Below are 57671 nucleotides of genomic sequence, written 5' to 3' on the forward strand. Positions count from 1 at the left end.
TTAAGTCCTAAAAGGCTCCAATCAATGAGACTGTTTTAAAATATCAAGTTCCAGCAACCACAAAAAACTGAACTGAAAGCGTATTTAAATAAAAGCAAATACGGTCAACTGTATTCAGGCATCGACAACTCGGAACTCTTAACTCTCCACTCTCCACTCTCCACCCGGAACTCTCTACCCGGAACTCTCCACTCGGAACTCTCCACTCGGAACTCTCTACTCAAAACCTGAACTTTTATATTATATTTTCAATTTTTACTGAAAATATAAAATTTTCTGTCTTTTTATTTGGAAATAAATTTTCAATAAATTAAACTTGTATCAGGTTAGCCGACCGGACACGAAAAGTTAACCCCTATACAACGTGCATAAATTAAAGAATAACCGGACTTACGTGCTTTTCCTGCTTGTTTCGGAGTATTATGGGAATGATACGCCACTAAAAAATTTTCCCGGTAAGGGGCAGCTCCCGGCAGGTTTCACCTGAAAGGTGCCGGGAGCCAAAAAATATTAAGTTGTATAGATTCACTTGAAATCGGATTAGTCTTAAAGTTTTTTAAGACTAATTTTTTTTGCATTTTCATTTCAATTCGTTTACTTTGTATTTAAAAGTACTTTTAATACTATTATCATGACAAAGCACCAAACGAGTATTGCGCTATTTGCAACGGCAACCCTTCTTTTACTGATTCCCCTGCTGGCTATGCAGTTTACGCAGGAGGTTAACTGGACCCCTGCTGATTTTATGGTAGCAGGAGTTCTGCTGTACGGTACGGCCATTGCCTGTGATTTCACTTTGCGGAAAACAAAAAACAAAAACACCGCGCTCATTCTGTGCGGTGTTATCCTGGTTTTCCTGGTAGTGATCTGGGCAGAGCTGGCAGTAGGGATTTTCCACTGAGGGGAATCCCCGTTCCGGTAAAATTATCCTCAGCAGCCGGCCGGTCCGGAGAAACCTTATTCCCCCTGCCCTTCCGGAAAGTACCAGGACAGGACAGGGGGATTTTGTTTATTTAATGCTGATGGCTACACCTCCGCCCGGCGCCAGAACCGGGCTCAGCACCGTTTTCGAGGTAACTTCCACAGTCCGGATCTTATAGGTCATGGGGTTGGTCTCCCAATGCGTGTCTTTGGCATCTTCGTAAATGATGGCTGTAAATTTACGCCCTGCAGGAAGAAAGCCCAGGTCGATTTTCGCTGTCCGGCCGTTTTCATCGGTTATACCGCCCACAAACCACTCCGCTTTCCCTTTGGCTTTACGGGCAATGGTAATATAGTCTCCGGGCTCTGCTTCCAGGATGTGGGTCTCGTCCCAATCCACGGCCACATCTTTAATAAACCGGAATGCATCCGGGAAACGTTCGTAATTTTCAACCAGGTCAGCAGCCATCTGCAGCGGGCTGTACATGGTAACGTACAGCGCCAGCTGCTTCACCAGGGTAGTGTGTACCCGGTTGTTATTATCGGGGTTATAATAGTCAAACGTAAGCTGGAAAATGCCCGGCGTATAATCCATAGGCCCGCCCACCAGGCGTGTAAACGGCAGGATGGTGGTGTGATCCGGCGCCGAGCCGCCCAAAGCTTCAAATTCTGTTCCCCGGGCCGACTCCTGGGCCAGCCAGTTGGGATAGGTACGGCAAAGCCCGGTAGGCCTGACCGCCTCGTGCGAGTTCACCATGATGTGATGCTTAGCCGCTTCTTTCACCACACGCAGGTAATGCGAGGCCATCCACTGTCCGCTTCTCCATTCTCCCCGCGGAATAGGATATCCCACATAACCCGTTTTCACCGCATTGTACCGGTTATCGTTCATGAATGTAAACGCCTCCCCCATCCGTCTTTCATAATTGGTGGCCGCCGCTGAGGTTTCGTGGTGCATCATCAGCCTTACGCCCTTGCTTTGGGCGTAATCCCGCAGGTAAGCCAGGTCAAAATCGGGGTAAGGCGTTACAAAATCAAACACGTCTTCTTTCCAGAGGCCGTACCAGTCTTCCCAGCCTTCGTTCCAGCCTTCTACCAGCACCTGGTCAAAGCCATGCTTTGCGGCAAAATCAATGTATTTTTTTACGTTTTCTGTCGTGGCACCGTGGGTTCCATTAGGGGTAAGGGCCGAATAATCGGTTTTGCCCAGCTTGGTGTTTGTTTCGTTGGTGTATGCCCAGGTAGAGCCTTTTACAAACATCTCCCACCAGACTCCTACGTATTTGACGGGTTTTATCCAGTCGGTGGTTTCCAGCGCACAGGGCTCATTGAGGTTCAGGATGGTATTGGAGGCCAGGATGTCGCGGGCATCGTCGCTCACCAGCACAGTACGCCAGGGCGTGGTAAACCCGGTCTGTATATAGGCTTTGTTGCCTACGGCATCGGGCGTCAGGTGCACTTTAAACTTCCTGTCGTTCAGCTCCAGGCTCATGGCCGGGTAATCTACCAGGGCCGCCTCGTGAATATTGATGTACAGGTTGTCCGGGCTTTTCATCATCAGCGGGCTCTGCACAGAAAACACGCCCTTATTCTCATACAACGGGTAATTTTCACCTACCGTCAGCGTACGCGTCTTTAACCGGGGAATGATCTCTGAAATAAGCGTGGTACTGGTCCGGTATTCTTCCGTATTGTAATCTCCCGGCAGCCAGAATGCCTTGTGGTCGCCGGCCAGGCTGAATTCGGTCAGCTCATCCTGTATAATAAAGTAATTCAGGTTCTTTTGTTTCGGAAATTCATAGCGGAAGCCCAGCCCGTCGTCAAAAAGCCGGAAACGCAGCAGGATCTCCGTAGCCCGCTTTTCCTGGTATAACGTTACCTCCAATTCATTATAGTGGTTCCTGATGCGGCTCGACTGCCCCCACACCGGCACCCATGAATCATTGACCGAGCTCACCCGGGTTCCGGTCATTGTAAAACCGTCACGGAGAGAGATGCTGTCGTTGGCGATCACAATCCCCAGCTTACCGGGCAGGATCACCGGCTTCCCTTTAAAAGTAAGCGCATAGACGGGTGTTCCTTTCTGATCCAGCGAAAACGTTAATTCGAGATCTCCGTCAGGAGATTTGAGGGTTTCCCGGGCAGACAATCCCAACACGTTCATCCACAGGAGCAAACCGAAAAAGTACTTCATAGCAAGCAGGTTAAAAAAATTGAATAATTTCAAGTAGCGAAAGTACTTTATCAAGACTACACAAAACGACCCTCCAAATCTCCTGCACGTCCGTCTTTTGGAAAACGGCACCCGTTAATCTTCTCCTGAAAACTTCTGTAAAACCTTTCCCATCCGTATATTTGGTAACTCAAACCAGCATATAGCTCACAGCTCATCACTCATAGCTAAAAAACCCATGTATAAGATCATCCTGATGATTGACTTTGCGGAAGAATACAGCAAAGAACTTTTGAAAGGAATAGCCCGGTATTCCAAAGAGCACGGCCCCTGGGTATTTTGCCGTATGCCTCTTTTTCAGCGTGAAACCAAGGGCATGGACGGCATCCTGGAATGGGCCCTGGAATGGGGTGCCGACGGGATCATCGGGCAGCTGTACAATGATCCGCGTGTAGCTTCCTTTATTGAAGCCGGCATACCCATCATTGCACAGGACTTTAAAGAGCGCTTCACGGAAATCCCCAACATCACCGGCGACCACAAGGAGGCCGGCAAAATGGGAGCCGAGTATTTCCTGAAAAAGGGATTCAAGCAATTTGCCTTTTACGGCTTTAAAAATATCGTATGGTCAAGAGAAAGGGCGGAAGGCTACGAAGAACGGATCAACAAAGCGGGCTACAAAGTACATTATTTTGAAAATGACAACTCCGACAACATCTGGTATTACCGGCCCAGTGCCCTGAGCCAGTGGCTGAAGTCGCTGCCCAAACCCATAGCCCTCATGGCCTGTGACGATAACCAGGGCCAGCACATTACCGAGGCCTGCCGCCACTCGGGCATCTCTATCCCGCAGGAAGTGGCCGTGCTGGGCGTGGATAACGACGAAATGGTCTGTGAGTTCTCTGATCCGCCCCTTTCCAGCATAGCCCAGGATGCCGAAAACGGCGGGTACCAGGCAGCGCGCCTGCTGGAGCACATGATCAGGAACGGCACCTCTGATTTCTATGATATCGTGGTTAAGCCTACCCAGATCATCACCCGGCAGTCGTCTGATATTTATGCTACCCATGATGAGCACATCTCCGATGTGCTGAAGTTCATTCACCAGAACCTGGAAAAGCCCATCCAGGTAAATGATGTGGTGAGACAGGTACCGCTCTCGCGCCGTACGCTGGAAAAACGCTTCCAGGAAATTACCGGTTTCCCGGTATACAAATACATTTTTAACCTGAGAATGGAAAAGCTGACGGCCCGTCTACTGGAAACCGATATGAATGTATTCGAAATCGCTATGGAGCTGGGCATGAACGACACCAAAAACCTCTCGCGCCAGTTTAAGCAAATGAAGGGGTGCACTCCAAGTGAGTACAGGAAACAATTTACGCTCAAATGAAAGAGATTAAGCTGTGTATAAACGCTTCGTTAACCGTAAACTCATCGAAAAGCTTCGTTATTATTGACTGAAAGCTGAAATAAGCTACAGCCAGGTGTATCCGTCGGGGTATTCCTGCGCGATTATTTCACGAAGACCATCGGAAAAGTCTTGGACAGATTTTCGTATTTCAACACAACAAAATACTTACCTGATAAATTATACGACCTCAAATCCAGCATTCTGGGATAAGAGATGACATCGTAATGTGTTTTATAAATCTCCCGACCTGTTATATCGTGTATAAACACCTCCAGGTTCTGCCTCTCCCCATCTGACGTAATCTTTATCAAACCATCTGAAACCGGATTGGGGTAAATGCTAAAGCCTGTAAGCGTATTACTCCCATCTACAAGAAACTCATCGGAAAATCCCGAAATACATTTCAATGCCCCCCCATTCAGCTTTGTATAGGCATGCTCCGCCTGAACTCTGTAAACCCCGGGCTGCTCTAAATGGAAATACTCTCCGACTCCTCCGCTGACTATACTTCCGTTAAGACTCCAGTTAAATGAGTCTTGATCTAAAGCATTCTCAGCATGAAGATAAAAAGGGCCTGCTGTCATAATTGTTGGAGAAGGCGGTGTAGGAAAAAACTTATAATTCACTACATCAGAAACCGGACTCGGACAGTTAGGTAAACTGTAGAGTGTAGTTGTTATGGGCTCATCCAGGTTCCTGTTTAAAATAATCTCACTGGAAGTTTCTCCGGTACTCCATTGTATACTTCCCCCCTGCACATTGGTTATAGCTACACGAATAGAATTACCTTCACACTCATTGCCATCACTATTAATAAACGTCAAAGTAGGCTTCAAAGGGGGCTTAACAAAATTCACACGTGTATTAGGACTACTTGCTGAATAACAATTTTGAGCAGACCTGTAGGTAGCAGCATAACTACCCTCATTGGATACCGTTATATTGTTCCCGATATACCCTGAATTCCAATGTACTTCGTATTTGGATGATGCAACCTGTAAAGGAAGAGTTTTGCCCTCACAACCCAGCAAACCTTCAGGAGCTGTTATAACGGGTACAGCAGGAAACACATCTCCTACATTAATTGCATTTGTCTGGTATATATTTCCGTAAGCATCTCTGGCAAAAAACTGGTAAGAACCTTCCCGGGCTTCTAGTGAACTTCCCCTGTTGCCGTTATTCCAATAGTAATCACTGAATTGACGATTTGTACTGAGGCGCACGGTAGATCCTGAACAGCTGTGTTGCAGTTTAACAATATCCTCGGATAAAACAGGAGAAGATGAGACAAAAAAATTATCTGTAAGTGATCCATTCCAGGCCGTAGCCAATTGTGAAAGCCCCATACTCCCTGAGGTATTCTGAAAATGTGCACCGTCGTAGCGAGCAGGCTGAATATTGTCAGTTTCGGGTCCCCCCCATACTCCGGTAACATTCGCAATAAGCCTGTTCTGCGCTTCTATAACAGCCTGACTTTTCGCCTGATTAATTAATGATACCCTGGACACCACCCAGGGTATAACTGCATTAATATCTGCCCTGGATTTATCAATCACACTTTTGATATTATCATAATATTGCGCCTGTGACGACCCTATCACGGTGTCAAATTCTCCCTGGTGCCATAAAACACTCCTGATTCCAAATAGCTTATTTATTGACTGAAGTGTTATTTTAAACGGCAAATAAGGTATTCGAGGATCATATAAAGCAGATCCACCATTGATTGACATTTGCCAGTCTCTGGATGAAGTACCCGTAGTGGCAGCATTGAAGAATAAGATGGGAACGTTAAGTCGCGAGGCCAGCATATCCCCAAGCTCTCCATAACACCAGGGTGTAACTCCTGAGGGCCCGATATTTGTATTTGCGTTAATTTTAGTGAATGCAATATTACTAAAGAAGTCAGGTAAATTTTCGTAACGATCTATATACTCATTGTAATAATTGGGCTGAAAAGCATTTACCCTGTCATCAGTGGCTCCCTTCGCATTAGGATTTGATCCATCTCCCTGAGCGTTCGACTGACCGGCTATTACAAAAACCTCTCCTATTCCTACTCTCTCTACCGTACCTGAAAACAGAACGTTTTCTCCCCTGATACCTCTTACTTCTAACCTGTACCACCCACCTGCACTCTGAATTTTACCAGAAAAAGCCTTTCCTGCTACTTCAGAATCTATAGTGGTCCATGAAGTAGAAACACCTTGTCCGGTACTTCTGGCAATTAAACGGGCTTCTACTCTATCACATTCCTGCTTCACATTCCCGTAAATATGAACATTGCCCGTATTATTGTTATTTCTCTGAAAAACAGACCTCTCTACCGGGAACTGAATACTCAACTGAGCATAAGAACAGGTGCAAATACACAAGAAAAAGAATATTGAAGTAATCTCTTTATAGATTAAGTTCATAATTAAAGCCCGTTTTATATCTCTATAAACTGTTTTAAAAATCTTTGATCGTTTTCAAAAAATAACTGCCGGTCATTTACTCCGCATGTAAGCATGGTAATTCTTTCAATTCCCATGTCAAAAGTAAATCCGGTCTATTCTTCCGGATCTATGCCGCAGTTTTGAATACGTTAGGATCCACTATTCCTAAACCAATAATTCCTACCTGGCCTGAAAGTTTGCAAATATAACACCCACCCGTGGTGCATTCTCCAATGAGATTAATTTTTAATTCTAAATTACGGTCATCCAACTAAAATCTAAAAACACTCAAAATAGGGCATAAACAGGCGCTTAAGGGCATTTTTGCCAGGTTTTAAAAAATTACCCCTCTTGTTTTGGAGAATAAATTTAGTTGTACTATCCCAATTATAGGTTATAGCTACCCTAAATTGAATGGCAGTGAAAAAAAATATTTGATCCTGTTTTTTGCTCATACCCTGTGGTGTAATCTGTTCTGTGGCCTGTTAAAGGAAAATAAAGAAAAAATACTCCCGGGTGAGATAATAGGCTTACTGCCTGCATTTGCAGCTAAAAAAGAAACCCTTACCGGGTAGTACATTCAGAGTGATACAGCCGGAAATGAGTTAGCCGCTGATTATATGTTGAGTAACCGGGCATTTCAAACCGAATCGCTGATGATTTGCCTGTTACTCATTGCAAACCGTTTAACACTTTTTTTCTTTTAGCTGATAGGTCAAAGCAGAATTAATATAGGCCCATTTACAGAACTCTGATAACTTCATTGCTCGAATAAACCTCATAGTTCTTCAAGCCGTTATATACCAACACCTTAACCTTATATAATCCATGAGGTATATTAATCATATTCAGGTCCGTATATCCTCCCACACCCCCTTTGACAAAATTTCTCCCAATATGAGAATTTTGGTAAAATGGATAATAATAGGCCTTACCCTCATTATGTTCCAAAGCCAGGTAAGCTCCTGACAAATTATGGTTTTTAAACCTCAGGTCTTTTAATTTTACAAACAGCATTCTATCATAAAATACCGTTTTACCATACCGCCTGTAAACACTATCTGTTTTAACATCTAACTGTACTTCCCCGGCATCATTACTTCCCAAATCTACCTGTTGCAGTACATTATTATTAAACTTTAAAAGTTTCTTTTCATAGACCTCTGCCAATGACTTTACAATGGTTCTGTCATCCCCCTGATAATAATACACTCCTCTTTTGAAATTAATAAAATTATTCTCAGTACAAACCAAAAGTTTCTTATAATAATTGTTGTAGGCTACTTTATGGACCGCTAAGTAGGAGTAAATATTAAAGCTCAAAGCTGCAAAAACCATAAGAAAACCTATATATCTGATAGTGCGGAAATTTATAGTATTAAACAGAATTGATACAAAAGTAATCAGGGCAAAAAGTGAATAGAACCTATATCTGTCTACAAATGCCTCTTTCAGTTCATTGAAGTTATTTATCCTGCCATGTGCGATTGCGAGTAATGTTCCTAAAAAGAAAATATAAACAGCCCACAAATACACATTATTTGTTTTTTTCTCTTCTTTCTTAAAAAAGGAAAGATAAAAGAGAAGAAGTGTAACCGCTAATATAACTGTTCCGGTCACTGTGGGAATAACAGTCCAATCATCATTAATAAAAGAAAATGCTCCAACCAGCCTTATAAATCCCAACATTTTAGCCAAAAGTCCCTCTACTCCCCAATGCACTTCTTCTAAATATGTTGCCCTCTGATAATCAATAAAGAAGACACCAATAATAAGAAGTGTAAAACCTGCAAAAATAAGCGCCTTCCGGTAGTGTTTAAAATATATCAGAAGCAAAATATACGAGAAAAAACTGATGATTCCATTTCCAAAACTAAAAAGAGCTATACTACAAAAAATAAAAATTAAGCTTAGTTTTACCCCTGAAATACTTCCGTTTTTTTCAAATAAAAGCAAGCCCGCGATACTAAAAAATACTACGGGGCCGTAGTTGGCGGAAACATGAGCCCAATTAATAGCCGTAAAATAAGAATTTGAGAATAAAAATAAAGCAAGAATCAAAACGATAAGAGGTGTAAAGGCTCCTCTATTCAAAAACTTAACAACAATTAAAAATGAAAACAGGATAAACAGGTTGTTAATAAACGTGATAGTATGCAGGTTAATATACCCAAACAACAAATAGTATATCAGTACCTCCACTCTCAAATTAAAAAGCCTGTGGTCAGAGTGAAATTCAAAAAAAATCTTTAACTTTTCCTGTATACCATTATTTTCAATAAGCCTGCGGAGGAAATTTACAGGCGTATCAAAGTCATCCAGATAAGGAAAGTCATAAGTATATTTACAGTTAAAAAGAAAAAAGACCAAAATAACAAGGGATACAACCAAATACAGAACCTTACCTGCCCAACCGCTTATTCTCATCTAAATATATATTTTCATCCTACATCTTCTCCGGCACTTCTATACCCAAAAGCCCCACACTGTTTTTAACGATACTCATCCTCCAAAAGTCAGATAGCAATTAAATTACTAATTAAAGGAATAAAACTACTACTATTGTTGTAATAGTCCCTGCTTTTTCTTCTTTGCTTCCTTTTTCTTTTGTTAAATAAGTCTCCAACAAGTGCCGCCTCCTTACTGCGCCCCTTCATCCTCTGCATTGAGCTGCTCCAAAAGATGCCTGAAATACTGCTCCAGGAATACCGATATTTTTTCCTGTACCTCCTGTTCTTTCATGGCTGCCAGCAACTCATCAAGCTCCTCGGAGCTCAATGAATTGCTGATTAGCTTTTCCATCAATATTTCGGAACGGGAGGGCTGCATAATTTATTCCTGTAATCCGCTTTTATCCGAAATAAACGCCCGTGTGCTCACCAGGTAGCTTCCGCCGGAAGGGTTCCTGTACTTCAGGTCCACGTAGAAACCGTAGTATCCTTTCTCCGGGTTGGGCACCGGTACTTTCAGCACATCGCCGTCGGTGAGCTTTACCCGTGTTTTCTGCCAGAAATTGTTCCGGAAATCTTTGTCTGACGAGCTGGTATACCACAGGGAGGCTTCCATGAGCCCTTCTTTCGGCGCCTGTATGCTCAGCTCTGTTCCGGCAGACGAAGACTGTGCTGACCAGCCCAGCACGGGATAAGGCTTATTCTGCAGGGTGGTGGCAAAAAATCCGTTAAGCGCCTGGAAAGCCTGCTCTCCGCCGCCCAGGTCGTGCCCGGCGTTAGGAACCAGGTGGATCATGTTTTTCCCGGGAATATCGTTCCACGAAAACTTAATGGCATCCAGCGTCCAGTACTCGTCGTTGGTGCCGATAAAGATCATTTTGGGGATGGTCAGATTGGCCCGGTACGAATACGGATCGATCATAGCCTGCAGGGCTTTTCCGTCGGCCGAGCCGATATCCTGGGCAATGCCCAGCTTGGTATAATCTTCGATCTGCACGCTGTAATCGCCATAGGTCTTGTACTGGTAATTCAGGGTGGCAGGCATATTCAGCATATCAATCACCATAGGAGCAATAGCCACTACGCGGGCGTCATCAATGGCCGAAGACAGCCAGGTGGTCCAGCCCCGCTTGGAGGCCCCGCCCACCACAAAACGGTTGATGGTGCCCGAGGTTTTCTGCTTCACCAGCTCCTGGATGGCATCCATTCCTCTTACGGCCGACTTCACCATCGGGAACAGCAACGGCCAGGTATAATCTTTGTCGTTCTTAAACTGGTGCAGGGTGTAGGAGATCAGCTGGTCTTCTGTCATTTTGCCGATGATCGGCTGATTAGGCACCTGCTTGATGATAGCCGTAACCGCCTTATTCTGTTTGGCTATCCCGGCCATGACCGGCCAGTACCCGTCTTGCGATGACCAGTTGGGCTCTCCGTCTTTCACCGATCCGCCGGTAATGAAAAGCAGGGCTCCGTCATAGGCAATGTTCTCCGGCACAAAAACCGTCAACTGGTGCTTCCAGGTAAATTCACGCCATTTCTGCGAAGTAAGGACCAGGTTATACCGGGTAACCCCGTCTTCGGTAAATGTATCGCGGATCTCCCAGCCGTAGGTGGTGTCACCGTTGTATATATAACTTTTCAGGGCGGTTTCAGGCGTAACCTCCACCTTTTTCACCGCCGGCTCAGCCGGGCCGCCCTTCTTTTTCTTTTGTGCCGTAATTACTCCCGGAACCAGCAGGAGCAGACATACCATTATTTTTGCTATTTTCATTTGAATTAAGGTTAGCAGCTTTCAGCCGCCAGTCCTTCACCGGGAAGGAAATGACAGCACAGCCTTTTGTTTACATTTTAATTATTGGTTATACTTTTATGCAGTAAGCAAAACTTATTTACGGTCTATCAGCTTTAACGACTCATTGATCAGTATTTCACCGGTTTCTTCGCCCAGGCTGGTCCGCGAGATATAATTATACTTCTCGAAACTGTTATAATCTACCCGGGTCAGCATATAGCCGAATGCATCGTTGGTCAGACCAAAGAGAAACGGATAACCGGTATTCATCTTTCTTTTCAGGTAATACCCGATGTTCGGAAGCGCCTCTCCGGGAATGGTCAGGATCCGTGCCGGGCCCAGCTCTATAAAGTTCTGTACGGTGCTGACCTTGTTGCCGTTGCTTAGCCGGTATCCCATCGGTGATTTTTCAAGGATATACTTCATCACAGGAGTCTCTACCGGGAACTCCACCGTCTGCGATCGCACCGATAGCACGGGTTGGGTTATTGCCTCGCTTTTGTCCACTATTTTCAGGGCCTCGCTGGCCAGCAGGGTTCCGATACGGATACACTCTTCCCAGGTATTTTCTTCCTTCTCCTGGCGGCGGTTATCGGCTGTGACCATCCCGCCCTGGGCTCCGTTAAAGAAAACGGCTATGCCGCCACCCTTATTTTCTATGGTTTCATAAAGCGGTCCGCAAAGATCCGGGCTCAGTATACCCCGTTTCGATCCGATCACTTCCGGATGAATGGCATAATTGACCAGGGTGCTGACGGGCTTACCTGTCTTTTTACTCCGGATCTGTATGACCCCGCAATGGGGATCATACAAATCAGGGGCGTAATAATTATAGGATATCCCTGCCGGAACCTTCCCATAGCCCACCTTCAGGTCTACCGGTTCCAGGTTCTTTTCTGCCTCGAGAATAGCCTCCGCGATCAGCGCGGTACATTTGTTGAGGTAGTCCATATCGGCGTAGCTCTTACCGTTGGCATCCGGAAAGGCATAGGCATCCGGAGCACTGTGGGTATGGGTGGCACCGATCAGGATATTTTCCGGTGGAATACTGCTTACCAGGGCCCGGGCTTTGTTGCCCAGAACCGCCGGCCACCCCAGGTTATCCAGGGAGACAAACGCCACCTTGGTTCCCCGGTATTCCAGCACCACGGCCCGTACAAACAGGTCACCTTTCTTCTGCGTAACCGGCGAGGGTGTTCCCACTCCTCCCGAAACCGCCAGCAAGGGGTCAGGCGTGATCTTTCTTACGGCGGCTCCGCCCCGCAGCGACTGCCCGTGTACAGACAGTACGGCCAGCAGGAGGAGAAACAGGCCGGTAATTTTTATCCGGTTCATCTTACCACGGTTTGCCGGTTCCCTGAATCACCCACGGTTTAGACCAGGCACTGTTGGATCCTTCGGGCCCGGAATAGGAAGTATTCTCCAGGTGGCCCATAGCCGTTTCGGCATTGGTCTTGTTGAGGTTTCTTTCATCCAGCATATAGAAGAACCGTACCGGCAGTACTTTTCTCAGGGCCTGCGGGCCGGCGGCAAGCTCGGGGTAGCCGGTGCGGCGGTAATCAAACCACGACTCGGCGGCGGCTGTCCAGCTCGAGATCCACTTCTGCTCCATCAGCTGCTTCAGCGTACCGTTGTACTTCACTTTATCACCGGCTATATACGCCGCATATCCGCCGGCTACGCCCCAGGTATCAAATGACGCCTTGATGGCGGCATTGTAATAGGTTTCGGCATTGCCTACCGCCCAACCCCGCTGCGCTGCCTCGGCCAGGATAAAATTCACCTCTGCCGCCGACATCAGCCGGGCTTTGAGCAGGTTTCCTTTGGCCTGCCGGTAAATATCGTTTAACCACGAAACATGCGGGTTATTGGCCGCCTGCTCAGCTGTAGGGCTCAGGTTGTACGTGGCTCCGCCCAGGATGCCCGGCGGCAGGCCTACATAATCCGGGTTGGTATTAATTTCCAGCCCCTGCACGCGCTGGCGCGAAACTATCCTTTTACCGTTCTCGATCTTGTCCACCACACCGGTCAGCGTAGTATCTAACACCAGCGGTATCTGCACTTTGGCCGCCCAAACCCCGATACGCGGGTCTTTCAGATCCTGCAGCTTATTCACCAGGGTAGCACACATCTTGATCCTCCTGAAAAAGCTTCCGCTGGCGTCATAGACAGCGTTAGCCGGCCAGGAGTCGGCATTGCTGTTGCCGGCAAAGCCCATGGCCGCATCATCAGCGGCAGCTGTGATAATCGGGTACTGGGCAGGGTTGCTCACAATTTTCTCAATCCCTGCTTTGGCCACATCCGGCTTTTTGGCAGAAATACGGTTATAATACCTCAGCATGAGCGAATTGGCCAGCTTTCTCCACTTCGCCGGGTTTCCTCCGTAGTACACATCGGCGCTACCGGTAGAGCTGGTATATTCGGCCGCACTTTTCGATAAAAGGGTATTGGCTTTTTCGAGATCAGCCAGGATGCCCGTATAAATGGCTTCCTGGGAGTCAAAAACCGGGAAAGTGTTGGCTCCGCCACCTTCAGCCCCTTTCAAAGCAGCCGAATACGGGGCGTCGCCCCACAAGTCGGCGATCAGACCGAAGATCATAGACTTCATTACCAGCGTTATCCCCTGGTGCAGCTCATAGCCCAGCTCTACCGAGCGGTCATGCACGTACTGGTTGTCGCGTAGAATAGAGTACCATTCTGACCACGACTGACTTCCGCCCCAATCGTAATCGTTATGGGCAGTAGACCAGCCGTCTTTCTGGGTATGTTGCATCAACCCGCCCATGATATCGTCAAAATTTAGCTTCGTCAGCTGCATTCCTGTTTCAGAAAGAACAGTAGACAGCACCAGGTTCGGGTTCGCCTTGTTCGGGTCTACTCCGTTCGGGTTCACGTTCAGCTCTGTCAGGTCATGACAGGAAAACAGGAACAGCGGGAAGAGCACCCACAAACTGACCTTTCTCAATGTGTATTTTTTCATGATCTTTAACAATTAAAATGTAATACCTAAACGGAAACCTATCGGCATAACCCAGGGTGTTACGTTATAACGCTCGATTCCCTGCTTAAACTGGGAAACTCCCCCCTGCACACTTGATTCCAGCTGATAGGCCATTTCAGGATCAATGTTGATCTTGGCCTTGGTCCAGAGAATGATATTCCGGCTGTACACCGCAAAATTCACATTCTGCATGCCCCAGCGCTTCACCAGGCCCGACGGAAGATCATAGCCCAGCGAGATCTCTCTCAGCTTAATGTAGGAAGCGTCATACAGGAAGGCCCGGGTGAACGACCAGGTGGTAGCGCCGGCAAACGGCAGTACGGCGGTTCCCGGACCGCCCAGGTTTTCTTTGTAAACCGGGTTGCCCTGGTCATCTTTCCCTGTTTCAATCACACCCGGCACAAAAACCCCGCCGTGCGGAAGCGTGTACGGTCCGTATTTGAACGGATAGCCGTTATAATCCGGTGTAGGACCACCTACCAGCGGGAAAACATTTCCGTTGATCCAGATCATCGTCTCCTTGTTGGCTACCAGGTAATCGCTCAGGGCCTGGCCTTCAAGCCCGTTCGGGTTGATCAGCTTATCCAGGAAGAGCTGCGAGCGTCCGTTCTCTTCTCCGTAACGATAGGTTTGCGACACAAAATCACCCCCGTTTCGCCAGTCAAAAGACATATTCAGGCTTATTCCCTTATAATTCAGGCTGGTCTGCAATCCCATAACAAATTTCGGGTTGAAATTCCCGATCTTGTTCTTGGTATTGATGGCATCGATCGACTGCCATTTCCCGGTAGCATCCAGGATAGGATACCCATAATATTTTGAATTCGGGTCTTTGACGGTCACAACCTCCGCATCATAAATATCGCCGATCTCATCCCCTACGTACGTCCAGGCACCTCCCCGGGCATCCGTCCATAGGGTATAATAGGGCAGCTCATCCGAAAGCTCCACAATGCGGGTCCGGTTGCGGGTCCAGTTGGCATTGATATCCCAGCGGAAGTTTTTATTGGAAACCGGTGTTCCGCCCAGGCTCAGCTCCCAGCCTTTGCTGGTCAGCAAACCGGCATTCACGTTTTTCGTGATGTATCCCGACGAAGGTGGCAGCTTGGCGCTGAGAATCTGGTTCCGGTTCTCTACGATATAATAGGTAGCGGCCATCCGCAGGCGGTTGGTGAACAGGTTAAGGTCCAGCCCACCCTCATAAGAGGTTACGATTTCCGGCTTCAGATCCGGGATCAGCAGGGTATTGGGCGTGGTCAGCCGCGGTATACCGTCCCAGGCCCCCTTATTGTTCAGGGTGCCCAGCAGGTTATACGGGTTGGCATCATTACCTACCTGGGCCACACCGCCTCGTAATTTGAGCAGGCTTACGGCTTTGGGCAGCGGTATAAACTCATTGGCCAGGACACTCAGTGAAGCCGAAGGATAAAAATACGAGCGGTTTTCAACCGGTAGGGTAGATGACCAGTCGTTCCGGGCGGTAACATCCAGGAATACCATATCTTTAAACCCGAAATTGGCCAGTCCGTAAACACTATAAATCGCCCGCTGGAACCAGGTGCTGGAATAATCCAGGTTAGCCGGTGCTATATTCTGAATGTTGTAAATACCCGGTACAATCAGCCCGGTCCCGCCTTTGGTGGCGTTGTTGACATTCGTGCCTTTCTGGTATCGGCTGTTTCCCCCGGCCGATACCGACAGGCTGAAATCTGAAATGTCTTTCTTATAGGTAGCCAGGAAATCTATGTTTTCCTCGAAGTTACCGATATTGATCAGCGCATACGCTCCCTTCGGGTCGTTGGTATAGCTGTTGGCTACTTTCAGGTCTCTTCTTTCATCCAGCTTATCCAATGAATAACGGGCAAAAACACTGAAATCAGGGGTGATCTGGTAATCGGCCCTTATGTTTCCGTAAATCCTGTCGCGCACAAAGGCATTATTAACCTCATACGCCAGAAAATAAGGGTTATTGTATACTCCCGCATACTGCGACCGCTGCTGAAGGCCTTCCTGGCCGGGCATCCAGTAATCGCGCAGATCCCGGATATCGGTATGCGGCGACACATTGTATGCCCACTGAAGGGGGTTAGCTCCCCGGTTACCCGCCGGGCGGTTATTCGAATTATTCCGGCTGAAATCGATCACTGAGCTCAGGCGGATGGCATTGGTTACTTTGATGGAGGTGTTCAGGTTGATCGTATTCCTGAACAGGTCTGAATTGGGCACAATTCCGCGGTTCCACATATTGGAATAAGACAGGCGGTAATTGTATCCACCCGTATTATTGGCTATCGAAATACCGTTGGTAGTGGTGATACCCGTTTGCACAAAGTTCTTCACATTATCTTTATGCGATACCAGCGGCATCTTCATGGGTTTCCCGTTAGGCCCGATAGGGCTGTTCCATTGTACTTCTTCATAGCCTTTGTCCAGTGCCGCACCGTAGGTTCCGTCTACATTCTCCTCCACCAGCTTGCCAAACGGGTTGGTGAGCGGGTTACCGGAAATATCGGGCGGAATGGCGGAGAACTGGCCTGAACCGAACTGGGTCTGCCATTTCAGGAATTTATAGGGCTGGTCAAAGACCGTGCTGCTATTGACCGATACGGTCATTTTGTTCACATTGGCACCGCTGCGGGTGGTAATGAGCACCACGCCGTTACCTGCTCTTGAACCGTACAGGGCTGCTGCGCTGGGCCCTTTAAGGATAGAAATATTCTCAATATCATCGGGGTTAAGGCTGCTGATGGCATTACCGAAGTCAACCCGGTTATCGTTACCACCGGCACTTACGTTATTCAGCGTATTGGCAATAGGCACCCCGTCAATAACAAACAAAGGCTGGTTATCGCTGTTCAGCGAATTGGCGCCCCGGATAACCATGCTTACCGAAGAGCCCGTTCCGCCCGTAGAGTTGATGGTCACCCCCGACACCTTACCGGCCAGGCTGTTCAGCACGTTCTCCTGCACCACCCGGTTAAGTTCTTTTCCTTCCACTTTACCTACAGAATACCCCAGCGAGCGCTCTGACCGCTTTATTCCCAGGGCGGTCACCACTACCTCACTCAGGCTGTTCTCGTCCGGGATAAGGATCATATCCACCACGCTACGGTTCCCGACCGCCGCTTCGCGGCGCTCATAGCCCACAAATGTAAATACCAGCACCGCATCGTTCCCGGTCACTTCTATGCTGTAGTTCCCGTTCTGATCCGTGGTTACCCCACGGTTGGTATTCTTCTGGATCACGTTAACTCCCGGCAGGCCGCCGGAGTCGTCAGAGGATGTTACTTTACCCTTAACGGTTCTGCCCTGAGCCATGGCGCCCATGCCGGCCAGCAGAAATACACAGAAGAGAAGCATCCTTATTCGGTTAGAACTTTCTTTCATAGGATCTTTAGAGTTTTATTCTCTTACTACTCCCTATGCTGTAAAAAGGACTATTCGCTTCCTCCTGTTTTTTAGAAGATTATTGTATGGCCAGCGGGTACTCCAGGGTATTTTTAAGGTGCTGCTTGGCTTTGATCAGCTGGTTTTTTACCGTATTCTTCGAAATACGCATAATTTCAGCGATCTCCTGGTACGATTTCCCCTCTTCAATATTGAGCCGGAGAATCATCCTGCGTTTCTCCGTGAGCTTTTCAACGGCCCCGGATACCGCTGAAACCATCGTCTCGTCCATGACATCGTCTCCTTCAGCCATCTGCTCAAAAAAGCTCTTCCGCACCTGCTCTTCCCGTTCCAGCTTTTTCAGAAAATCGAAAGCGATATTCCGGAGACTGGCAAATATATAGGCCTGGAGACCGGTGTCAAACGCCAGCTTTTCCTTCCTCAGCCATAGCTTCATGAAGACATCCTGAAGCATATTCTCTGCATCCTCCCTGCTCTTGACAATAGAAACCAAAAAAGTAAGCCCGGGCCGGTAATAGCGTTCGTATAGTTTCCTGAATTCCTCATCGCCAATTTTTTGCTCCTGAAAAAATTTTGCCTTCTCCATTCTATAATGCTTTTTAGGATTAGAAGTATTTACCGTTCTCAAACCTGCCCGTTGTCAAGTATTTAAGAGTAAAACTAAAACAATCCGGCAACACAATATTTGCAAAATGCGTAAAATAATCCTCAAATTGCGCAAACTCCGTAAATATTCATATTTTAATAATATTTGTACATTTTTTAATATTATCATAACATCGGAAAGTTGCATTCTTCCTGATGGCTTATGCTGTACAGTGTAAGCAACGTCAAAAAAATGCACTATGCGCTAGTCCATATCCCGTAAAAAGAAGTGATACTCTTAAAACCTTTCTTTCAACTATGGATGCAAACATCATAACCCAGGTATTTCTTCCGCTGGCGCTGGCTATCATCATGATGGGCATGGGGCTTACACTTGTGATCGATGACTTTAAGCGGGTAATCCTGTACCCAAAAGCCATAGCGCTGGGTATCCTCTTCCATGTAGTGCTGCTTCCACTCATTGCGTGGCTGGTGATCAGCCTGCTTAATCTCAGGCTGGAGCTGGCGGTGGGTCTGATGATCCTCGCCTCCTGTCCTGCCGGCCCCACCTCTAACCTCATTACGCATCTGTCAAAAGGAGATACCGCACTGGCCATTACCCTGACGGTCTTTTCCAGCATGGTCACCATCTTCACCATTCCTTTCGTGGTCAACTACTCCATCAGCCACTTTATGCCCGAAGGCGGATCGGAGCTGCTGCCCCTGTTCAGAACTATTCTTACGGTACTGTTTATCATAGCGGTGCCTGTGGCCATCGGTATGTTTCTGAAGCAGAAATTTCCCGCTTTTGCGGAAAAGTCCCAGAAAACCTTTAAACTTTTATCGGCACTCTTCCTCGTGCTGATCATTATTTCGGCCTTATATAAGGAAAAAGATAACCTGGCTGAATTCTTCAGACTGGCCGGCCCGGCGGCGCTCCTGCTCAATGTGTTCACACTGGGCATCAGCTTCCTGCTGGCCCGGCTGATCCGGCTTTCTTTCCGGCAGAGCCTGACCATATCGATCGAATCGGGCATACAAAACGGCACCTTGGGGATCGCCATCGCTACCACCCTCCTCCACAATGCCACCATGTCTATCCCTTCAGCCATTTACAGCATCATCATGTTTATCACCGCCATAGCCATTATCTATATCGGGAACAAAACCATCCCTTTGAAATGATAAAAACGTTTATCTTACTGATGTTACTGGGTGGCGGATTATATGCCCAGGCCCTCAAAAAGGAAGCCGAAACCTTGCTTTTCCCTCTTCAGCAGGAACACGTTCACAGCAGTTCTATCGTAGAATTGCCCGGCGGTGATTTGCTGGCGGCCTGGTTCCAGGGTAGCGGAGAAAGAACGGCCGATGACGTGCGCATTATGGGAGCCCGCTTTAAAAACGGGAAATGGTCAGCTCCTTTCCTCCTGGCAGACACCCCTCATATTCCCGACTGTAACCCGGTGCTGTTCCTGAACCACGCCGGGGAGCTGTACCTGGTGTGGATAGCCGTACAGGCCAACCGCTGGGAGAGCGCCGTACTACGGGTACGTACCACCACCGACTACCGGGGTGAAGGTGCCCCGCGCTGGACCTGGCAGGACGACATCCTGCTGAAACCGGGCGACGATTTTGCCCGGGAAGTAGAAAACAAGCTCAAAATGCTGCCTCCTACCGGTCATGGCTGGGCCGAATATGCCCCTTCTTACGACGGCATGATCACCGAAGCAGCCCGCGATGCCGCAAAAAGGAGCTTCGGGTGGATGACCCGGATCAAGCCCCTGTTGCTGCCCGGTAACCGGATCGTGCTGCCCCTCTATTCTGACGGCTACAACCTCAGCCTGATGGCCCTCTCAGACGACGACGGGAAAACCTGGAGGCCCGGCAGCCCCCTGGTAGGCCGCGGGCCCATTCAACCGGCGCTGGCAAAGAAAAAAGACGGTACCCTGGTGGCCTACCTGCGCGATAGCGGCGATTACCCGAACCGTGTGCATTACAGCGAATCAGCCGACCAGGGACAAAGCTGGACCCCCTCGGTAAAAACAGACATCCCCAATACGGCTTCGGTAGAAACCCTGGTATTGCAAAACGGGCTCTGGCTGTTTGTGGGCAACGATATAAACGGCGGACGCACCCGCCTGAGCCTCTATGTATCGGACGATGAAGGGAAAACCTGGAAACGAAAATACCGGCTGGAAGACCAGGAAAAAGGCGGATACTCCTACCCCTGCGTGATCCAGTCGGCTAACGGCCTTATTCATATTACCTATTCCTACCACCCGGAAAGTGGCCGGAAGACCATCAAACATGTTCAGATAAAACCGGAAAGCTTAACCCGATAACCTTATGAACCGTCTTATTTTTATCGCTTTTATACTCTTTTCAGCGGGGGTATCCGGCCAGCAGCCGGTACATTACGATACCCCCTTTATGCAGGACTACAGCGTAAAATACTACAGCAGTGAATCGCCGGAGAAAATAGGCTCCGACCGGAACGGCTCAATACGTATACTGACCCGCTCCGGCCTGCAGCAACCCGTTAACGGCCACTTCCTCTATCCGGGCAGCTTTATCCGGGACAACTTCTACCGCACCGCCGCCCAGAAAAAAACAGGGGCGCTCGCCCTTGTTAACGGTCAGCTGGTTTTTGCCGACGAAACCCACCTGTTTTCGCAAGCCTGGGCAGGTTCGCTCTTTATCAAAACCCCGTTTCCGAAGGTCAGCCTGATGGCGGGTGACGAGCAGCTGAATTTTATGGTTTCAGACGGCCGGCAGCTGGCCCTTCTCCGGGACAGCCGGGTCATTTTCAACGAAAGCCATTCGGCAGATCCCGTGCTGGATATCCGTTACCATAACGGGTACTTCTGGGTGCTGAAAAAAACCGGCGTATTCCGTTGCAGCCTGGCAACGCCCCGGCTTACCGCCGTGGTGCAGGGCCGGCAATTTACGGCATTTGACCTCAGCGCCAACGGCCAGACCCTGCTGATCGGCACCTCTGACGGATACCTGGAATACGACCTCCTTTCCGGCCGGTCCGAAACCCGGACCCGGGTTCCCGTCACTGAAATTACGGCCGTAAAAGTAATCGGCGATAAGGCCTGGTTCGGCACTCCCCAGGGAGCTTTCTCAGTACAATCTGACGGCACTATAAACTATTATTACGGTGAACGGTGGCTGCCGTCAAATGACGTCACCCGGATAGAAAAGGGCCCGGAAAACTCGGTGCTCATCCTGACCGGGAAAGGCCTCGGCCAGATCCACTTCAAGCCCATGACCCTGGCCGAAAAAGCCGATTTTTTTGATCGCCAGGTACGCTCACGGCATATCCGGAACGGGTTTAACGCCACCCTTACCGGTATGGAAAAAGGAGACCCGGCCACCGGCTACCTATCTGACTCGGATAATGACGGCCTCTGGACCTCCATGTACCTGGCGGGCGAGGCTTTCCGGTATTCGGTGACCGGCAGTCAGCAGGCGCTTGAAAACTGCCGGGAGTCGCTTGATGCCATGGAAAGGCTCTACAGCATTAATCCCGTACCCGGTTTCCCGGCACGTTCTTTTGAAAGAAGCGGGTACATCAGGGTGCTGGCCGATCCGAACCGCTGGCAAAATGCCGCTGACCCGGAATGGAGCTGGAAATCAACCACCAGCAGCGACGAGGCCATCGGGCACATGTTTGTATTCGGTGTGCTGGCCGAGCTGGTGAATGACCCCGGCATACGCGGCAAAGCCATCCTGCTGATGGATACCCTGATGAGCCATATCCTGAAAAATGACCTTTACCTGGTTGATTACGACGGCAAACCCACCCTCTGGGGAAAATGGAATCCTTCGTACGTAAACGGGTTCCCGGAAAACGTAGGCGACCGCAAGCTGAACTCTTCCAATATTACCGCTATGCTGCAAACCGCCTATCATTTCACCGGCAAAGAAAAATACCGGGCAAAAGCACTGGAATTACTGTACAGGCACGGTTACCTCGACAACCTGATGCGGCCCATGAAAACGATCGGTGTCACCCCGGAAGGCGGCGATTCTTACGCCCAGATGCTGTCAGAAGCCTGGAATCACTCGGATGACGAGATGTACTTCCTGGGCTACTGGGGACTCTTCCGGTATGCCCTCAACGACACCCTGAAGGCCGCTTACCGGGAGAGTATCCTTGACCACTGGGAAGCCGAGAGGCCTGAAAAAGACGGCCTCTGGAACTTCTTTGCCGCCCTCACGGGTTCCCGGCAGTTTGACCTGGAAAATGCCATCTGGTATCTTCAGGAGCACCCGCTTGACCTGATCCAGTGGGAAGTGCGGAACAGCCACCGGAAAGACATTGAGAAAATACCGGACAATTTCCGGAGACAAACCCTGAAAACGGTTCTCCCTCCGGATGAAAGGCCCGTGCAGCGCCACAACGCCAACATGTTCATCCTGGAAAAAGAAAAAGGGAACGGAGTATCTGAGCTGAGCGCCGGCGATATCTGGCTGCTCCCCTACTGGATGGGCCGCTATCTAGGGGTTATTTCTCCCTGACAGCAATAGCAGAATCGGACCTTCACCGGTAGCAGCACTTTTTTTTTCGGGTATTTATAAGGATATTTGCAGCGCTTTCACAGAAAAGCTTAATACTGAACTATGAAAATTCTCGGAATATCCGCCTTCTATCACGATTCCGCAGCTTCCATTACGGTAAACGGCGAGATAATTGCTGCTGCCCAGGAAGAAAGATTTACCCGAAAAAAGCATGATGCCGGGTTTCCGTCAAATGCCATAAAGTTCTGTCTCGAATACACCGGCATTGAGCTGAAAGACCTGGATGCCATTGTATTTTACGACAAGCCGCTGCTCAAATTTGAACGGCTGCTTGAAACTTACTACGCCTTCGCACCTTCCGGCTTCCGCTCATTCATTACCGCCATCCCGGTATGGATCAAAGAGAAAATGTTTCTGAAGCGACTTATCCGTGAAGAGCTGGATAAGATAGGTGCTTACGACAGGAAAAAGACCCGGCTGCTCTTTCCCGAGCACCACCTTTCACATGCGGCCAGCGCCTACTATCCCTCTCCCTTTGAAGATGCGGCCATCCTGACCATTGACGGTGTGGGCGAATGGGCCACGGTATCGCTGTGCCATGGCCAGAAAGAAAACATTACTATTCTTAAAGAGCTGCGTTTTCCGCACTCTCTGGGGCTTCTCTACTCGGCTTTTACCTATTTCCTGGGTTTCCGGGTAAACTCGGGCGAATACAAGCTGATGGGCCTGGCGCCTTATGGCAACCCGAAATCGCCGGATATTGAAAAATACATCGGGATCATCAAGACCCATCTTATGTCGTTGAAAGAAGACGGGTCTATCTGGCTGAACCAGGACTACTTTGACTATGCCACGGGCCTCAAAATGGTCAACGAAAAAAAATGGGAAGATCTTTTCGGCTTCAAAACCCGTAAACCCGAAGATGAGCTTCTTCAGCAGCACTGTAACCTGGGCCTGGCCATCCAGCATATTACGGAAGAAGCCGTACTGCTGATGGCCAAAGAAGCCAAAAAGCTGACCGGGAGCAAAAACCTTTGCCTGGCCGGCGGGGTGGCTCTGAACTGTGTATCCAACGGTAAGCTGCAAAAATCAGGCATTTTCGAGAACCTCTTCATACAGCCGGCTGCTGGTGATGCCGGGGGCGCCCTCGGGGCTGCGCTTGCCGCCAACTACATCTATTACCGCCAGCCGCGTGAAACCGGCTACAAAATGGATGCCATGAAAGGTTCTTACCTCGGACCCACCTTCAGTGACCTTGACGTAGAGCTGATGGCCCGGAAATACAATGCCCGTTATACCTATTTCAGCAATTTCACTGACCTGGCTGATGAAGCGGCCCGCCTGCTGGCATCCGAAAACGTGGTAGGCTGGGTGCAGGGTAAAATGGAATTCGGCCCGAGGGCCCTGGGCGGAAGAAGCATTCTCGGAGACCCGAGGAGTCCGGAAATGCAGAAGAAGCTTAACCTGAAGATCAAATACCGCGAATCATTCCGTCCGTTTGCACCCTCTGTGCTGGCTGGAGACGTAAGTGAATATTTCGACTACGACGGGATATCGCCCTACATGCTGCTGGTACACCCGGTAGCAGAACAGATCAGGAAGCCCCTTCCCGAAGGATATGACGGCATGAACCTGAGAGACAAGCTGTATCATCTTCGTTCCGACCTGCCTTCCATTACCCATATTGACTACTCTGCCCGGATCCAGACGGTACATCCCGAAACCAATCCGCGGTACCACGAGCTGATCACCAGCTTTAAAAAGCTTACAGGCACCGGGGTAGTGGTAAATACCTCCTTTAACGTGCGGGGAGAACCCATTGTGATGACGCCCAATGACGCCTACCGGTGCTTTATGAGAACCGAAATGGACTACCTGGTAGTGGGTAATTTCCTTTTCAGCAAAAAGGATCAGCCCCAATGGGAAGAAAAAGATAACTGGAAAGAAGAATTTGTACTCGACTAAAACAAAAAAATATGGAATTTCTTAAAGACCTCTGGGGATTCATGGCGGCTCGGAAAAAATTCTGGCTGGCACCATTGATCATTCTCCTTTTACTGGTAGGTATCCTGATCGTAATCGGCGGAGGCTCGGCATTCGCTCCGTTTATTTATACCTTATTCTGATTCAAGATGACAGAAGAAACCTTGAAAAACCAGGACAGAACCAAATCCATACTCGTTATCGTGGTAGGATTTCTGGCCCTGTACGCTCTTTTCAGATTCAATCACAGGGAGGCCGTCCTCTGGGGAAAATTTAAAACAGATTACTTCCTGTTTATCTCGCTCGGGGTAGGTATACTTTCCCTGGTCTCTTCGGCTTTCCAGGATATGATCCTGTGGGTATGGTTTAAAATAGCCCTGGTATTGGGTTATATAAACACAAGGATCATCCTGGGTCTGGTATTTTTCCTGTTTCTGACACCCTTTGCCCTGTTGCAGAAAATCTTTGTCCGCAAAAACTTCCTGTCGCTGAAAGACAAAGGAGATACCGTTTACCATACCCGGAATCACGCCTATCAGCCGGAAGATTTCGACAATATCTGGTAATCTGTTTTTATAATTGGTACTTTTCGAATCAATTCGCTCTGAATCAACTATTTTTGCATCCACTTTTACAGTAGTGATATTGCAATGAACAGAAAAGACCAAAAGGGCTCTGAACGGCCCCGAAAAGACCGGGATACCGCCCCCCGATACAAAAAAGAGGGCGCCCCGGAAAGAAACTTCGGGAAACGTCCGTTCTCCTCTCACAGGGATGAGAATGCCCCTTCCCGTTATAAAAAAGAGGGAGATTCAGGAAGAAGCTTCCGCGACGACTCCCCCCGTTTCTCTAACCGCAAAGACGGGGATACCCCTTCGCGCTTCAGAAAAGAAGGTGACTCCCCGCAAAGCTCCGGCAGCGGGAAACGCAGCTTCGGTTCCCGCGATGATGCCCCCCGCTTCAGGAAAGACGGCGAGCCGGGAAGACGCTTCGAAAATGAAAGATTCTCACCGGAAAAAGGCGGTTCCCGTTTTGAAAAAGGCGGTTTCAGCTCCGAAAAGCGTGGATTTCAGAAAGACCGGTCCGGATACAACGACCCGGAAAGAAAATTCCGGAGCGATGATCGTAAATTTGCTCCCCGGAAAGATAACGAAGGATTCCGGAAAGAAGGTGATTTCCGCCGTACCCGACCGGGGTTCCCGGAAAGCGGCTCCGGGGAAGAACGCGGTTCATTCCGGTCCGACCGGAGCTATACCCGCGATTCTGCCCCCCGTTCACGCCGGAATGAGGGCCGCGATTCTTTCAACCAGCGCGATAGTGCACCGAAACGCGACAGCTACGAAAGCAGGAAACCTTTTCCTTCCGACGACGAATTTCCGGGCAAAAGGAAATTCGGCAGGCGTTCCGAGCCGGATAACACCCGTTACGAAAAAAAGAAAGACTCTTTTGAATACGGGAAAAATGTAAAGCCTCAGCGCCGCCCTGACTATTCGGAAGAAAACCTGGTCAAAAGCCTCCCCGAAAAGCAGCGGAAAAAGATGGTCTCCACCGAAAAGAAACCAACCGATCTTATCCGGCTGAACCGCTATATTGCCAACTCGGGCCTTTGCTCACGCAGGGAAGCCGATGACCTCATTGAAAGCGGCCAGATCACCGTAAACGGTAAGACCATCACCGAAATGGGCTACCAGGTTAAAGTAACCGACGTGGTCAAATACGGTCGGAAGATTCTTAACCCCGAAAAGCTGGTGTATGTGCTTCTCAATAAGCCCAAAGACTTCATTACCACCACAGAAGACCCGGAAGGAAGACGCACCGTTATGGAGCTGGTAGCCAAAGCCGGTTCGGAAAGAATCTACCCCGTAGGCCGGCTTGACCGGGCCACTACCGGGCTTTTGCTCTTCACTAACGATGGTGAGCTGGCTGAAAAGCTCTCGCATCCTTCCAATGAAATACGCAAAATTTACCAGGTGGAGATTGATAAGCCCCTGAGCCGCGAAGACTTTGATAAGCTGACAGAAGGCGTTGAGCTGGAAGACGGCTTTATCAGGCCCGACCAGGTATCGGTGATCACCCCTGACCAGCAGGTGATCGGCATAGAAATACACAGCGGGAAAAACCGGGTAGTACGCCGCATCTTTGAACACCTGGGGTATGAGGTTACCCAACTGGACCGTACCACGTACGCCGGGCTCACCAAAAAAGAGCTGCCCAGGGGAAACTGGCGTTTTTTAACTGAAAAAGAAGTTATTAGATTAAAATATATGATCTGATTTTCTTTATTTTTGTAAAAAAACAAAATAACATTATGTCGGAAAACGAGAAAAAAATCATAGATGATGCCAAAGAACTGGCCAACGATGCAGCAAAAGCTGCAGAAAGTAAAGCAGATGAACTGAAAGCCGCAGCAGCTGAAAAGGTAGAAGAAGCCAAAGAAGCCGCTGCCGGTGCCGCAGATGCCGCAGCAGCAAAAGCAGAAGAGCTCAAAGATGCAGCTGCTGAAAAGGTAGAAGAAGTTAAAGAAGCCGCAGCTGAGAAAGCGGCTGAAGCCAAAGAGGCCGTGTCGGATGCAGCTGAAGCCGCAGAGGCTAAAGCCGGAGAAGTAAAAGAGGCCGCCGCTGAAAAAGCAGCTGAAGCCGCCGGTAAAGTAGAGGCCTTAAAAGATGCTGCGGCTGAAAAGCTGGCCGGGGCAAAAGAAATGGCTGCCGGACTGGCCGCCGGGGCGGCTGAAAAAGCAGGTGAGCTGAAAGATGCTGCCGCTGAAAAAATAGAAGATGCCAAAGAAAAAGCAGCGGAGATCGCCTCTGATGTAGCTGAAAAGGCAAGTGAATTCAAGGGAGCAGCTGCAGAGAAATTCTCTGAGCTGAAAGAAGATGCTTCTGAGGTTGCAGCCAAAGTAGCCGGCAAAGCCGCTGAAGTCAAAGATGCTGCGGCTGAAAAGCTGGCCGATCTGGCAGAAGACACCAGCGAAGCCCTTGAAAAAGCAAAGATCAAAGCTGCTGAGCTGGCAAGAGAAGCAGAAGAGACCGCCCAGGAAGTCACCAAAAAGACCCGGGGCTTCTTTGCAAGGCTTTTCGGTAAAAAATAAGCACCTTTTAGCAGAGGTGGCACTGATTGCGCCACCTCTGCCAATCTCCACTTATGCGCCGCTTAACCCCGGCCGGATAAGTATTATATCACCCCCTCACCCATAAAACCACAAACAACTTTTAGCCTTTCACTTTCCACTTTTAGTTTTTCACTTTTATCTGTTCACTTCCCCTACTCCACCTTCACCTTCCTGCTGATCCCCTTATCTCCCTGCGAAATAATCACGAAGAACGTACCTTTTGTACCCTCTTTCAGGTTCAGCTGCCCCATATACTCACCGCTGAAATCCTCCACGGTCTCACGTACCACCAGGTCTCCCTGTAGGTTCACTACAGAAATGGTCACCGGGCCTTTTTCCGACGATTTAAAGCGCAGGTTCAGGATGTGAGTGGCCGGCTTATTGGTAAACACATTCACCTGGGAAAAGCCGTCCGAAAAATTAAAATTCCCGTTAAAATTGCTAAAATCCCGGTTTAGCCTGTCCCCCAGCTCTTCCATATTGAACTTAAACGAGTCCAGGTTTCTCTTATATCGGTCCGACAAGCGCGGAAAATCCTCTTCCCAGGAGAAGCCGTCACCGTAGCGCAGCACCCGCTCACCATCTTTCAGCGTATCTTCGGGGTTATCCGGAGCACGGAACGTATACACCCGGGCCCGCGGGGCTTTAATATCCACTTCCCTTTCAATGACCTCCACTTTCCCGTCAATATCCTTCTCGATCCTGACAATCTTCTTGTCGGGGTTATCAGCACTTACCTTCTCTTCCACCTTATACTTTCTTACACTTTTCTTTTGCGCCCGGCTATCCATATATCCCAAAGACAGCAGCGCCATCAGTAACATTAACTTTTTCATTTTACTTATTCCTGTTTTTGAAATTATATAACGTATAGACATCAACTTCGCTGAAAAGTTGCATACATCTTCCTTTTTTTACTGCCGGCCGGCCGGAAAATGCGGTCAAATGTAAAATCTCAGCCCTGTCTTAGCTATTTTTGTCCCTTCAAACCAAACTGACTGAATGAACATCCTCGTTTTAGGTTCCGGCGGAAGGGAACATGCATTTGCCTGGAAACTGGCGCAAAGCCCGAAATGTACCCGGCTTTTTGTAGCCCCGGGCAATGCCGGTACGGCGCAAATTGCCACCAATGTAAACCTGGGAGTAAACGACTTTGAAGGCATAAAAAAGCTGGTTCTCAGCGAGCAGATAGAGCTGGTGATTGTAGGGCCTGAAGACCCGCTGGTGAACGGTATTGTTGATTTTTTCCGCAGCGATAAGTCACTAAAAAAAGTAAAGATCATTGGTCCCGACGCAGCCGGTGCCCGCCTGGAGGGAAGCAAAGACTTCTCCAAGGCGTTCATGAATAAATACGGCATCCCTACCGCATTCTCACATACCTTCACTCCGGAAACCCTGGAGGCCGGGCTGCAATACATCGCGGAAAATCCCGGTCCTTATGTATTAAAAGCCGACGGCCTGGCAGCGGGCAAGGGAGTGATCATTACTGAAGATGTATCAGAAGCTCAGGAAACCCTCCGCGACATGCTGCAGGGCGGGAAATTCGGCCAGGCAGGCAGCAAGGTGCTGATCGAGCAGTTCCTGAAGGGCATAGAGCTCTCCGTTTTTATCCTGACAGACGGCACCGGCTATCTCCTGCTGCCCGAAGCCAAAGACTACAAACGCATAGGCGAAGGCGACACCGGCCTGAACACCGGCGGCATGGGTGCAGTGTCGCCTGTCCCGTTTGCTGACGCCGCCTTTCTCCGCAAAGTAGAAGAACAGGTGGTGGTGCCCACGCTGAAAGGGCTGAAAGAGGAAGGCATCCGGTATGTGGGCTTCCTCTTCATCGGGCTGATGAACGACGGAGGCAATCCACAGGTGATCGAATACAATGTTCGCATGGGCGACCCCGAAACAGAAGTGGTCATGCCCCGGATCAAAACAGACCTGGTCCGGATCTTCCAGGCTGCTGCCCTGGGTAAGCTCGATAAAATACGCCTGGCCGTTTACCCGCGCTATGCAGTAACATCCATGGTTGTGGCCGGAGGTTATCCCGGCGATTATCAAAAAGGAGATGTCATGGAAATCCCCGAAGCAGACAAAGATACCGTTATCTTTCATGCCGGCACAAGCCTGCGTGACCAGGTTACCGTCACCAATGGCGGACGCGTCATTGCCCTTACCGGGATGGGCCGTACAATGGCTTCCGCCATCCGGAAATCACAGAAAATGGCGAAAAAAGTAAAATTCAAAAACCGGTATTACAGAAAAGATATTGGACAGGATTTACAAAAATATGTAAATAAATAATTAAATTTGTTATTGAATACCCGTTAATTCCAGCGGACCGGCGCTATTTTCCTCTCTTGGGCGAGGCAGCTGCGGGGGGCGGTTTAAGGGGAAATCAATGGACTTATTTATTCTCGGATCTGACCTGTTTAACGGGATTAATGCCTGATAAACAGTATAAATATAGATGGTATGGCATGTGGACAGTGTTCTTCAGGAAGCTGTGGTAGTATAGGTACTCTCGTTTCCGGATGCGGCAGCGGTGGATGCTCTTCGGGCGGATGCAACAAAATGAATTCCTTTGACTGGCTCTCGGGCATGAACTTCGGGAAGCCCACCTACAAAGTAGTAGAAATAAAGTTCAAAGGGGGAAGAAAAGAATACTTTATCAATAAGCAGGATATAGAGCTGCACACCGGCGACTTTGTGGTGTGTGAAATGGCCTCGGGTTATCACATCGGCCACGTGTCGCTGCAGGGCGAGCTGGTCAGGCTTCAATTGCTCAAAAAAGGCATACACGATACCTCCGAGCTACGGGTGATTCACCGCCTGGCTACGGAAAAAGACCTGGAAAAACATACCCAGGCCATCAACCGTGACCTCCCTACCATGTATCGTACCCGGGAGATCTGCAAAGAGCTCAAGCTGAACCTTAAGCTTTCAGAAGTAGAATTCCAGTCGGATAACTCCAAAGCCACCTTCTACTACTCGGCCGATGACCGCGTGGATTTCCGGGAGCTTATTAAAATGCTGGCCTCCGAATTTAAGGTGCGGATAGAAATGCGCCAGATCAGCCTGCGGCAGGAAGCCGGCCGTTTGGGAGGCATAGGCTCGTGCGGGCGTGAGCTCTGCTGCTCTACCTGGCTGACCGACTTCAAAGCCATTCCTACGGCAGCCGCCCGGTACCAGAACCTTTCGCTCAACCCGGCCAAGCTATCGGGCCAGTGCGGCCGCCTCAAATGCTGCCTGAACTACGAGCTGGAAACCTATATTGATGCCATCCGGGGCATACCCGCCGTAGACAAGCCCCTCAAAACAGAAAAAGGAAACGCCACCCTTCAGAAAACAGATATTTTCAGGCGGATCATGTGGTTCAGCTACCCTGACGACACCAACTGGTATCCTATTCCCTGCAGCCAGGTAGCCGACATCCAGAAAATGAATGCCGAAGGCAAAAAACCGGTAGGACTGGAAAACCTGATGGAGCTGGCCGATGTACCCGAGGTAAAAACCGCCTCTATCAATACAGATCTGGAGCGGCTTGACAAAAAATACAAGAAAAGTAAAAAGAAAAGCAAGACCGGAGCAGCTCCCAAAGCGGTAGCCCCGGCTCCCCGCCCCGAAGCAAAAGCCAAACCCCAGGCCGCACCCGCGCCTCAGCAGGAGGGTTCACCGGAGGCCGGAGCCAAAAATAAAAAACGACGGAAATTCAGAAAGCCCGGCGGCGGCGAGAAACCTAAATCATAAGCGGATCATGAAATCTATCACTCCTGTGAGCGTACTGCTCCTCTTTTTAGTTGCAGCTACCTGTAAAAAAAGCAGCGACTTCAAAGAAATACGTGATTTCCCCAAAAACGAGTGGCTGATTGCACACAAGCAGACCTTTGAATTCACCATTACCGACACCGCACCCACATACCGCTTCAATTACCTGGTAAGAAACAGTATCTCCTACCCCTTTTACAACCTGTATCTCCAGCAGAAGCTGGTAGACAGCAGCGGCAACCTGCTGTCAGGTTCTATGGACGAGGTCATTCTCTTTGATGAAAAGTCAGGAAAACCCTACGGTGACGGCATGGGGGATATCTTTGACTGCCGTATCCAGGCGCCCAAGCTGCAGGCCATGAAATTTTCGAAGCCGGGAAAATACCGCTGGATCCTCAGCCACAACATGCGTCCTGATCCGCTGACCGGCATTATGTCTATCGGGGTGGAGGTTATACGGAACCCTCAGTAATACTTTTCAAATAAAAAAATCGTTCCACCGCTCCATAGCAGGATTCCCTCCCTGCTATGCGGGTTTGAATTATCACGCTTTATTTTCATCGGAAATCACCGCAGAAAAACGATAGGAACCTGTAAAACAGCCCACTACTTAAACAGCTCTATAGGTGGCCCGGTGGCCCGAAAGATAATATAAATAATTCTACAAAACCTACCCTTTACCATAATTCTTATTACAAAAAACCAACCCGAACAAACTATTATTCTAAGGAATAAATTTATTGCCAAACCAATTATTGTTTTTACAGTTTTTTAATGGTATTTTAATAATATGCTTGCATAATAATTTTTTTTATTAGAAATTGACCCCGAATCAAACTAAATTAATAATTTTTTAACTTATGAAGAAAAGACTACTTCTACTTTTCGGAATGATTTTGTTCGGTTTGGGGACGATTTATGCGCAGACCCGGACAATTTCAGGTACAGTAAGGTCTTCTGAGGATAACAGCCCGCTTCCGGGTGTCTCAGTGATTGTAAAAGGTACAACCAACGGAACTTACACGAACGAGGACGGGAACTACAGGCTCACCGTACCTTCAAATTCAACCCTGATCTACTCCTTTATCGGCTTCAAAGACAAAGAAGTAGCAGTGGGAAACCAGAGCGTTCTTAACGTAACCCTGGAAGTTTCCAATACCGACCTTACCGAGGTGGTAGTGACCGGTGCTTATGGAACACAGCAATCGGCCAGATCAACTACTTTCAGCGCACAGGTGATTAACAGTGACCAGCTGAACACTATTCGTCAGAACGACTTCAACAGCGCCCTTGCCGGTAAAGTAGCCGGTATCCAGGTAAGAAGCCAGTCGGCTGCTGCCCTGGGTCGCCAGACAGAAGTTCGTCTGAGAGGTATCTCAGGCCTGAGCGGCGGAGGCCCCGGCGCCCTGTATGTGGTAGACGGTACCATTTTGCCCAACGTGGATGATATCAACAATGACGACATCGAATCGATCTCTATTCTCCAGGGGCCTGCCGCAGCAGCGCAATTCGGTTCACAGGCTGCAGCCGGTGCCATTGTAATTACCATGAAAAAGGCTAAAAGACAGGAAGGCTTTGGGGTAACCTTAAACCTTGGAGTGCAGTTTGATAACGTTTACATCATGCCTAACTACCAGAACTCCTATGCCGGTGGCTCGGGCCCGATGACCCGTTACAACTGGAAAGAAGGTGATCCGGTGGAATGGAAAGCACTGGATGGTAAATACTACCACGATTACCAGGATGACGCCAGCTGGGGTCCCCGGATGGTAGGTCAGGAGTATATTCCCTGGTATGCCTGGTACGGAGGCCACAGCCGTTCCTACCAGACCGCCAGCCTGGTACCTCAGGAAGACAACTCCAGAGACTTCTTCGAAACAGGTGTAATTGTGAACAACAGCATCACCGTTAATCACGCTACCGAAAAAATGCTGTTCAAGCTGACCTACGGAAACAACTATACCAACGGTCTGATCCCGGGTTCCAGCCTGGCTAAAAATACGATCAACTTGAACTCAACGTACGACATCTCTAAAAAACTGGAGCTGTCGGCCAACATCAATTATACCAACAGAAGATTGAACGGACAGATCAATGACGATTACTCTAACCAGTCATCGGGGTCTTTTAACCAATGGTACCACCGTGACCTGGACATGGGCATCATGAAAGAGCTGAGAGATTTGAGAACTCCGGAAGGTATTTATGCCAGCTGGAACAAATCTAACCCAACGGCCTATGACGCTTCCAACCCGAGAGGTTTCTATGCAGCCAACTACTGGTATAACTTCTATACGTACTACGACCTGATTGACCTGACCAATGTAAGAGACCGTCTTTTCGGAGATGTTTCATTAACCTATAAGGTAACCAAAGATCTCAACCTGAGAGCTACCTACCGGAAACAGCAGAATACTACCTGGTACGAAGACAAATACCGTAGCGAACTGAACGAAAGTGGTACCCAGACCCAGGGTAACGACTCAAGGAACTACGGTTACTACTCTACCGGTACTACGTACAGCAACCGTCGTAACATTGAGCTCATCGCTACCTACAAGAAAAAAATAGCTGATTTTGATATCGATGCAATGGTAGGTACAGACTTCTTCAAATGGGTAAGCAAAGAGAACAAAGGAAACACCAACCAGGGCTTAAACGTACCTAACTTATTTGCCCTTTCCAACTCGGTTAACCAGGCCACACAGGAGAACTCCAGAACCTCGGAAGCCTATAACGCTGCATTCGGAAAACTGGCAATAGGCTACAGGAACTTCCTGTACCTGAACGGAACCTTACGGAACGACTGGTACTCTACCTTACCGCCCGATAACAACGATGTGCTCTCTAAATCATTTGGTGCCTCATTTGTTTTCAGCGAGTTCACCAAGAGTGCCCTTCCCTGGCTGAGCCTGGGTAAAGTAAGAGCATCATGGGGTGAGGTTCCCCAGGCGCTGGGTTCAGGAACTACTTTCGGTGCCTACCGTTATCCGGGCATGGCCTACAGTGTGAACCAGTTCAAATGGGGAAGCAACTTCCTGATGAACACACCTGACCAGGTAGTAGATCCGAACATTCACGGGGCAGTAAGCCAGCAAAAAGAAGCAGGTATCGACCTCGAATTCCTGAGAGGTAAATACGGGATCAACTTTACGTACTGGGACGGTACCGAAGTGGGCTTCCCATATGCCCTGACCATTAACAGTGCCAGTGGATTCAGCTCTTTATTGACCAACATCGGTAAAATCACGAAGAAAGGGATCGAGATTAGCCTGAAAGCCCAGATCCTGAACCTGCCTTACCTGAAATGGAATGCCAATTTCAACTATGCTGACCTGATCGAAAACGACGTGGTAGAGCTGAGCCCGGAATACGGGGTTACCCAAACCGCTAACGTAGGCGCTGCATGGGGTACCGGTTTCCCTTACCAGGTACACTCCGAAGGAAAAAGGTGGGGCCAGTTGTACGGTAACGGTATGAAAAGAATTAACGGACAGCCCGTTCTGAACGATGACGGTTCATTTGTAAGAGAAGGTAACCAATATTTCGGAAGTGTGCTTCCAAGATATACCGGAGGTCTCCAAAACTCACTGACCGTATTGAAAAACTTCCATGTGAACGTAAACTTTGACTACCAGTTCGGCGGTAAATTCTATTCCCTGTCGCAACAATGGGGTTCTTATAGTGGTCTTACAGCCAGAACAGCTACTGTAAACGACAAAGGCAATCCTATTCGTGATGCCGTTGCCGATGGTGGCGGAGTACATGTTTTCGGGGTGAATGCCGAAGGCAAGCCGGTTGATTACTACGTGGAAGCAAGAGATTATTTCCAGGGTACCATTGACAATAATATTGGCGACGACTACATCTATGACCTGACCTTCATTAAGCTGAGAGAGCTGTCGATAGGTTACTCCGTACCTGTAGCAAAGCTGGGTCTTGCCAGATACTTCAATAATGCTACCATCTCTGTAGTATCCAGGAACCCGCTGCTTATCTATGCAAAATCCAAGGATTTTGATCCATCAGAAATCAGCGCTACCTATGGAGAAAGAGGACAGTTACCCGGAACAAGAAGCTTAGGGGTTAATCTTAGAATTGGTTTCTAAAAAACACTAAATGACTTTATTAAGAAATATGTTATGAAAAAAATTCGTTATTATATATTGACCTCACTAATGACCGCAGGACTTACTTCGTGTGACCTGTTCTCGGACTTTGGTGATTTGAATGACAACCCGGCAGCGACGACTACGCCCATTGTGGGGGCACTTCTCTCCAATGCCATTGCAGATTCGCAGACGGGGATCGGTGTTCATGCTTTTTTAGCCAACCCCGGTTACTTTTGCCAGTACTTTTCAGAGACGCAGTATTCAAGCGCATCATTGTATGCCAATACCCAGTCAGATTTTAGCCTGATCTACAACCGGTCTCTGTATGATCTCCAGAATATCATCATCCAGGATAAAAGCAACAGCATGTCTGCCGTGGCCAAAATTCTCCAGCAGTACATCTTCTGGACCGTTACCGATCGCTGGGGAGATATTCCTTACAGCGAGGCTCTTCAGGGAGCTTCTGTTGCCCGGCCCAAATACGATACGCAGGAAGAGGTCTACAAGGGGATGATCCAGGCATTGAAAGATGCCAACGCCCTGTTTGACGGCAGCCTGATCACCGGAGACCTGGTTTACGGAGGGGATGTGGCCGCCTGGAAAAGAACCGCCAACACTATGCGTATGCTCATGGCACTGCAGCTCTCTAACAAATACCCGGACGCCAACGGTTATGCAGCTGCCGAATTCAAAGCCGCTTTGACTGACCCGGCCGGGATTATCACGACCAACAGCCAGAATTTCAAGCTGAATTTTCCCGGAGGAAACTTCCCTTCGTCGTATTTTTCGCTGTATAACGGCCGGAGAGACGTTGCTCAAAGCGCTCCTATGACGTCTTTGACCAGTAGCCTCAATGACGGAAGGCAAGTTGCTTTTGGTGGAGCTACCGAAGAGCAGGGCGTTGCAGCTACCAGTGAATCTTCGGATATCGGTACCCCTTACGGAGTAGAGCGGTCTAAAGCAGAAGCCTTTACTTCTTCTAACCCCAAATGGGCAAGAGTATTGAGAGGCGACCTGCGCGGTGCGGCCAGTTCTGTTTACATTATTACAGCAGCCCAGGCCTACCTGGCAAGAGCGGAAGCTGCAGACTTGGGCTGGACTACTGAGAACCTGAGCGAAGTGTACAAAAAAGGGATTGAGCTCTCCTTTGAGCAATGGGGTGTTGCAGCTCCTGCCAATACGTATTTTGCCCAGACTACGGTAGCTGTAGGTGCTGCCGGTGCTGCTGCCAATAAGAAAAATATCGCTATACAGCGCTACCTGGCTTCTTATCCTGATGGTTTGCAGGGCTGGAATATCTGGAGAAAAACCGGTTATCCGCAGCTGACTCCTGCTCCTGATGCCGTAAGCACATCCAAGCAGATTCCTCACAGGTACCTGTATGCTGCGGGTGAATACACAACCAACAAGGAAAGCGTTGATGCAGCAGTGGCCAGGGTAAGTGGTTCCTACACACAGGATTCTAAAATCTGGTGGGAATAAAACAGTTAAAAACGAATTAAAGGAATTAAGATGAAAAAATATAGTATCCTATTATTTGCTATCCCGTTTCTCTTTACATCTTGTATTAAAGATGACCTGGTTAAGCTGACAGACCAGGGAAGTACTTTACTGGTAGCATCAGGTGGCGCAGAGAAAGAATTGTTCTACAATGCTTTTACAGACGTTAAAAAGATTCCTCTTTTTGACATTCACCGGAATGTACCGAGCAATGCTGTGCTGAATACAGCCACTACCGTTAAGCTGAAGGCTGCTCCTGAATACCTGGAAGCCTACAATGAAGAGAACGAAACCGACTACGAATGGTTGCCTTCGGAAATCTTCACCTTTGCTGCCGTATCCGGTGTTACCATTTCAGGTGATGAAATTACGCTGAACTATTCCCCGGGAGACTTTGCCAAAGAGATTTCCGTGAACCTGGACGGTGCCAAGTGGGATCTTGCCCATAAATATGCCATGGCCTACAGGATCTCTGACCCGGGCAATGCCAAGATCTCTGACGGGAACAATGTAGTGATTACGTTTATTTCTGCCAAGAATGTGTATGACGGGGTCTACAGGTATCAGACCTCTGAAAATACCTCCCTGATTCCTGATCAGGACGTTGAAGTGCAGTTGTTGACCGTAAGCCCTACAAAAGTGAAGCTGTATCCCGGCTTATTGGGTTACTACGGTAACGAGGTATTGTATAACATAGACCCTGCCACAAATATGGTTACGGTTGAATGTCCAAGCTTAGGAGTGCAGGAGCCTCAGGATACCCGTAGCAAATGGGATCCGGATACCAAAACTATGACTGTATTCTGGAAACAGGGTAACGGTGGACGTACGTTTGAGGAAGTCTTTACCTATATCAAACCAAGGTAAGCGGTTTTGCACGGTCTTATGAAAAAAGGTGACGGATATCCGTCACCTTTTTTCATAAATTACGTCTGCTTATCCCACTCCAAGCAAGCAGTTTATCCAAAAAATTCCTCCGGAAGCAATTAAAAAAATTCACGCAAAACGCCTCAAAACGCTGCAAAACCTTGTTTTGACAAAATTTGTTATGCTATTCATTATTAATGAAAGAAATTTAATCTGCATAACTTGCAAAATACCCAATATTCGTCTTTATATTTACAGAATTGAAATCATTCTATTACGTTAATAACAATTTTATGAAGAAAAATGTACTCTTGCTTTTATCGGTACTGCTTTGGGGAATCAGCTCCTCATTTGCCCAGTCAAAAGCTGTTACCGGTCAGATCACATCTGCAGAAGATGGTTCTTCACTCCCGGGTGTATCAGTAATGGTCAAAGGTTCCACCAAGGGTACCCAGACCAATGCGGATGGAAAATACAGGCTTGAAAATGTATCTTCAGGCGATATCCTGGTTTTCACTTTCGTAGGGTTTAACCCGGTGGAAGAAACCGTAGGCTCAAGAAGCATCATTAACCTGGCCCTGTCTGCTTCCGAGTCTATGCTGGATCAATTGGTGGTAGTAGGTTATGGTACGCAGAAGCGCCAGGAATTTACCGGATCGGCCTCTACCATTAAAGGAAGCACCATTGCAGAAAGACCTGTACAAAGCTTTGTTCAGGGCCTTACCGGCCAGGCTTCCGGGGTAAACATTATCCAGCCGAACGGTCTCCTGAACAACCCTCCCGTGATCCGCGTAAGAGGTCTTAGCTCGCTGTCCCTGAGCTCCTTCCCCCTGATCGTGGTAGACGGTATTCCGATCTCTACCGGAGACGTTTCCTCCAATGCCTCTGCCAACAACCCGCTGGGCGATATCAACCCGGCCGATATTGAATCCATTGACGTACTTAAAGATGCTGCTTCTGCCGCTATTTACGGTTCAAGAGCTGCCGCCGGTGTGCTTTTGATCACTACCAAAAAAGGGAAAGCCGGTAAAGCCAAATTCTCCCTTGATACATGGGCGGGTGTCAGCAATGCGGTACGCTTACCGGATGTGCTGAATGCGCAGCAATACATGGATCACAAAAATGCCGCGATAGCCAATGCGCTGCAGTTCAACCCGAATGCCGTATCGGCATCTCAAAGAAATGAGAAAAACCAGAGTTTCCTGCCTAATTACGATGCCAACGGTAACCTGATCGATACCGACTGGTATGACGTAGTATACAGAACCGGTTTCTCACAAAACTACAACGCCACCCTGCAGGGAGGATCAGAGAAAACAACCTATTACTTCTCTGCCGGATATACCAACCAGGACGGTTTCCTTAAGGCAAACAACTTCCAGCGGAAATCGGGCCGGTTAAACCTTTCTCATGAGGCTACCCGCTGGTTGAAGTTAAATATGAACATTAACTACATTAACTCCCTGAACAACGCGCCTAACAGCGGTTCTTACACGGGAGGTGCATTTGCTACTTCCGGTCTGGGAAGGATTGCCGTGGCCCAGGTACCTAACCTCCCGGCTTACACCGCCGACGGTTCATATAACCTGGAAAACAATACGGTGGGCAGAATGAATAACCTGCTGCCTGCACAGTTCCCTAACCCGGCCGTTCTGGTTGACCTTGATAAAAACTCGTCTGAAACAGCCCGGTTCTTTACCAACCTGGGTGCCGATATCAGGCTGATGGAAGGACTGAACTTCAAGACCTCCTACTCTTGGGATAACCGGAATACCGAAAACGCCCAATTCTGGAACCCTTATAGCGGTGACGGCTGGTCATACGAAGGCTTTGCCTATAACCAGAACATAAAATCAGCAAACTGGAACTGGATCAATACCCTGTCGTACAGCAAGACGCTTGCCGAAAAGCATAACCTTAACCTGGTAGTGGGTAGCGATGCCCAGAGAACCCGTACTACCTCATGGGGGATCAACCGCCAGACCCTGGCCGATTATTTCTTTGATAACATCCAGGGGAACTACGGAACCAACCTCGCAGCAGGAAACGGTATATCGCAAATTTCATTCCTGGCCTACCTGGCAAGCCTTAACTACAATTTTGGCGGCAAGTATTTCATAAGCGCTAACTTCAGAAGAGACGGTAACTCGCAGCTCTCTGCCGCCAACCGCTGGGGTAACTTTGGCGGAGCATCTGCCGGATGGACCGTATCAGAAGAAGAATTCTTTAAAAACTCCGGGCTGGCTAACACCGTATCCAACCTGAGAATCAAAGCCAGCTGGGGTAAAGTAGGTAACGGTAACATGCCTAACGCCTACGGTTCATTCTCCCTGTTCAGCTCAGGTATTTACGGCGACGTGCCCCTGCTCCGTTACTCACAGGCAGGTAACAGCAACCTGAAATGGGAAACCAGTGAGCAAACCAACATTGGTCTGGATCTGGGCTTGTTTAACGACAAAATCAATATCGAAGCCAACTACTACAACAAGGATATCAACAACATGATCCTTGCGGTTCAGCAGGCACCTTCCAAAGGTATTCCGGGTAACGAGATCCTGGCTAACGTAGGCTCTATGTATAACCGCGGTATTGAATTGTCTATCTCTGCTACACCGGTAAGCAAAGGAAACTTCTCATGGCATACCACGCTGAACTTCTCAACCAACAAAAACATGGTGACCGCACTGGTGACCGATGACAGCCAGCTGCTGCAAACTACCTCAAGTCTGGAATTATCCAGCATTACCAAGGTAGGGTATTCGGCTGCGCAGATCTATGGTGTGAAAACAGCGGGTGTTAACCCTGAAAACGGAAGAAGAATTTTCCTTACAAAAGACGGAAAGCAGGTACAATATCAGCACCTGGGCGGAGCCAATGCCTGGACCTACCTCGACGGAACCCCAACTACTTCTGTAGCATCTCAGCTGCAGATCCTGGGTGGAACCATCCCTACATGGTACGGTGGCTTTAACAACAGCTTTGCCTACAAAAACTTTGACCTGGCCCTGAACTTCACCTACTCCGGTGGTAACTACATCTATAACGGTTCAAGAGCCGGTCTTTTAGACCAAAGGGTATGGAACAACTCTGTTGATGTGTTGAATTCATGGAAAACTCCCGGACAGGTAACCGATATCCCAAGAGCCATTTACGGGGATAATGTGTCTAACGGTTCGGCATTCCTGATTGACGCCAACGTAGAAAAAGGTGACTTCCTGAGATTACAGAATGTTACCCTGGGCTACAAGCTTCCCGCTCTATTCGGAAATTCAGGCATATCCAACCTCCGGGTTTACGGACAGGTCAACAATGCGTTCCTGATCACGAAATACACAGGTGTTGACCCTGAAATCTCTACCAACGGTAACAACAACCTTTCTTCCGGTGTAGAAAGAAACTCTATTCCTCAGGGAAGACAATTCACATTTGGTTTAAATATTGGTTTTTAATTGTTTAAGATTCTATTACATATGAAAAATATATCAAAGAGAGCAGGCATACTAACACTTGTTTTGGGGATCAGCTTATCCTCATGCAAAGACAGCTTCCTGGAAGCCATACCTGAGACCAGCCTTTCAGATGCAACGGTTTTTGCTACGCCTGACCGGATATTATCGCAGGTGAACGGGTTGTACGGATCGGCCAAAAACGGTTCACTTTACGGAGGAAGATACCAGATTTATAACGATATCCGTGCCGAAGAATTCATTAACCGGACTACCAACACCGTAACGGGATATACTACCTACCAGGGCAACCAGGACCCTTCCGATACTTATATCGCCAGCTTCTGGACCCGGGGATATCTGACCATCAACATGGCCAACCTGCTCCTGGAAGGATTGGATGCCAATCCGGGGGTTGTCAGCGATCAGCTGGCTACCAACTACAGGGGAGAAGCCAAATTTGTACGGGCCTTAACCTATTTCGGACTGGTTCAGTTCTTTGCCAAGCCTTACGCGCTTGACAACGGCGCCTCACCGGGTCTTCCGTTAAGACTTAAGGGAGAAACCACTTCCGACAATAACGACCTGGCCCGGAGCACCGTTGCCCAGATCTACGACCAGATCCTGAAAGACCTGAACGAAGCAGAAGCTGCATTACCGGACAATTACAGTACTCCCGAACTAAGAACTACCCGGGCGCACAAAAATTCGGCGATTGCACTTAAAACCAGGGTTATGCTGGCCAAAAAAGACTACCAGGGCGTGATCACTGAAGCCAACAAGCTGGTTTCAGCTACCGCTCCGTTCAAGTCATCCAACCGGGTAGCCCACGAGCTGCTTGCTGATGTGGTTGCTGTTTTCAGAGCTCCTTATACCACATTGGAAAACATCTTCAGCTTCCCAATGTCGGTGAACGATGCTCCCGGAACCCAGAACCAGATCGGTTACTATTTCAATGCAGGAAACGTGGAATACTTTATCAATACAGGTCCAACCGGTATCTATAGCAATCCGCAGTTCCCGGCTACCGATGCAAGAAAATCCAAGCTGACAGTAGCAACCACATCGGTTTCGGCGAACCCTTCTTCTACCAAATTCAGCGGCGTGTCTCCGTACATTGATTATGTACCTATGATCCGTTATGCAGAAGTGTTACTGAACCTGGCCGAGGCAGAAGCAGAAGCGGGCTCCCTGGTGAGAGCCAGAGCTTTGCTGGATGCCGTTCACCATCGTTCAGATCCGACATACGATTTCGGAACACTTGATAAAGCCGGGCTTATCCAGGCTATTCTTACTGAAAGAAGGATTGAGCTTTTTGCAGAAGGATTCAGATCCAATGATATCCTGAGAAGAGCACAGCCGCTTAACTCCTTTGGTGCCGGCGCGGTGATCCAGCCTACAGACAACAGGTATATATTTGCTATTCCTGTTATAGAAACACAAACCAACAAAGCGTTATAATACAAAACGATAAAGAGGGTATCCCGTAGGGGGTACCCTCTTGCTTTATATATGAAGATCCTGTTTAAAATCACCCTGCTCCTGTTTCTGGCAGGTCATGTAAAAGGCCAGATCGCTATTTCTGCTGATCCGGTTGGCGGCGTACCCCTGCAGGGCTCTCTATATCCCGGCATAAAAGGCTCTCCCTATCTTTACGATGACTGGGAAAAAGGAACGGTAGTGTTAAAATCAGGCGAAACCTGGAAAGACCTGGAGCTCAAAGTGGATATCCACAAAAATACCGTTATTTACAAAGACCCGGAAGGCACACCGAAGCAGATCGTCAAACCAATCTCTCACGTTAACTTTAACGACAAGCCCTCTCCCCTGCTGATCATGCAGAACGGCGTTTACCTGCAGCTGTCAGGCGGAAAAATATTTTTCCTGAAGAAGCTGACCAAGATCACCGTTGAAAACAAAGATTATGCTACTTCAAGCACCGAAAAATCGTTTGTAATCAACACCTCCCATTACCTGATCACCCAGCAGCTGGGCCTCAAAAAAATAAAGCTTTCGCAGTCCGATATAGAGAAAACATTGCCTGAATTCCGGAAAGAAATAAAAGACTTCACACAAACCTCAGGGCACAGCAAATTGAAAAGCGAAGAAGACTTTATTGCTCTTTTCAATCGTATCAATACCCCCGGAGATTAATCCGGCAATCGGCTTACCGGTATACTAACCGGCTGAGCTCACGTTCATCAAACATCTCCTGTGCCAGTTCCTGCAGCCGCGGTGCCTGTATGGTATCAATTTCTGCAAAAATATCGGCCAGCGGTTCCACATAGCCCAGATCCAGTATACTTTTTGCCATCATCAGCATATAGCCCTGCTTGCTTTCTTCGGCCATGGCCAGCTGGCCTTTCAGCTGATCTTTCAGTGTCTTCAGCTGCACATGCCCCAGCGGTTTGGCCTTCAGCAGCTCCAGCTCCCGGCTGATCAGCTTAAACGCCTTTTCCAGGTTACGGGCATCCGTACCAAAGAAAATGGTAAACAACCCGGTATCGGAATAAGACACCAGACCGGCTTCAATCTGGTAAACCAGGCCGTACTTCTCGCGCAGGCTGAGGTTGAACCGGCTGTTCATTCCCGGCCCGCCCAGCAGGTTGACCAAAGCAAAAAAAGGCAGGCGGTCAGGGCTTCCCAGGGCAAAAGAGGGCCGGCCGATAGCCACCTGGGCCTGGTTATTATCTTTTTTCACCACGGCTTCCTTTTTCACGTACTGGCCGGGCTGAATACGTACCCTTGGACTCTTCCGGGCCGGTACATCCTTAAGAAACTTCTCTGCCACCCGGATGGCCCGCTTGAAATCTATATTGCCTACCACCGATAATACGGTCCTTTCCGTATCCAGATTTTCGTAAATAAAACGGTTGAAATCTTCGCGGGTAAAGCCCTTTACACTCTCTTCCGTGCCCAGGATATTCACACCCAGCGCATGGCCCGGAAACACAACGTTGTCAAATTCATCCTGTATGGCATCTTCGGGTGAGTCGAGATACATGGCCATTTCTTCCAGGATCACCCCTCGTTCCAGCTCCAGCTGCTTCTCCGGGAATGTGCTGTTAAAAGCAATATCGGTGAGCAGATCTACAGCCCTGACAAAGTGGTCATCCAGCACCGATGCATAAAAGCAGATCTTTTCTTTGGTGGTATAAGCGTTCAGCTCTCCGCCTACTGACTCGAGGCTATTGATAATGTGATAAGATTTGCGTTTTTTTGTTCCTTTAAACGCCATATGCTCCCAGAAATGGGCCAACCCCGCCTGGTGCGGAAGCTCGTCGCGGCTGCCTATGTCAAACATGATGCCGCAATGCACCACTTGGGTGCCACTGACCTGCTTATGGGCTATCCGTATTCCGTTGGGAAGCGTGTAAATCCGGTATTCAGACATAAATAAATTACATATGTATAATCAAATGATCCTGCTGGCAGAAAGCGGTTCCACCAAAACAGACTGGAGACTTCTGGGAGAAAAGGTATATTCCTTTGAAACCATAGGTCTTAACCCCTATTTTGTTAACAGTGATACAGTAGAAAAAGAATTGCTGCAGCACTTACCTCATGAAACAACATTTACCGTGCGGGAAGTTCATTTTTACGGTACGGGAATCACAGACCCGGTCAAAGGCGGGCTTATAGCACAGGGAATACGCCAGGCGCTGGGTTATCCTGTTCCGGTATATACCTACTCAGACGTGGTGGCCGCTGCCCGGGCACTCTTCGGCGACTCCGAAGGCCTGGCCTGCATCCTGGGCACCGGATCCAACACCTGTTACTGGAACGGCAAGGAGATTGCGTTCCAGGTGCCACCCCTCGGCTTCTGGCTGGGCGATGAGGGTTCAGGCGGACACCTGGGCAAATCGCTTATCCTGGGCTACCTGCACCGCGAAATGCCCGAAAGCCTGCGAAACAAATTTGAAGCGGCCTACGGCTGTAAAGACCGCCTCGAAATTCTCGATCATGCTTATCGCAGGGAACGTCCCAACCAATACTTTGCCGGGTTTTGTCCTTTTCTGCTGGAAAACCGGCACGAACCCTGGTGTCGTGAGCTGATCCGGAACAGCTTCACGCTCTTCTTCGAAAAATACCTTTTAAAATACCCGCAGCTGAAAAATGTTGAAACCGGCTGCGTGGGCTCCATAGCCTGGTATTTCGGTGCTGAGCTTCGGGAAGTAGCAGCCGACTACGGACTGCAGATCGGTAAGCTGATCCGGAAACCCGTTGACGAGCTGACCCTTTACCATCAACCCTGAAAAATACGATAATTTTACATCATTCCGGGCTAAAAGTATAAACCTTTCCCCGTACAAAAACCGTATCTTTGCACCATTAAAAATTTTACTAATGGGTAAGTTGAGTACAGCGCTGAAGGAGAAATGTCCTCGCTGCGCTGAAGGTGATTTATATGTATATACCAACCACCTGCCTTTTTCTAGAAAACCTTTCCAGATGAAAAAATATTGTCCGGAATGCGGTTTAAAATACGAAAAAGAAGTAGGTTATTTTTACGGGTCCATGTTCGTTTCCTATGCGTTGAACGTGGCCCTTTTCGTAGCTATCCTGCTTATTTATCTTTTCCTCTTCAGGGAACACTATGGCTGGGAGTATTTTGCAGTAGTTTATCTTCTGGCTACTTTCCTGCTGACGGGGGTGATCTTCCGCTGGTCAAGATCCCTGTGGCTGGCCGCGCTGGTAAAATCAGAACCCGGGAGAAAAGATGAGAGAAACCTGGAAATCATCAAAACAGAACCCAATATCGGGAAATAAGAAAAGGCCGGTCAGAAATTCTGACCGGCCTTTTCTTTTCAGATTCCTTTATCTCCGTGTAACTACACTTTGATTTCAACATCAACACCTGCAGGAAGCTCCAGCTTCATCAGCGCGTCTACTGTCTTCGGACTGGCCGAGAAAATATCAATAAGTCTTTTGTACGTACTTAATTGAAACTGCTCTCTTGATTTTTTGGAAACGTGAGGAGAACGCAATACCGTAAATTTCTCGATACGGGTAGGAAGCGGAATAGGACCGCTTACTGTAGCACCTGTAGATTTAACCGCTTTAACGATCTTCTCTGCTGAGTTGTCAACCAGGCTATGGTCAAATGATTTCAGCTTAATTCTGATTTTTTGTGACATTTGGTTCTGCTGTTTTTAAGTTGGAAATACCGTATGAAAGAACCATTTACTCCATACAGGGCCACAAAATTAGTTATTATTTTGCTTAATGTAAAAACTTTCCTGATTTTTGAGAAAAACATTCCGAATGCTGGGCTTTTCGAACGCAAAAATCAACCTGGGACTGAATATCATTGAAAAGCGATCCGACGGCTACCACAACATTGAATCGGTCTTTTACCCCGTGGGATGGACCGATATCCTGGAAGTGCTGCCGGCTGAAACCTTTACCTTTACTACTTCAGGGCTGCCGGTACCCGGTGAAGCCGCTCAGAACCTGGTTGTAAAAGCCCGGAACCTGCTCTCTCCCGCACAGGGCAACGTAAAGATCCATCTCCATAAAATACTGCCCATGGGTGCCGGTATCGGCGGAGGCTCTTCCAACGGTGCCTTTGCCCTGAAGCTCATGAATACCGTGCTGAACCTGGGCCTCCCCGCAGAGCAGCTCCTAAACCTGGCAGGAAACCTGGGCAGTGACTGCCCGTTTTTTATCGATAACCGGCCGGCCTTCTGTCACGGCACAGGTACTCAGTTTGAAACCACCGGTCTCAGCCTGAAGGGGAAATTCCTGGTTATGATCAACCCCGGCATCCATATTTCCACCGCTGAAGCCTATGCCGGCATCACACCGCGTAAACCGGCTGTATCGGTAAAAGACCTGGTCATGCAGCCGCTGCCAGAATGGAAAAACCGGCTGGTGAATGACTTTGAAGCTCCCCTCATCACAAAATATCCGCTGATCGGTGAGCTTCGCCAGGCGCTCTATACGCACGGCGCCCTCTATGCCTCCATGACCGGCAGCGGCTCTACCGTGTATGGCATCTGGGAAAAAGAAACAGACCTGAGCCGTTTGTTTGCAGATTATACCTATTGGTCAGGCTATTTAGACTAAAAAAACAAATTGTATGGAAATTCAGGAAGCACAGGAAATCGTTGATGAATGGATAAAGACCGTTGGGGTGCGTTACTTCAATGAGCTGACTAATACAGCCATCCTGATGGAAGAAGTAGGCGAAGTGGCCCGCATTATGGCCCGGAGATACGGCGAGCAATCGGAAAAAGCCTCTGACAAAGACAAAGACCTGGGCGATGAGCTGGCCGACGTGCTGTTTGTGCTCATCTGCCTGGCCAACCAGACCGGTATTGACCTCACGGCCGCTTTTCACAAAAACCTGGAAAAGAAAAACATACGCGATGCCCGGCGGCACCATCAAAACCCTAAGTTAAAATGATACAGGCGCTCTGGAAGAATAAAAAAGTGGTGGTTTTCTATTACCTCCTTTCGCTTCTTTCAGCACTTATAGTGGCTATTCCCTTTTACCGCACCCTGCAGGAAGGCACGGGCTACAGCCTGGCGCCGGAGGCCCTGGTAAAAGATTTCGACTTCATGATCTTTACCGATACCCTGCGCGTACTCTCCGAAAGCCTGCTCCCGTTTATTCCGCAGCTACTTCTCCTGGCGGGTATAACCGCATTGGCCGGTATTTTCTTCTCCGGCGGGGTCATTGATGCCGTCATGAACGATCGCTTCCGGGTTCGCCGCTTTTTTATCTTCAGCGCCAGGTTCCTGAATCGCATGCTGATGCTGGGGATGATCCTGGGTTCGCTTGCCCTCCTTTCCGCATGCATCGCCGTTCTCATCTCGTGGCTGATGATGAAGCTCATTCCCACGCCTGACCACCGTGAGGCTGTTCTTCTGCACGTACCCGCCGTTATTTTCTTCCTGCTCTGCCTGGCAGGCCTTTTCCTTCTCTGGGATTACTCCCGGGTCATCCTGGTAAGCCGCCGGGAAAAAAGTATCTTCAGGGCCTTGGCCGGAGCTTTCCGCCTGCTGAGCCGCTCCCGTCGCCCTCTGCTGTTTTTCCTGTATGTGCTGGCGGCCGGGCTGGCAGGCCGGGGCCTCTATCTCCTGCCTGACCACCTCATCGGCATGACCACTCCCCTGAAGATGATCCTGATGATCATCATCCAGCAGGCATATATCTTTTATCGTGTATTTATCCGTTTGCTGCACATCAGGCTGGCCGGTTCCGTAAAAACCGTAATCCCGATGTAAACCTTCAGTGCCCCGTTTTTGTTATACATCAAAAGACTGACCGTGGAAGATCAAATTATCAATAAAGTAGCGCTGAGCGGGCTTGTTACGCTTGACCTGGAAGAGCATTACCCCGCCGGAGAACGGGTCATATACGATATAAAAGATAATCTCTTTATGGGGCTTATTCTCAAAGAAAAGGACTTCCGCGCTTTTTTGAAAGAACACGACTGGTCGCAGTATACCGGTAAGCATGTAGCCATTACCTGCAGCGAAGAGGCCATTGTGCCGCTATGGGCCTATATGCTGTTGACGGTTTACCTCGAGCCTTACGCCAACACCGTGATTTTCGGTAATGCGGAAGACCTGGAGAAAAAGCTCTTTGATCAGGTGCTCAACACCCTTGACCTGGAACAATACCGCGATGTTCGCGTGGTGGTAAAAGGCTGCAGCGATAAGCAGATCCCTCCTTACGTATATGTAGAGCTTACCCGGCGGCTGAGACCCCTGGTCAAAAGTCTCATGTTTGGCGAACCCTGCAGTACGGTACCCCTTTATAAACAAAAACCACTGAGCCGTGGCTGATTTCTTTAACCTCAAAAGCATCTTTTTTACAGTCTTCGGGTATGAAATGAGCCACCTGGAATTCTGGGCCACACTTACCGGCGGGCTGGCCGTATGGCTTTCCGCCAAAGAAAACGTATGGTCATGGGTGGTAGGCCTCTTTAACGTCAGCCTGGCTTTCATCATGTTTTACCAGGCTCAGCTTTATCCCGACATGTTCCTGCAGGTTTTCTTTTTCATCACCAATATTATCGGGTTCTGGCTCTGGAAATTTCCCCGGGCCGATAAGGCCAATCAAAACAAAGAGCTTCGCATCACCCGGCTTTCAACCGGCAGCTACCTGCTCTTTATGGCTGTAGTGGCAGTGGTCACCCTGCTGTTTGGCTACTTTGCCGGCAACCTGCACGAAATCTTCCCCAACCTTTTCCACCTGCCCAGCGCTTTCCCGTATATCGACTCTTTCATACTTGTGGCCAGTATTGCCACCACTTTCCTGATGATGAACAAAAAAGTGGAAACCTGGTGGATGTGGCTGCTGATTGATATCATCAGCTCTATTCTTTATTACAACAAAGATATAAAGCTGTATGCCCTGCTTTACCTGGTGTTCTGTTTTATCGCTACCTTCGGAGCCATTGACTGGACAAGAAAATACAAAGGCTATGAACTTACAAAATAAGAAATTACATTTGCACCGGACTTATTGCTGCACAAATTTGCTTTTGTGCCCGTAAGGCCTTAATCCATGAAGTTAATTTGAGATGAACAGCTTGAATCTGAAACCCATAGACCGGGTTTCCACCCTGACAAAGGAAGATTTTGTAAAGAACTACTTCATTCCGCAGAAGCCGGTAGTCATAGAACGCCTTACCGGTGACTGGCCGGCCTATGAAAAATGGCATCTGAACTACATCCGCGAAATAGCAGGCGATAAAATGGTACCCATCTATGACGGCCGGCCCATTACGCATAAGCAAAAGGTGAACGAGCCCAACCTGCACATGAAGATGTCGGAATACCTTGATATTATGGAAAAAGGACCTACTCCGTACCGTATCTTCCTCTATAATATCATGAAAGAAGTACCCCAGCTGAAAGAAGACTTCCGCTGGCCTGACATCGGGCTGAACCTGGTAAAGCAGCTGCCCATGCTGTTTTTCGGGGGCGAGAACTCCAAAGTCTTTATGCACTTTGATATCGACTACTCGGATATCCTTCATTTTCACTTCCACGGTAAAAAGCAGTGTATCCTTTTTCACCCGGAGCAGACCCGGTTCCTGTATAAGATTCCGCATGCCCTGATCTCGCACCAGGCCATTGACTTTGACAACCCGGATTTCAACAAATTCCCGGCATTAAAATACGCTGAAGGCCTTATCTGTGAGCTGAACCACGGAGAAATGCTGTACATGCCCGAAGGATACTGGCATTATATGAAATACCTGACGCCCAGCTTCTCCATGAGCCTCCGGGCACTGCCCAAAAAGCCCAAATACCTGGCGCTGGCAGCCTATAACGTGATCATTCAGCGCTATTTTGATAACTTTATGCGGAAAACGCGGGGACAGGCCTGGATGGACGAGAAAAACGAGCGGGCCATTTCCGAAACCCATAAAAACCTGGGCATAGAAGCCTGATACGTTAAGGAAGGGGCCACGCGCCTCTTCCTCCTCATTCAACTACCCAAAACTATCCACTCAGAACTAATCACTCGGAACTAACCACTCAGAACTACTTTATCCACCCCATCTTCCACCTCACCCACCTCGAAGCCTTCATCACCCATGCCGGAACCAGGTGATCGCGGATCACCTCTTTCAGATGCGGGATATCCGGATACATAAGAGATATATAGGTAAAAGCCGTCCTGAGTCGTTTGAAGTACCGGTCTTTCAGCTGCCTGGAATTCAGCAGCAGGTAATACCAGCCGCCCAGGTTCCGTTTGAAAAGAGCATTAAACCGGTAGCCGGTATCCCGGTTCAGGTTAGTATACATCATAATGCGGTTTTCCAGGAATACCGCATCGTCTTTGTGGTCGGTATTGCTGGCACCGGCCGCGTGACGGCGGTAGGCGGCCGTAACATCGGGCAGAAATTTGATCTCGCCGTAACGGGCAGCCAGCATGATCATGGGAATATCCCCGCTCTTGGTTTTGTAAAACCAGGGCTGAACCGGGAAGATCGAGCGCATGGTATAAAAGAGCGTGGCCGTTCCCATAAACCAGATCTCCTTTTCACCGATCAGGTCTTTCAGCTCAAACACATCCTTTTCCAGGTTCCCGTTCAGCAGGTACGGTTCTCCTTCCCCGTCAAAAAATTCTACCCGGGTATTGGTAAAGCAAATGGAAAAATCAGGATTAGCCTCCATGAAGTCGGCCTGCTTCTGCAGCTTATACGGGTCGATCCAGTAGTCATCCCCTTCCAGGGCAGCCATATACTTCCCCCGGCAGTTTTCCAGGATACGGATCGAATTCGGCTGAGGTCCGCCGTTTTTTTCTCCGCGTACCACCCGCACCAGCTCCGGGTAACGGGCGGCATACTCGTCAACAATAGCCGACGTGCCGTCAGTAGAGCAATCATCGCCAATGATGACCTCAAAAGGGAAAGTGGTTTCCTGGGCAATTACGCTCTCTATCGACTGCCGGATAAACTTAACGTGATTGTACGTCAGTAAATGTACACTTACCAATGGATGGGTCATATCTCTTCTTCTTGCCGGAAAATTGCCTGTTGAGTGTGTCTGAAATTCAGCTGTAACCTTTAGCTACCCGGCTTGTTCCTGACGAATGCCGGGTTGCTAAAGGCCGGCAGCTATTTATTTCATTAACTCCTTAATATCCTTGATAATCTTATCCGCCAGGTTCCCGGCTGTAGTTTCGAACTCGCTTTCGGCGTAAATCCGGATGATGGGCTCTGTGTTGGATTTCCTCAGGTGCACCCATTCCTTATCGAAATAAATCTTCACACCGTCGCGGGTATCGATCTCATACTTGGCGTACTTGCCCCGGACTTTTTCCAGGATCAGGTCTACGTCAATACCGTTTTCCAGCTCGATTTTCTTCTTCGCTATAAAGTAAGAAGGGTATTTCTTGCGCAGAAAACCGACCGGCTTATCAAATTTGGCCAGGTGCGACAGGAACAGGGCAATGCCCACCAGGGCATCACGGCCGTAATGAAGTTCCGGGAAAATAATCCCGCCATTGCCTTCACCGCCAATGATGGCCTTTACTTCCTTCATTTTTTCCACTACATTCACCTCACCCACCGCAGCAGAAAAATACTCTCCGCCATGGTGAGCGGTAATATCTTTCAGGGCCATGGAAGAAGAAAGGTTGGAAACGGTGGTATTCTTTTGCTTCTTATTGATGCTTAACACGTAATCTGCCACGGCCACCAGGGTGTATTCTTCACCGAAAGGCTCACCGTCTTCACAGATCAGGGCCAGCCGGTCTACATCCGGGTCTACCACGATTCCCAGGTCATAATCGCCCTTCTTCATTTCCGAAGAAATCTCCCTCAGGTTTTCAGGAAGAGGCTCAGGGTTATGGGCAAAATGCCCGTTAGGCTCACAATTCAGCTCTTTGATCACTTCCACGCCCAGTGCCCGCAGCAATTTCGGAACCGCAAAACCACCCGAAGAGTTAACGGCATCCACCGCTATTTTAAAGCCGGCTTTACGGATAGCCTCCGTATTGACGGATGACAGGGCCAGGATAGCCTCGATGTGCTTATCCAGGTAGGTGGTATCCTCCTCGTATTTTCCCAGTTGCTTTACTTCCACAAAATGGAAATCTTCTCCATCGGCCCGTGCCAGCAGCTGTTCTCCTTCAGCGGCCGAGATAAACTCTCCTTTTTCATTCAGCAGCTTAAGGGCATTCCATTGCACCGGGTTGTGGCTGGCTGTAATAATAATTCCTCCCGCAGCATTTTCCATCGGAACAGCCATCTCTACCGTCGGGGTGGTAGACAGTCCCAGATCCAGCACATCAATGCCCATACCGTTTAAAGTGGCGCACACCAGGTCAGAAACCATCTTTCCGGAAGGCCGTGCATCACGTCCTACCACTACTTTCCTGTTTCCCCCGGCCTTCTCCGGGAGCATCCCGGCAAACGCCGCTGTAAACTTTACTACATCTAAAGGAGTAAGGCCTTCTCCGCTTTTTCCACCTATTGTACCTCTGATACCGGATATTGACTTAATTAATGTCACGAAAGTTTAAATTAAGGGTTCAAAATTAAATAAAAATCTGCTTCGTAATTCATCTTCTTCTTACACTTTTTCCCGAATGGAAACGTAAGTCTCCAATTCTGACTCCACCCCCGGCGTACCCCTGAAGCTGCCCCTCACCGGGCTTACTCCCGAAGGTTCCAGCGAGTTGGCCAGCGCAATGTAATTTTCGTTGACCGATTGCCCTTCGGTAGGATCAAATCCGCGCCAGCCCCCACCCGGCAAAAAAACTTCTACCCAGGCATGAAGATCATGCTCATGCCGGTCGCTGCCAAAAAGATACCCGCTGACAAACCGGGCCACCAACCCGTGCGCATTACACAACGCCATCATCAATACCGAAAAATCACGGCACGAACCACTGCCCAGGCGGAGTGTTTCTTCCGGCTTCATGGCCTCGCCCCGCTCCCTGGATATATAACGAAAATTCTTACTGATATATGTTGCCACACCCGACAGAAAGTCAATCGTACTATATCCCGCCTCTTCTGCCAGCTGCGTGCTGAGCGCCTGCACGGTCGGGTTCACCGGATTTACCGCAAAATAAATATCGGTGTACCTTCCCAGCTTCTCCGGATACCTGAACGGCAAATTAGCGGATTCAAACGGAAAAAAAATGAAATCAAAGGTGTTAAAATTACTACTCTCAATAGTAAATGCGGTTTTTATCTCAAACAGGCGGGTATCGATATTCACAAAGCACACATGCTGGATGTTGCCCTCCTGGTCAATGTTCCTGATCAGCTTGTCGGCCTGGGGTAAAACACTCAGCTCATACGAAAGAAGGCGCTGGTAAGGCGTAAGGTTCGGAGTAAGATAAAAATAATGCGGGTTCAGGTGAACAAACCCGCTGTACCGGTAAATTAACCTGTGCTCAACTTCCAGAATCATACCTGTCTCTTTCTTAATAAAGGATCTATCCAGTCTACCGGCAGCTTCTGCACTGAATTTTTCAGGAGGGCATTCCACTGGTAGGAGATATGCTCCAGGTCCTGCTTCTCGTACATATGCTCCACAATATTGAAGCTGTCTTTCTCGTACAGCAGCACATCGATCGGGAAATCCACATCGTTAGCGCTTACCCGCGTCGAATCAAACGCCAGGAAGCCCAGTTTCAATACCTCGTCAAGCGGTGTAGTGTATTTGATATTCCGGTACAGGATGGGTTTCCCGTACCCTGAATTTCCGATAATGATAAAAGGTGACCCTTCTGAAACCTCTATCCAGTTGCCTTCCGGGTACAGCAGGAACAGCTTGTGCTCCTTATCTTTTTCCAGCTGGCCGCCTACAATGGCAGACAGGTTGAACATCAGCCCGGCCTTCAGCAGAATGGCCTCGTCTTCTTCCCGCACTTTCTTCAGCTTCTGACCAAAAGAATTGACCGCCTGGTAAAGCTTGTCAAAGCCCGAGTCTTCATTTTCAAGCACTTCCTCAAAATAGGTCAGGGCCTTGTCACGAACCGACCGCAGCCCGGCAGTCATGATAAACAGCGAATGGTTCTGTACCTGGTGGATGGAGACCTTCTTTTCGCTGGAAACCTCGCTGCCGGAAGTTATTCTCCTGTCGGCCAATGCTATCAGCCCGTCGGCTGTCTTTACCCCTAGACAAAAAGTCATTTAATCTGTGTTAGTTTTCAACTGCAAATGTAACCGATTTTTAACCCTGGGCCTGCCATCCGATAGTGCCAGGATCAAAATACACTTTATATATCTCCGAATCCACTTCGTTGTTCTTGATCTGGAAATCGTTCAGAAAGCTGTGCAGCCCCGTACCCATGATCTCCGAAGTCTCCGTAAAGTCGATACAGTGATTCAGCTCCGAGATACTTTTTTCTGCCCGGTTGCGGTAGCCGTTCTGCGGCCGCGAGCCTGAAATCCTGTACAGGGCGTATTCGGCTTTTTTGATCGAGTGACAAATGGCCCGCGGGAAATACCGGTCTTTCACCAGGAACTCGATGATATTATCCTGTTTCAGGCTTTTATACTGCTGGCGGTACATGTTAAAGGCGCTCACCGACTTCAGCACGGCAGCCCAGATGAGCAGGTCCTGGGAGTTAACATGCCGGGTATCTGACACGGTTTTGAAATTAAAGTAGCCGATATCCAGGAAACGGGAGGTTTTATCAGCCCTTTCGATAAACTTGCCCATCGTAAAAAAATAATATGCCTCGTTCCGGGTAAGGCAGGCATCAAGCATGCCGGTCAGAAACTGGCACTGCTGCTTGATCCCGTCATAAAACTCCATCATGCTTGCCGTATCATGATGCGAGTTGAAGGTATAATTCTTAAAGCCCAGGTAAAATTTATTGATCGACTCCCAGAACTCTTTGGGCACCACTTCTTTCACCGTCCGCACATTCTCCCGGGCATTTCCCAGCATACTGTAAATCGAATTGGGATTCAGGGAGTCAAACGTGATAAACTCAATGATCTTCTCCTCCGAATCGTCACCGTACAGGGTATCGTATACCTGCCTGTCATGGGTAGCTTCCAGCAATACCTTCCAGTGATCGGTGATCACACCGGGCAGGTCGTACGAAAGGTTAATATTTACGCTCATAAACCGGGCGTAATTCTCTATCCGTTCAATATAACGGCCCATCCAATACACCGAATTGGCAACTCTCGACAGCATGGCATCTTAAGATTCTGCAGAAGGTGTTTTATCTGCCCCCCGCTGAAATTAAATTCTGAAAAAAGCGAATATAGCAAAAGAAATACCACATAAAGATACCTTTATCATTTATCTGTTATCTTTTTGGAAAATAATCTTACAGTTTATTACATTTGTTCAATTTAATTACCCCGAACACCTTTGATACTCTCTGAAAAAAACTCGATTGCCAAAAATTTCCTGGCGGAGATCCGTGATAAAAGGATCCAGAAAGACTCCATGCGCTTCCGGCGTAACCTGGAACGGATGGGCGAGATCTTTGCCTATGAAATTTCCAAAACCATGGATTTTACCCCTATTGAAACAGAAACCGTTTTGGGTGTAAAATCAACCGAAAAAACCATTGATGAGCCGGTGGTTGCCACTGTGCTCCGGGCTTCCCTGCCGCTTTTCCAGGGAGTGATCAACTACTTTGACAAAGCAGAAAGCGCATTTATCGGGGCCTATCGCGGAGCGCACGCTGAGAAAGAAGATTTTGAAGTAGAGCTCGACTATATCACCAGTCCGTCGGTGGAAAACAAAACGCTGATCCTCTGTGATCCCATTCTTGCTACCGGGAAATCGCTGGAGAAAGCCTACCGCAGCCTGACCCGTTACGGGAAGCCCCGGGTTACGCATATCGTTTGTGTTATTGCCAGTGTAGAGGGCATGAACTACATCCGGACCCGCCTGCCCGAATGCCGGCTTTGGGTAGGTGATGTAGACCGGGAGCTGAACGACCGGTTTTATATTGTACCGGGGCTCGGCGACGCCGGCGACCTGGCTTTCGGCTGCAAGCTATAAACTCGGAACTAACCTACTCGGAACTATTATACTTATGAAATCTGAAAAAACAGACCTCCAATACCTGTTCAGCATGCCTGTCATTATTGCTGCGCTGGGCTATTTTGTAGACATATATGACCTTCAGCTGTTCGGCATCGTGCGTATTCCCAGCCTTGAGAGCCTTGGTCTCAGTCCGGCGGAAGTAGACACCGTCGGCGTAAAAATTATCAACTTCCAGATGATCGGCCTTCTCCTGGGCGGTATCCTGTGGGGAGCGCTGGGCGACAAAAAAGGTCGCCTTTCCGTACTTTTCGGCTCTATTATTACCTATTCACTGGCCAACATCGCCTGTGGCTTTATTCCCCATTTCCATTTTATGGACAAGGTGGAAGCCTACAAGTGGCTCCGTTTCATAGCCGGAATAGGCCTGGCCGGAGAGCTGGGGGCCGGCATCACCCTGGTTTCCGAAGTGCTGCCTCCGCGCCTCCGCGCCAAAGGCACCTCACTGGTAGCAGGGGTCGGGCTTTTCGGCGCCGTGGTGGCCAACTATACCGTCCAGTTTTCAGGCCAATGGACCGTGGCCTACCTGGTAGGCGGTGCCATGGGCGTGCTGCTGCTCCTGCTCCGGGTAGGTGTGCTTGAATCCGGTATGTTCAAATCCATGCAGCAAAAAGACGATGTCATCAAAGGAAACTTCTTTGCATTTTTCACCAACCGCGAACGCTTCTTTAAATACCTCAAATGCATA

General features: G+C 48.7%; 47 protein-coding genes (1 of these 47 running past the window's edge). 29 read left to right on the plus strand and 18 right to left on the minus strand.

All coding sequences use genetic code 11. From position 1 onward, the window contains the following. The first annotated feature begins 631 nt into the window (after positions 1 to 631). Entirely contained in the window at positions 632 to 901 is a 270-nt protein-coding gene (locus AB2U10_RS15200) for a hypothetical protein (protein WP_367915782.1), read from the plus strand. Between the two features lie 108 nt (positions 902 to 1009). On the opposite strand, the gene AB2U10_RS15205 is transcribed toward AB2U10_RS15200, so the two are convergent. After that, complete coding sequence (locus AB2U10_RS15205; RefSeq protein ID WP_367915781.1) at positions 1010 to 3115, minus strand: glycoside hydrolase family 97 protein; 2106 nt, start codon at positions 3113 to 3115, stop codon at positions 1010 to 1012. A 217-nt stretch (positions 3116 to 3332) separates the two neighbouring features. Between AB2U10_RS15205 and AB2U10_RS15210 the strand changes: the two genes are divergently transcribed. Continuing rightward, a complete protein-coding gene (locus tag AB2U10_RS15210; protein ID WP_367915780.1) occupies positions 3333 to 4487 on the plus strand; it encodes an AraC family transcriptional regulator in 1155 nt (384 codons plus the stop codon). Positions 4488 to 4609: 122 nt separating this feature from the next. On the opposite strand, the gene AB2U10_RS15215 is transcribed toward AB2U10_RS15210, so the two are convergent. From AB2U10_RS15215 to AB2U10_RS15255, 9 genes are all read right to left on the minus strand, one after another. Further along, complete coding sequence (locus AB2U10_RS15215; RefSeq protein WP_367915779.1) at positions 4610 to 6925, minus strand: sialate O-acetylesterase; 2316 nt, start codon at positions 6923 to 6925, stop codon at positions 4610 to 4612. Positions 6926 to 6939: 14 nt separating this feature from the next. Continuing rightward, complete coding sequence (locus AB2U10_RS15220; RefSeq protein WP_493820665.1) at positions 6940 to 7041, minus strand: tRNA ligase subunit PheS family protein; 102 nt, start codon at positions 7039 to 7041, stop codon at positions 6940 to 6942. 646 nt (positions 7042 to 7687) lie between these two features. Then, a complete protein-coding gene (locus tag AB2U10_RS15225) occupies positions 7688 to 9373 on the minus strand; it encodes a hypothetical protein (protein WP_367915778.1) in 1686 nt (561 codons plus the stop codon). 213 nt (positions 9374 to 9586) lie between these two features. Further along, positions 9587 to 9748: a hypothetical protein gene (locus AB2U10_RS15230; RefSeq protein WP_367915777.1), complete on the minus strand. Its 162-nt coding sequence runs from the start codon at positions 9746 to 9748 to the stop codon at positions 9587 to 9589. Between the two features lie 30 nt (positions 9749 to 9778). Continuing rightward, entirely contained in the window at positions 9779 to 11167 is a 1389-nt protein-coding gene (locus tag AB2U10_RS15235) for a PhoPQ-activated pathogenicity-related family protein (RefSeq protein WP_367915776.1), read from the minus strand. Positions 11168 to 11281: 114 nt separating this feature from the next. Beyond that, positions 11282 to 12523, minus strand: a complete 1242-nt coding sequence (locus AB2U10_RS15240; protein ID WP_367915775.1) for a hypothetical protein — start codon at positions 12521 to 12523, stop codon at positions 11282 to 11284. Between the two features lies 1 nt (position 12524). Then, entirely contained in the window at positions 12525 to 14168 is a 1644-nt protein-coding gene (locus AB2U10_RS15245) for a SusD/RagB family nutrient-binding outer membrane lipoprotein (protein WP_367915774.1), read from the minus strand. A 12-nt stretch (positions 14169 to 14180) separates the two neighbouring features. Continuing rightward, complete coding sequence (locus AB2U10_RS15250; RefSeq protein ID WP_367915773.1) at positions 14181 to 17549, minus strand: SusC/RagA family TonB-linked outer membrane protein; 3369 nt, start codon at positions 17547 to 17549, stop codon at positions 14181 to 14183. A 106-nt stretch (positions 17550 to 17655) separates the two neighbouring features. Beyond that, positions 17656 to 18183, minus strand: coding sequence for an RNA polymerase sigma factor (locus tag AB2U10_RS15255; RefSeq protein WP_367915772.1), 528 nt, complete (start codon positions 18181 to 18183; stop codon positions 17656 to 17658). A gap of 317 nt (positions 18184 to 18500) precedes the next feature. On the opposite strand from AB2U10_RS15255, the gene AB2U10_RS15260 reads away from it, so the two are divergent. The 8 genes from AB2U10_RS15260 (at position 18501) to AB2U10_RS15295 (ending at position 27780) form a co-directional block, all read left to right on the plus strand. After that, positions 18501 to 19367, plus strand: coding sequence for a bile acid:sodium symporter family protein (locus AB2U10_RS15260; protein WP_367915771.1), 867 nt, complete (start codon positions 18501 to 18503; stop codon positions 19365 to 19367). After that, the gene (locus tag AB2U10_RS15265; RefSeq protein ID WP_367915770.1) at positions 19364 to 20524 is read left to right on the plus strand and encodes a sialidase family protein; all 1161 of its coding nucleotides are present in this window, start codon (positions 19364 to 19366) and stop codon (positions 20522 to 20524) included. The genes AB2U10_RS15260 and AB2U10_RS15265 overlap by 4 nt, the downstream gene beginning before the upstream one ends. A 4-nt stretch (positions 20525 to 20528) precedes the next feature. Next, positions 20529 to 22709, plus strand: a complete 2181-nt coding sequence (locus AB2U10_RS15270) for a hypothetical protein (protein ID WP_367915769.1) — start codon at positions 20529 to 20531, stop codon at positions 22707 to 22709. 102 nt (positions 22710 to 22811) lie between these two features. After that, positions 22812 to 24674: a carbamoyltransferase family protein gene (locus tag AB2U10_RS15275; RefSeq protein ID WP_367915768.1), complete on the plus strand. Its 1863-nt coding sequence runs from the start codon at positions 22812 to 22814 to the stop codon at positions 24672 to 24674. A gap of 11 nt (positions 24675 to 24685) precedes the next feature. Beyond that, positions 24686 to 24835: a DUF5989 family protein gene (locus AB2U10_RS15280; protein ID WP_367915767.1), complete on the plus strand. Its 150-nt coding sequence runs from the start codon at positions 24686 to 24688 to the stop codon at positions 24833 to 24835. 6 nt (positions 24836 to 24841) lie between these two features. Beyond that, on the plus strand, positions 24842 to 25258 hold the full coding sequence (locus AB2U10_RS15285) for an SxtJ family membrane protein (RefSeq protein WP_367915766.1): 417 nt from the start codon (positions 24842 to 24844) through the stop codon (positions 25256 to 25258). Between the two features lie 84 nt (positions 25259 to 25342). Then, on the plus strand, positions 25343 to 26965 hold the full coding sequence (locus tag AB2U10_RS15290; RefSeq protein WP_367915765.1) for a pseudouridine synthase: 1623 nt from the start codon (positions 25343 to 25345) through the stop codon (positions 26963 to 26965). Between the two features lie 35 nt (positions 26966 to 27000). Beyond that, positions 27001 to 27780: a hypothetical protein gene (locus AB2U10_RS15295; protein ID WP_367915764.1), complete on the plus strand. Its 780-nt coding sequence runs from the start codon at positions 27001 to 27003 to the stop codon at positions 27778 to 27780. 173 nt (positions 27781 to 27953) lie between these two features. Here the strand turns inward: AB2U10_RS15295 and AB2U10_RS15300 are convergent, their stop codons facing one another. Beyond that, a complete protein-coding gene (locus tag AB2U10_RS15300; RefSeq protein ID WP_367915763.1) occupies positions 27954 to 28637 on the minus strand; it encodes a T9SS type A sorting domain-containing protein in 684 nt (227 codons plus the stop codon). A 166-nt stretch (positions 28638 to 28803) separates the two neighbouring features. On the opposite strand from AB2U10_RS15300, the gene purD reads away from it, so the two are divergent. The 9 genes from purD to AB2U10_RS15345 all read left to right on the plus strand — a co-directional run bounded on the left by purD (position 28804) and on the right by AB2U10_RS15345 (position 43636). After that, positions 28804 to 30093: a phosphoribosylamine--glycine ligase gene (gene purD / locus AB2U10_RS15305; RefSeq protein ID WP_367915762.1), complete on the plus strand. Its 1290-nt coding sequence runs from the start codon at positions 28804 to 28806 to the stop codon at positions 30091 to 30093. 270 nt (positions 30094 to 30363) lie between these two features. Beyond that, entirely contained in the window at positions 30364 to 31539 is a 1176-nt protein-coding gene (locus AB2U10_RS15310; RefSeq protein ID WP_493820670.1) for a PSP1 domain-containing protein, read from the plus strand. A 7-nt stretch (positions 31540 to 31546) separates the two neighbouring features. Beyond that, a complete protein-coding gene (locus AB2U10_RS15315; protein ID WP_367915760.1) occupies positions 31547 to 32029 on the plus strand; it encodes a gliding motility lipoprotein GldH in 483 nt (160 codons plus the stop codon). Between the two features lie 388 nt (positions 32030 to 32417). Beyond that, complete coding sequence (locus AB2U10_RS15320; protein ID WP_367915759.1) at positions 32418 to 35666, plus strand: SusC/RagA family TonB-linked outer membrane protein; 3249 nt, start codon at positions 32418 to 32420, stop codon at positions 35664 to 35666. 33 nt (positions 35667 to 35699) lie between these two features. Continuing rightward, complete coding sequence (locus AB2U10_RS15325; RefSeq protein WP_367915758.1) at positions 35700 to 37151, plus strand: SusD/RagB family nutrient-binding outer membrane lipoprotein; 1452 nt, start codon at positions 35700 to 35702, stop codon at positions 37149 to 37151. A 30-nt stretch (positions 37152 to 37181) separates the two neighbouring features. After that, positions 37182 to 38036, plus strand: coding sequence for a DUF1735 domain-containing protein (locus tag AB2U10_RS15330; RefSeq protein WP_367915757.1), 855 nt, complete (start codon positions 37182 to 37184; stop codon positions 38034 to 38036). Between the two features lie 293 nt (positions 38037 to 38329). After that, positions 38330 to 41485 (plus strand): SusC/RagA family TonB-linked outer membrane protein, encoded by a 3156-nt coding sequence (locus AB2U10_RS15335; RefSeq protein WP_367915756.1) that lies wholly within the window; start codon positions 38330 to 38332, stop codon positions 41483 to 41485. 21 nt (positions 41486 to 41506) lie between these two features. After that, a complete protein-coding gene (locus tag AB2U10_RS15340; protein WP_367915755.1) occupies positions 41507 to 42943 on the plus strand; it encodes a RagB/SusD family nutrient uptake outer membrane protein in 1437 nt (478 codons plus the stop codon). 51 nt (positions 42944 to 42994) lie between these two features. Beyond that, positions 42995 to 43636: a hypothetical protein gene (locus tag AB2U10_RS15345; protein WP_367915754.1), complete on the plus strand. Its 642-nt coding sequence runs from the start codon at positions 42995 to 42997 to the stop codon at positions 43634 to 43636. A 13-nt stretch (positions 43637 to 43649) separates the two neighbouring features. Here the strand turns inward: AB2U10_RS15345 and AB2U10_RS15350 are convergent, their stop codons facing one another. Beyond that, positions 43650 to 44876 carry a M16 family metallopeptidase gene (locus AB2U10_RS15350; protein WP_367915753.1) on the minus strand — a complete coding sequence of 409 codons (1227 nt, stop codon included), beginning with the start codon at positions 44874 to 44876 and terminating at the stop codon, positions 43650 to 43652. Positions 44877 to 44889: 13 nt separating this feature from the next. On the opposite strand from AB2U10_RS15350, the gene AB2U10_RS15355 reads away from it, so the two are divergent. Then, positions 44890 to 45738 carry an N-acetylglucosamine kinase gene (locus AB2U10_RS15355; RefSeq protein WP_367915752.1) on the plus strand — a complete coding sequence of 283 codons (849 nt, stop codon included), beginning with the start codon at positions 44890 to 44892 and terminating at the stop codon, positions 45736 to 45738. 196 nt (positions 45739 to 45934) lie between these two features. Continuing rightward, complete coding sequence (locus AB2U10_RS15360) at positions 45935 to 46252, plus strand: DUF983 domain-containing protein (protein WP_367915751.1); 318 nt, start codon at positions 45935 to 45937, stop codon at positions 46250 to 46252. Between the two features lie 62 nt (positions 46253 to 46314). Here the strand turns inward: AB2U10_RS15360 and rpsJ are convergent, their stop codons facing one another. Then, positions 46315 to 46620: a 30S ribosomal protein S10 gene (gene rpsJ / locus AB2U10_RS15365; RefSeq protein ID WP_013410027.1), complete on the minus strand. Its 306-nt coding sequence runs from the start codon at positions 46618 to 46620 to the stop codon at positions 46315 to 46317. A gap of 109 nt (positions 46621 to 46729) precedes the next feature. Between rpsJ and ispE the strand changes: the two genes are divergently transcribed. The 6 genes from ispE (at position 46730) to AB2U10_RS15395 (ending at position 50895) form a co-directional block, all read left to right on the plus strand. Next, entirely contained in the window at positions 46730 to 47551 is an 822-nt protein-coding gene (gene ispE / locus AB2U10_RS15370; protein WP_367915750.1) for a 4-(cytidine 5'-diphospho)-2-C-methyl-D-erythritol kinase, read from the plus strand. A 13-nt stretch (positions 47552 to 47564) separates the two neighbouring features. Continuing rightward, positions 47565 to 47891, plus strand: coding sequence for a nucleotide pyrophosphohydrolase (locus AB2U10_RS15375; RefSeq protein ID WP_367915749.1), 327 nt, complete (start codon positions 47565 to 47567; stop codon positions 47889 to 47891). Continuing rightward, positions 47888 to 48715 carry a hypothetical protein gene (locus tag AB2U10_RS15380; RefSeq protein WP_367915748.1) on the plus strand — a complete coding sequence of 276 codons (828 nt, stop codon included), beginning with the start codon at positions 47888 to 47890 and terminating at the stop codon, positions 48713 to 48715. The genes AB2U10_RS15375 and AB2U10_RS15380 overlap by 4 nt, the downstream gene beginning before the upstream one ends. 42 nt (positions 48716 to 48757) lie before the next feature. Beyond that, positions 48758 to 49279: a DUF2480 family protein gene (locus tag AB2U10_RS15385; protein ID WP_367915747.1), complete on the plus strand. Its 522-nt coding sequence runs from the start codon at positions 48758 to 48760 to the stop codon at positions 49277 to 49279. Further along, positions 49272 to 49937 (plus strand): nicotinamide riboside transporter PnuC, encoded by a 666-nt coding sequence (gene pnuC, locus AB2U10_RS15390; RefSeq protein WP_367915746.1) that lies wholly within the window; start codon positions 49272 to 49274, stop codon positions 49935 to 49937. Before AB2U10_RS15385 ends, pnuC begins: the two co-directional genes overlap by 8 nt. 82 nt (positions 49938 to 50019) lie before the next feature. Then, positions 50020 to 50895 (plus strand): cupin-like domain-containing protein, encoded by an 876-nt coding sequence (locus AB2U10_RS15395; RefSeq protein WP_367915745.1) that lies wholly within the window; start codon positions 50020 to 50022, stop codon positions 50893 to 50895. 94 nt (positions 50896 to 50989) lie between these two features. On the opposite strand, the gene AB2U10_RS15400 is transcribed toward AB2U10_RS15395, so the two are convergent. The 5 genes from AB2U10_RS15400 to AB2U10_RS15420 form a co-directional block, all read right to left on the minus strand. After that, positions 50990 to 51958, minus strand: a complete 969-nt coding sequence (locus tag AB2U10_RS15400; protein WP_367915744.1) for a glycosyltransferase — start codon at positions 51956 to 51958, stop codon at positions 50990 to 50992. A gap of 114 nt (positions 51959 to 52072) precedes the next feature. Next, positions 52073 to 53467, minus strand: a complete 1395-nt coding sequence (gene glmM / locus AB2U10_RS15405; RefSeq protein ID WP_367915743.1) for a phosphoglucosamine mutase — start codon at positions 53465 to 53467, stop codon at positions 52073 to 52075. Between the two features lie 60 nt (positions 53468 to 53527). Next, entirely contained in the window at positions 53528 to 54376 is an 849-nt protein-coding gene (locus AB2U10_RS15410; protein WP_367915742.1) for a transglutaminase family protein, read from the minus strand. After that, on the minus strand, positions 54373 to 55101 hold the full coding sequence (locus AB2U10_RS15415; protein WP_367915741.1) for a proteasome-type protease: 729 nt from the start codon (positions 55099 to 55101) through the stop codon (positions 54373 to 54375). The genes AB2U10_RS15410 and AB2U10_RS15415 overlap by 4 nt, the downstream gene beginning before the upstream one ends. Before the next feature lie 40 nt (positions 55102 to 55141). Then, positions 55142 to 56119 (minus strand): alpha-E domain-containing protein, encoded by a 978-nt coding sequence (locus AB2U10_RS15420; protein ID WP_367915740.1) that lies wholly within the window; start codon positions 56117 to 56119, stop codon positions 55142 to 55144. A gap of 180 nt (positions 56120 to 56299) precedes the next feature. Between AB2U10_RS15420 and upp the strand changes: the two genes are divergently transcribed. Next, complete coding sequence (gene upp, locus AB2U10_RS15425) at positions 56300 to 56941, plus strand: uracil phosphoribosyltransferase (RefSeq protein WP_367915739.1); 642 nt, start codon at positions 56300 to 56302, stop codon at positions 56939 to 56941. 34 nt (positions 56942 to 56975) lie between these two features. After that, a protein-coding gene (locus AB2U10_RS15430) for an MFS transporter (protein ID WP_367915738.1) crosses the window boundary here: on the plus strand, positions 56976 to 57671 show its 5' portion. The gene runs 558 nt beyond the window's last position; only the first 696 of its 1254 coding nucleotides appear in the window; it begins with the start codon at positions 56976 to 56978; its stop codon lies off the right edge, out of view.

Source organism: Leadbetterella sp. DM7 (assembly GCF_040829825.2).
Lineage (GTDB): Bacteria > Bacteroidota > Bacteroidia > Cytophagales > Spirosomataceae > Leadbetterella.

Coding starts and splice junctions, on each gene's coding strand:
- AB2U10_RS15245 (WP_367915774.1), bottom strand. CDS start 14,168: ATGAAAAAATACACATTGAGAAAGGTCAGTTTGTGGGTGCTCTTCCCG.
- AB2U10_RS15420 (WP_367915740.1), bottom strand. CDS start 56,119: ATGCTGTCGAGAGTTGCCAATTCGGTGTATTGGATGGGCCGTTATATT.
- AB2U10_RS15375 (WP_367915749.1), top strand. CDS start 47,565: ATGGAAATTCAGGAAGCACAGGAAATCGTTGATGAATGGATAAAGACC.
- AB2U10_RS15290 (WP_367915765.1), top strand. CDS start 25,343: ATGAACAGAAAAGACCAAAAGGGCTCTGAACGGCCCCGAAAAGACCGG.
- AB2U10_RS15275 (WP_367915768.1), top strand. CDS start 22,812: ATGAAAATTCTCGGAATATCCGCCTTCTATCACGATTCCGCAGCTTCC.
- AB2U10_RS15380 (WP_367915748.1), top strand. CDS start 47,888: ATGATACAGGCGCTCTGGAAGAATAAAAAAGTGGTGGTTTTCTATTAC.
- AB2U10_RS15220 (WP_493820665.1), bottom strand. CDS start 7,041: ATGGGAATTGAAAGAATTACCATGCTTACATGCGGAGTAAATGACCGG.
- AB2U10_RS15265 (WP_367915770.1), top strand. CDS start 19,364: ATGATAAAAACGTTTATCTTACTGATGTTACTGGGTGGCGGATTATAT.
- AB2U10_RS15300 (WP_367915763.1), bottom strand. CDS start 28,637: ATGAAAAAGTTAATGTTACTGATGGCGCTGCTGTCTTTGGGATATATG.
- AB2U10_RS15325 (WP_367915758.1), top strand. CDS start 35,700: ATGAAAAAAATTCGTTATTATATATTGACCTCACTAATGACCGCAGGA.
- AB2U10_RS15355 (WP_367915752.1), top strand. CDS start 44,890: ATGTATAATCAAATGATCCTGCTGGCAGAAAGCGGTTCCACCAAAACA.
- AB2U10_RS15230 (WP_367915777.1), bottom strand. CDS start 9,748: ATGGAAAAGCTAATCAGCAATTCATTGAGCTCCGAGGAGCTTGATGAG.
- rpsJ (WP_013410027.1), bottom strand. CDS start 46,620: ATGTCACAAAAAATCAGAATTAAGCTGAAATCATTTGACCATAGCCTG.
- AB2U10_RS15270 (WP_367915769.1), top strand. CDS start 20,529: ATGAACCGTCTTATTTTTATCGCTTTTATACTCTTTTCAGCGGGGGTA.
- AB2U10_RS15395 (WP_367915745.1), top strand. CDS start 50,020: ATGAACAGCTTGAATCTGAAACCCATAGACCGGGTTTCCACCCTGACA.
- AB2U10_RS15315 (WP_367915760.1), top strand. CDS start 31,547: ATGAAATCTATCACTCCTGTGAGCGTACTGCTCCTCTTTTTAGTTGCA.
- purD (WP_367915762.1), top strand. CDS start 28,804: ATGAACATCCTCGTTTTAGGTTCCGGCGGAAGGGAACATGCATTTGCC.
- AB2U10_RS15415 (WP_367915741.1), bottom strand. CDS start 55,101: ATGACTTTTTGTCTAGGGGTAAAGACAGCCGACGGGCTGATAGCATTG.
- AB2U10_RS15215 (WP_367915779.1), bottom strand. CDS start 6,925: ATGAACTTAATCTATAAAGAGATTACTTCAATATTCTTTTTCTTGTGT.
- AB2U10_RS15260 (WP_367915771.1), top strand. CDS start 18,501: ATGGATGCAAACATCATAACCCAGGTATTTCTTCCGCTGGCGCTGGCT.
- AB2U10_RS15330 (WP_367915757.1), top strand. CDS start 37,182: ATGAAAAAATATAGTATCCTATTATTTGCTATCCCGTTTCTCTTTACA.
- AB2U10_RS15200 (WP_367915782.1), top strand. CDS start 632: ATGACAAAGCACCAAACGAGTATTGCGCTATTTGCAACGGCAACCCTT.
- AB2U10_RS15210 (WP_367915780.1), top strand. CDS start 3,333: ATGTATAAGATCATCCTGATGATTGACTTTGCGGAAGAATACAGCAAA.
- AB2U10_RS15400 (WP_367915744.1), bottom strand. CDS start 51,958: ATGACCCATCCATTGGTAAGTGTACATTTACTGACGTACAATCACGTT.
- AB2U10_RS15320 (WP_367915759.1), top strand. CDS start 32,418: ATGAAGAAAAGACTACTTCTACTTTTCGGAATGATTTTGTTCGGTTTG.
- AB2U10_RS15235 (WP_367915776.1), bottom strand. CDS start 11,167: ATGAAAATAGCAAAAATAATGGTATGTCTGCTCCTGCTGGTTCCGGGA.
- AB2U10_RS15225 (WP_367915778.1), bottom strand. CDS start 9,373: ATGAGAATAAGCGGTTGGGCAGGTAAGGTTCTGTATTTGGTTGTATCC.
- AB2U10_RS15295 (WP_367915764.1), top strand. CDS start 27,001: ATGTCGGAAAACGAGAAAAAAATCATAGATGATGCCAAAGAACTGGCC.
- AB2U10_RS15285 (WP_367915766.1), top strand. CDS start 24,842: ATGACAGAAGAAACCTTGAAAAACCAGGACAGAACCAAATCCATACTC.
- AB2U10_RS15350 (WP_367915753.1), bottom strand. CDS start 44,876: ATGTCTGAATACCGGATTTACACGCTTCCCAACGGAATACGGATAGCC.
- AB2U10_RS15360 (WP_367915751.1), top strand. CDS start 45,935: ATGAAAAAATATTGTCCGGAATGCGGTTTAAAATACGAAAAAGAAGTA.
- AB2U10_RS15345 (WP_367915754.1), top strand. CDS start 42,995: ATGAAGATCCTGTTTAAAATCACCCTGCTCCTGTTTCTGGCAGGTCAT.
- AB2U10_RS15240 (WP_367915775.1), bottom strand. CDS start 12,523: ATGAACCGGATAAAAATTACCGGCCTGTTTCTCCTCCTGCTGGCCGTA.
- AB2U10_RS15250 (WP_367915773.1), bottom strand. CDS start 17,549: ATGCTTCTCTTCTGTGTATTTCTGCTGGCCGGCATGGGCGCCATGGCT.
- AB2U10_RS15205 (WP_367915781.1), bottom strand. CDS start 3,115: ATGAAGTACTTTTTCGGTTTGCTCCTGTGGATGAACGTGTTGGGATTG.
- AB2U10_RS15280 (WP_367915767.1), top strand. CDS start 24,686: ATGGAATTTCTTAAAGACCTCTGGGGATTCATGGCGGCTCGGAAAAAA.
- AB2U10_RS15410 (WP_367915742.1), bottom strand. CDS start 54,376: ATGATTCTGGAAGTTGAGCACAGGTTAATTTACCGGTACAGCGGGTTT.
- AB2U10_RS15340 (WP_367915755.1), top strand. CDS start 41,507: ATGAAAAATATATCAAAGAGAGCAGGCATACTAACACTTGTTTTGGGG.
- AB2U10_RS15255 (WP_367915772.1), bottom strand. CDS start 18,183: ATGGAGAAGGCAAAATTTTTTCAGGAGCAAAAAATTGGCGATGAGGAA.
- AB2U10_RS15310 (WP_493820670.1), top strand. CDS start 30,364: ATGAATTCCTTTGACTGGCTCTCGGGCATGAACTTCGGGAAGCCCACC.
- AB2U10_RS15335 (WP_367915756.1), top strand. CDS start 38,330: ATGAAGAAAAATGTACTCTTGCTTTTATCGGTACTGCTTTGGGGAATC.